Below are 57,671 nucleotides of genomic sequence, written 5' to 3'. Positions count from 1 at the left end.
ATAGCCGATACGCACACCGCCGGCGGGGCCGGGTTCGCGATAGCTGACGATAACCCGGGACAGCTGCGGGAAGGTCGACGTGCTCCCCGTCGCCGAACTGCGTTCCGTGTACATCGGCTGGACGTAGAGGATCCCACCCTGGGCGATGGGCAACGTCAGCAGGTTGCCGTACTGGATCCGGTTGGATCTCTCGAGCAGGGTCCGCTCCGACGCGACGCGTGTGTCGGAGATCATCGCGTTCTGCGTCTGTTCGGGACCGAACGTCTGGGTGTCGGTCGGCAGCTGCAGGATCGTGAACCTGCCGTAGTTGTCCGGGTCCGAGTCCACCGAGATGTACGCGGACAGGAACTGCCGGTTGAAGCCCACCATCGCCGAGGTGAGCCGGAAGGACGGGCGGGCCGTCTCCTCGTCACCGATCAGCACGTAGTAGGGCGGCTGGTTCGCGGTCGTCTCCACCGTCGGATCGCTCGGCACCGACCAGAACGCGTTGTTGGTGAAGAACTCGCGCGGGTCGTCCACGTGGTACTTCGCGAGCATCTCGCGCTGCACCTTGAACAGGTCCTCCGGGTACCGGAAGTGCGAGCGGAGCTCGTCGGAGATCTGATCCTGCGGGGTCACCGCATCGGGGAAGACGCCCATCCACGCCTTCAGGACCGGGTCCTGGTCGTCGACCTGGTAGAGGGTCACGGTGCCGTCGTATGCGTCGACCGTCGCCTTCACCGAGTTCCGGATGTAGGAGACCTCCTTGCGGGGCAGCAGCCGACCGGTGTTCTGGTCGACGCTGTCCTCGACGAGCCCTTCGAGGGAACTACGCTGCGCGTACGGGTAGTTGTCGAGCGTGGTGTAGGCGTCGACGATCCACACGACACGCCCGTCGACCGCGGCGGGATAGGCGTCGCCGTCGGCGGTGAGCCACGGCGCGACCTTCGTCACCCGGTCCCGCGGGTCGCGGTTGAACAGCAGCTTCGACTCGCTGCCGATGGCGCTCGAGAACAGGATGTTGCGTTCGGCGTACTTGGACGCGAACGCGAGCCGGTTGAACCAGTTGCCGATCGACACGCCACCCGAGCCGGTGTAGGTGTACTGCGCGGTGTCGGTGTCGTACTCCCGCGGGGCCTCCCCCTCGGCGGCACCGACGATCGCGTAGTCGGGCTCCTCCTGCGCGATGACCTCACCGAAGTAGATCCGCGGCTGCTCGACCGGAATCACCTGGTTGCCGGACTCGAGCGACGCGATGTCGCTGACCATGTACACCGGGTAGCCACTGTTGCTGTTCGCGGCCTCTTCCGCGGACTCGCTGGCGGCGGCGTTCACCCGGTTGGCGGGAGCGGCGACCAGGCCGTTGCCGTGGGTGTACACCGTGTGCTTGTTGATCCAGTCGGTCTGGTTGCCCGTCAGGCTCGACGGCGACAGTTCGCGGGCGGCGACGATGTAGTCCTCGCGCTCCCCGTCGATCTCGTACCGGTCGATGTCCAGCGAGGGCGGGAACCCGTAGAAGTTCTTCAGCTGCTGCTGCTGGGTGAAGGTGCGCGGCAGCACGTTGGGATCGAGCAGGCGGGTGTTGGCGATGGTGGTCACGTCCGCCGGCACATTGCGCGGTGACGTGGTGCCCACGCCGGGGTAATCCCGGTACTCCACGATCTCGTCCGTGATGCCGTAGGCCTCGCGCGTCGCCGCGATGTTGCGCTCGATGTACTCGGACTCCTTGACGGCGGCGTTCGGCCGGACGGAGAACTGCTCGACCACCAGCGGCCACACGGCCCCGACGAGGATCGACGAGAGCACGAGCAGGGCCGTCGCCATCGCCGGGATGCGCAGGTCGCGCAGCACGATGGCCGCGAAGAACGCCACCGCGCAGATGACGGCGATCGCCATCAGGATCAGCTTGGCGGGCAGCACGGCGTTGATGTCGGTGAAACCCGCGCCCGTGAAGGTGGGTTCCTTGCGCGCGCTCCACAGCAGTGCGTACCGGTCGAGCCAGTACGCGATCGCCTTGAGCGCAACGAAGATCCCGGCCAGGACGGCCAGCTGGATGCGGGCGGCGCGGGTGAGGCTGCCGCCGCGGCCGGCGAGCCGGATGCCGCCGAAGATGTAGTGGGTGACCAGGCTGGCGAAGAGCGCCAGGATGACCGCCACGAACATCCAGTTCAGCAGGAAGCGGTAGAACGGCAGGTCGAAGGCGTAGAAGCCGACGTCCAGCCCGAACTGTGGGTCCGTGCTGCCGAACGAGCCGCCGTTGAAGAACATCTGCACGGTCACCCAGCTCGCCTGCGCGATCAGGCCCGACAGCAGGCCGAGCACGATCGGAATGCCGAGGCCGAACGTGCGCAGCCGGGTCATCACCGTGGTGCGATACCGCGAGATGGGGTCGTTGGGCCCGGACGCGGGCACGAACACCGGCCGCGATCGGTACGCCAGGAGCAGTGCCAGCCACACCACACCGCCCACGAACAGGCTCACGACGAGGAACAGGACGATCCGGGTCAGCAGCACCTTCACGTACACGTCACGGAAGTCGACCTCGCCGAACCACAGCCAGTTGGTGTAGGCCTCCACCAGTCGGGGACCGACCAGCAGCAGCACCGCGGCCACCACGGCCAGGCTCAGCAGGATCTTGCTGCGTTTCGACAGCGAAGGTACTCCGGTGGGGGGCCTCATGCCCACGTGCCACACTCCCAATTCTCCGGCGACGCGAACGCGCCGCAGCTGCTCACCTCGACTGTCACCCACGGCACTCGCGGTGACCGTTTCGCCCCACTCTACGGAATGAGGCGACCACCACGCCGCGCGGCGACGAGACCTGGCGACGATGCAAGGATATGTCCGTGAGCGACAGTCATCCCGTCCCGTCCGAAGACGCCCTGCGCCGGTGCGTCGGTGAGATCGTCGACTTCGTCGACTCCGGTGGCTGGGGACAGCCGCCGACGATGTTCGCGCTGGTGCCCACGGCCCTGCTGGCGGCGTCGGAACCCACCCTGCTCGACCAGCTCGACGAGGGCCACGAGTACACCCCGGTGGAGCAGGAGGCCTTCCCCGACGACGTCGAAGGCGGCAGCCCCGCCCTCGACGAGTTCCTCGCCACCACCAGCTGGCCCGAGTCCGTCGCCGGCTGCGCCCTGGTGCAGGAGATCGTGGTGCTGCCCCCGAGCGCGGAGTCGGATCTCGACGACGCGCTGGTGCCCCTGCTGGCCGATCCGCACGCCGCCGACGAGGCCGCCCGGGCCGCGGCGCACGGGCACCCGGAGCGGCGCGATGCCCGCCTGATCGCGGCGGTCCTGCGCGACGGTCCGTCGCTGTCGCTGCTGCAGCTGCGGCCCACCGACGAGGACGACCCGTTCGCGGGGATCGAGCTGCGCACCTACGACAACCTCGCCCCGAACGTGGTGTCCGCCCTGTACGCGACCCTCGAACCGGGCGACGACTAGCGCCGGTCCCGTACGACGGCCTAGCCGCAGGTGGGCGCGTCGCCCCCGTCGGCGAGGGAGCCGAGCGCGCCGATCGCGCCCTCGAGGGTCTCGACTTTGACCAGCCGCATCCCGTCGGGGGCGTCGCTCTGCGCCTCGGCGCAGTTGGCGGCGGGCACGAGGAACACCGTGGCGCCGTCCTCCGCAGCCCCGACGAGCTTGTGAGTGATGCCGCCGATCGGGCCGACCACCCCGTCGGAATCGATGGTGCCGGTGCCTGCGACGACCTCGCCGCCGCTGAGCTCGCCGGGGCTGAGCTTGTCGACCACGGCGAGGCTGAAGATCAGCCCCGCCGACGGGCCGCCGACGTCGGCGAGGTTGAACGTCACGTCGAACGGCACGTCCGGGACCTCCTCGGGGCTGATGCCGAGGAAACCCTTGTCCGGGTCGTCGGGGCGGGCCCCCACGGTCACCGAGGCGGTCTGCTCGACCCCGTCGCGCACGAGCACGACGTCGACCGGGGTGCCGGGCGCGACGGCGGCGACGGTCCGCTGCACGCTTCCGGCGGTGGTCACCGGTTCCCCGGCGACGGCGACGAGCCGGTCACCCTCGCGCAGCACGCCGGCGGAGGGCCCGGACTCGCCGACCCTGGCGACGCGCAGGACGACGGGCAGGTCGAGGTGGTGCAGGGCGGCGAGCTCCGCGCTGCGTTCGGACTGCTCGAACTGGGCGGCGTCCGCCTCCTTGACCTGTTCCCTGGTCGCGGTGGGCGGGTAGATCTGCTCGCGGGGGGCGATCCCGTAACGGCTGCCCAGCCACGCCGAGAGGGCCTGCGCCACGGTCAGGCGGTCACTGACCCCGACCGTGGTCATCACCAGCTCGCCACTGGTGGGGTCGATGTCGGCGCCCTCGATGGCGACGACAGCCTTGCCGTCGATCTCGCCGAGGGTGTCGAACGTCGGACCGGGACCGAGCGCCACGTACGGCACCTTCACGTTCAGCGCCACCGTCACCAGCAGCAGCGCCGGGAACAGCGCCGCCAGGATCGTCACGAGCCGTCGATTCACCCGGCCAGGGTATCCGGAGCGGCGATGTTCGCGATCAGCGTGATCGCGGTGGCCGCCGCCCCGCAGTGCGCCTTGTACCGTTGACGACATGAGCGACACGCCTTTCGGATTCTCGAATCCCGACGACGACCCGGACCGCAGGAAGGACTCCGGTTCCGGCGCCGAGGGATCCGGCGCCGAGGGTGCCGGCCCGGAAGGCGCCGGGTCCCAGAGCGGCGCCACCGGCGGGTTCCCCTTCGGTTTCGGTGCCCCCGGCGCAGGCGGTGCCCCGTTCGGCCCGGGTGGCGACAACCCCTTCGGCGCGCAGGGCTTCGACCCGGCGGCGCTCGGGCAGATGCTGACACAGTTCGGTCAGATGCTCAGCGGCATGGGCAGCGCGGTGGGGTCCGGCGGCTCCGGGCCGGTCAACTACGAGGTGGCCGCCAAGCTCGCCCGCCAGCAGATCGGCTCCGTCACCCCGGTGTCGTCCGGGTCGGCGGACGCCGTCCGGGACGCCGCACATCTGGCGGAGCTGTGGCTCGACGGGGCGACCACCCTGCCCGCGGGCGCGACCCGCACCGTCGCGTGGACGCCCGTCGACTGGCTCGACAACACGCTCGAGACGTGGAAGCGCCTGTGCGATCCGGTGGCCGAGCAGGTCAACGGCATGTGGATGCAGGGCCTGCCGGAAGAGGCCCGGGCGATGGCCGGGCCGATGCTCGGCATGTTCTCCCAGATGGGCGGGCTGGCGTTCGGTTCCCAGCTCGGCCAGGCCCTCGGGCAGCTCGCCAAGGAGGTCCTGACCTCGACCGATATCGGCCTGCCGCTCGGGCCCGCGGGCACGGCGGCGCTGATGCCCGCCGCGATCGAGGCGTTCGGTGAGGGACTCGAGCAGCCGGCCCAGGAAGTCCTGGTCTTCCTCGCCGCCCGGGAGGCGGCACACCAACGGCTCTACAGCCACGTGCCGTGGCTGCGCTCGCGCCTGCTGTCCACTGTGGAGGACTACGCGCGCGGCATCCGGATGGACTTCTCCGCGATCGAGGACCTCGCCCAGGGTATCGATCCCATGGCGCTGACGGATCCGTCGAAGATCGAGGAACTGCTCAAGGGCGCGGCGTTCGAGCCGCAGACCACTCCCGAGCAGAAGCAGGCCCTCGAACGCCTCGAGACGTTGCTCGCCCTGGTCGAGGGCTGGGTGGAGACCGTGGTCGCCGACGCGCTCGGCGACCGGCTGCCCGGGGTCGCCGCGCTGAGCGAGACGCTGCGCCGCCGACGCGCGAGCGGCGGGCCCGCCGAGCAGACCTTCGCCACTCTCGTCGGTCTCGAGTTGCGGCCGCGGAAGCTGCGCGAGGCCGCGGCCCTGTGGCGCCGGCTCACCACCGATGCCGGGCCGGACGCGCGGGACAAGGTATGGGCGCACCCGGACCTGCTGCCGGACTCGTCGGACCTCGACAACGCGGCCGCGTTCCTCGACCGTGTCATCGGCGGAGAAGCGGCCACGTTCGACGATCCGATCGCCCAGCTGCGCGAGACCGAGGCACGCGAACGCGCCGAGCGGGAGAAGGGCGAGCCGGGGTCCGGCGAGTCCACCGATCCCGACGAATCCGCCTGAACACACATCGGGCCAGGTAGGCGCCGGTTTTGCCCTGTGGACAACCGGCCTCGGGCACAGGTGGTGCGATGGGCGTTGCTGTCACGCTGACCGTATGACCACGGCAACGCATCCACAGCCCGGACCGGCGCTCGACCCTGCCCTCGAAGTGCTCCACCGACCGGACGGCACGGTGCAACTCGGGTGGGGCCCGGACACCGCGGCCGTCCTCTCCCCCGGCGCTGGGCTCGACGCGTTCGGCCTCTCGACGGTGCTGCGCCTGCTCGACGGGCGTTCGTCGCGCGAGGAGATCCTCGCCCGTACCGCGCGGGCGGGGCTGCCGGACGCCGCCGTCACCGCCCTGCTCGACGAGCTGACCACCCTCGGTGCGGTCCGCGATCCCGGCGTAGCCACGCTGCAGATCCCCCGGGTGCGGGTGCACGGGCGCGGGCCACTGGCAGACGCGCTGGCCGCCCAACTGACGGTGTCGGGCACGCGGCTGCGCCGGTCCGCCGTCTACACCGGCGACAGCGACGTCGCCCGCTGGGACGCGCAGTGCGTGCTGCTCACCGACGCGCTGGTCCCCGACCCCGGTCTCGTCCGTGAGTTGATGCGGCACCGGGTGCCGCACCTGCCCGTACTGCTGCGCGACGGCCGCGGCGTCGTCGGCCCCTTCGTCGTCCCGGGCCGCACGAGCTGCCTGCGCTGCGCCGACCTGACCCGCACGGATCTCGACCCGCACTGGCCGCACCTGGCCGCCCAACTGTGCGACCGCGTCGGCTTCGCGGAGCCCGCGGCGGTGCTGGCGACCGCGGCCCTCGCCCTCGGACAGCTCGACGCGATTCTCACCGCCTCGGCATCCGCGCCGCCCGCGACGTTGGACCGGACGCTCGAGGTCGATCTGCGCAGCCATCGACTCACGTCGCGGCGCTGGTTCCGGCACCCGGATTGCGCGTGCGGAGGCACACCCGGGTGAAGCGGCGCACCGCGCCGGTCGCACAGCGGCGCACCGCGCCGGTCGCAAAGCGGCGCACCGCGCCGGTCGCAAAGCGGCGCACCGCGCCGGTCGGACGCCGTCAGGCATGATGGTGGGCGTGGCCGAAATCCCCCGCAGAAGCAGTTCCCGCACCGCCAAGCTCGCCAGCATCCCCCTCGGGATCGCCGGTCGCGCCGCGGTGGGCTTCGGCCGGCGTCTGGCCGGCGGGGACCGCGAGGAGATCGATGCCGAACTCGCGGCGAAGGCGGCCGAGCAGCTGTTCACCGTGCTCGGCGAGCTCAAGGGCGGAGCCATGAAGGTGGGCCAGGCGCTGAGCGTGATGGAAGCCGCGGTGCCGGAGGAGTTCGCCGAGCCGTACCGGGAGGCGCTGACGAAACTGCAGTCGGCGGCTCCGCCGCTGCCGGCCAAGGCGGTCCATCACGTCCTCGACCAGCAGCTCGGCGCCCGCTGGCGGGAGCGCTTCGCCTCGTTCGACGACGTTCCCACCGCATCGGCGAGCATCGGCCAGGTCCACCGGGCGGTGTGGGCGGACGGCCGCGAGGTCGCGGTGAAGGTCCAGTACCCGGGCGCCGACGAGGCGCTACGCGCCGATCTGCGCACCCTGTCGCGGTTCGCGGGACTGTTCGCGACGGTGATGCCGGGCACCGACGTGCGGGCCGTGCTCGACGAGCTGACCGCACGCACCGAGGAGGAGCTCGACTACCGGATCGAGGCCGACAACCAGCGGACCTTCGCCAAGGTGTTCGCCGACGATCCCCGGTTCGTCGTGCCACGGGTCGTCGCCAGCTCCCCGAAGGTTTTCGTCACCGAATGGCTCACGGCAACACCACTTTCCACGATCATCGCCGAGGGAACCCGCGAGCAGCGCAACCGGGCCGGGGCGCTGCTGGCCGAGTTCCACTTCGCGTCCCCGGCACAGGTGGGGCTGCTGCACTGCGACCCGCACCCGGGCAACTTCATGCTGCTCGACGACGGCCGGCTCGGCGTCATCGACTTCGGTGCCACGGCGGCGATGCCGAACGGGTTGCCGTCCGTGCTGGGCCGGATGGTGCGGCTGGCCCTCGAGGAGCGCTTCGACGAGTTGACCACGCTGCTCTACGAGAACCGGTTCGTCCTGCCGGGCAGGGAGGTCACCGAGCAGGAGATCGCGGACTACCTGCGCCCGTTCACGGATCCGATCCACACGGAGTCCTTCCACTTCACCCGGGCGTGGCTGCAGAAGGCGGCGGGCACCGCCACCGACTTCTCCGGATCCAACTTCCGCACCGCGCGGGCACTGAACCTGCCGCCGGAGTACGCGAACATCGTCCGCGTACTCCTCGGCTCCGTCGGCATCTGCGCGCAACTGGACGCGCACGCGCCGTACATGCGGATCCTGTCGGAGTGGCTGCCGGGATTCACCGATCCGGTGGACTGACTTCCCGGCAGCCGGTCCGGCCTAGGCACACACCAGTTCCTTGCGGGGGCGTCCCCGCGGACGCTTGCGGGCGACGACGACACCCCGTTCGAAGATCTCGCCGCCCCACACGCCCCACGGCTCGGCACGGTCGAGCGCCGCGGCGAGGCAGTGGGTTCGGATCGGGCACCGGCCGCACAACGTCTTGGCTCGCTCCAGTTCGGTCGGTGATTCGGCGAACCACAGGTCCGGATCGCTGTCGCGGCAAGGCAACTCGCGCACGCGCGTCGTATGGTCGACGTCGAGCGTTGCGGTCTGCACGATGGATGTCTCCTCTGTCTGGTTCGGATGCGATGCGCGAACCGGGCAGAAGACGAAGAAGGCCACGGTCCGCTGGGCGGTGTCCGTGGCCGGAAGGCGAATCGAAGATTACCGGGGCGAACCTCGGTGGCTTCGGGACACGGACGAAGGGGCGGCTGCTCGCACGCGGGCGACGCGCGGAGTGCACGCACCGGCGGCGACGGGGGCGCCGGCGACGGGGGCGACGACCACCACTGCAGCTGCATCGAAGCCGAGCATCGGGGCCACCTCCTTCGTCGTCCGCGCACGGGCCTTTCCCGTGACATCGACCTCCAGCCTAGAAACTCGGCCGTCGATCGCACAACCCATTTTCTACCTGCGGTTTTACCGCATCTTTGCGAACCGCTACAGATCGAGGGTATCGGGCGCGCGTTCACCGCGCACGACGGCAAGCACGTCCGCGCCGAACTGCTCGAGTTTCTTCGCCCCGATGCCGGGGATGGCGACAAGGGCGCGGTCGTCGCCCGGCCGCTGCTCGGCGATCGCGATGAGCGTGTTGTCGCTGAACACCACGTAGGCGGGAACCTTCATCTCCTTGGAACGTTCCCGGCGCCAGTCCTTCAGCGCCAGCAGCAACGATTCGTCCAGGTCCGACGGGCAGCCCTCGCAGCGCCCGAGCATGGTCGCGGACGACCCCATCAGGGGCTTTCCGCACACGCGGCACTGCGGCCGTTTGCGCTTCGGCGACGCGGGGGCCGCGATCCGGGAGGCCGGCGAGTCGTCGGGGATCAGACCGTGCAGGAACCGGGACCGCCGCCGCGACCGGCGGCCGCCCTCGGTGCGCGAGAGCGCCCAGGACAGTTGCAGGTGCACGCGGGCGCGGGTGACCCCGACGTACAGCAGGCGGCGCTCCTCCTCGATGCCGGCCTCGTCGGGCGGCGTGGAGCTGTCGCCGACGACGTGCACGATGGGCAGGGTCCCGTCGGTGAGGCCGACGAGGAAGACCGCGTCCCATTCCAGGCCCTTGGCCGCGTGCAGCGACGCGAGCGTCACGCCCTGCACCGTGGGTGGGTGCCGCGCCTCGGCCCGCGCCGCCAGGTCGCGCAGCAGGCCGTCGAGATCGAGGTCGGGCTCGTGTCCGAGGAGCTCCTCGGTCAGCTGCACGAGTGCCCGCAGCGATTCCCACCGTTCACGGGCTTGCGCACCGGCAGGTTCGGCCTCGGTCAGGCCGAGCGGGGCGAGCACCGCCCGCACCAGCGTGACGAGGGCGGCGCCGCGATCGGCGCCCTCGGGCAGGTCGTCGCGGCCGTGCGCCTGCCGCAGCGCGCCGACCGCCTGGCGCACCTCGGCGCGGGTGAAGAAGCCCTCGCCGCCGCGGACCTGGTACGGGATACCGGCCTCGGTGAATGCCTGCTCGTAGGCCTCCGACTGGGCGTTGATGCGGTAGAGCACCGCGATCTCGGCGGCGGGCACCCCCGATCCCCGCAGCTTCGCGATCGCCTTGGCCACGGCCTGTGCCTCGGCGGGCTCGTCGTCGTACTCGGCGAACGCCGGCTCGGGTCCGGGCGGGCGCTGGCCGACGAGCTGGAGCCGGGTCCCGGCGATGCGGCCCCGCGCCGCGCCGATGACCCGGTTGGCGAGGGAGACGACCTGGGGCGTGGAACGGTAGTCGCGTTCGAGCCGGACCACGGTGGCGTCCGGAAATCGGCGGGAGAAGTCGAGCAGGTACTGCGGGGTGGCGCCGGTGAACGAGTAGATCGTCTGATTCGCGTCGCCGACGACGGTGAGGTCGTCGCGGTCGCCGAGCCACGCGTCGAGCACGCGTTGCTGCAGCGGCGTGACGTCCTGGTACTCGTCGACGACGAAGCAGCGGTAGCGGTCGCGGAACTCCTCGGCGACGGCGGTGTGCTCCTCGAGCGCGGCGGCCGTGTGCAGCAGCAGGTCGTCGAAGTCGAGGTAGATACCGTCGTCGCGCACCTTGAGCGACTCGTAGCCGGCGTAGACGGCAGCCACCCGCGCGGCGTCGGCGGGGGGCTCACGCCGGGCACGGGCCACCGCGGCCGGGTAGTCCTCCGGCGCGACGAGCGAGCCCTTGGCCCATTCGATCTCCGAGAGCAGGTCGCGCACGGTGTCGGAGTCGGTGGCGAACCCGGCGCGGTGCGCGGCCTGGGAGACGACGGCGAACTTGCGGTCGAGCAGCTGCCACGGCGTGTCGCCGACCACGCGCGGCCAGAAGTAGCGCAGCTGCCGCAGCGCGGCGGCGTGGAAGGTACGCGCCTGCACCTGCGGTCCCGAGCCGCCCACCCCGAGCTCGCGCAGCCGGCTGCGCATCTCCCCGGCGGCGCGGGCGGTGAACGTGACGGCGAGGACCTGACCGGCCGCGACGTGTCCGTGGGACACCAGATGCGCGATGCGCCGGGTGATGGTCCGGGTCTTTCCCGTCCCGGCGCCGGCGAGCACACACACCGGGCCGCGCGGCGCGAGGACCGCCGCCGCCTGCTGGGGATCCAGGCCCTCCACCGATGCATCTGCTCGCATGGGCTCCATCATGGCAGGACGCGGTGACAGGCCTCCGGCCCACACCGACTGTGGTGGAGAACACATTTCACAGTCGCGCGGAACAGCGGGTGCCCCGGAGTTGTTGTGCGCACCGTGACTACGACCGACGCTCCCGCCCTGACGCTCTACACCACCGACTGGTGCGGCTACTGCCGCCGCCTCAAGCGCCAGCTCGACGAGAACGGCATCGGCTATGCCGAGATCGACATCGAGGCCGACCCGTCCGCCGCCGAGTTCGTCGGCAGCGTCAACGACGGAAACCACGTGGTCCCCACGGTGAAGTTCGCCGACGGCAGCACCGCGACCAATCCCCCGCTGTCCGCGGTCAAGCGCGTGCTCGGCCTGTAACCCGTCGCCCGCCGGGTCGCGACCGATCCGACGCACCCTCCGCGTGCGCCCCGGTGATCGGGGTCGCCGATCCGCCCACGTCGACGCCCCGGCGACCGCGCGGACACGACTTCTACCGCTCTCCGGCCCGCGCCCAGCCCTCGAGCATGCCGCGGGCGATCGAGATCGACCCGGGCAGCAGCAGCGGGGCGTCCGCCGGCGAGGCCCAGTCCCCGAGCGCCAGCGCGGTGCGCACCTCGTCGCGGGTGAACCAGCGGGCCTCGCCGATCTCCCCGTCGCGGAATTCGAGCGGCTGCTCCGGGTCCGCGACGGCGGAGAACCCGATCATCACCGACCGCGGGAACGGCCACGGCTGGCTGCCGAGATAGCGCACGTCGCGCACGTCGACGCCGACCTCCTCGCGGATCTCCCGCACGACGCAGGACTCGAGCGACTCCCCTGCCTCGACGAACCCGGCGAGAACCGAGAACCGCCGCTCCGGCCACACGGGTTGCCGTGCCAGCAGGACCCGGTCCGCGCCGTCGTGCACGAGGCAGATGATTGCCGGATCGGTACGCGGGAACTCCTCGTGCCCGGTGCTGGTGCTGATGCGCGACCAGCCGGACAGGGTCGGCTCGGTCGGCGCTCCGTCCAGAGAACTGAAACCTGCATTGTCGTGCCAGTTGAGCAGGGCCACCGCCGTCACCATCAGGCCCGCATCGGCGTCGTCGAGCCGGTCCCCGATGCGGCGCAGGTCGGCGACCGTTCCGGTCTGGGCCGGCACCCGGACCGCCCACACGTGCCGCCCGTCCCGCACGCCGAGGAACACCGCCCCCGGCACCGGCTCCGGCCCCAGCTCCGCCGCCGCAGCGAACACCAGCGCGTCCCCGTCCACCGGCACCTGGCCGCGACGATCGACCCGCAGCAGACGCGCCTGAGCCCAGCCGTCGTGCAGGGCCGCGGCGTCGCCCCGCAACTCCTCGGCGCGGTCGACGACCGTGCGGGAGAGCAGGGGTGTGTCGGACAGCTCGAAACAGGTCACGTCTGCACCCTAGCGGCGGCGGCGCAGGCTCAGCCCGATACCCGCCGGATGTAGAGCAGCTTGTCGTCCGCCTCCACGGCGTCGACCTCGGGAGACCCCACGCGCAGCAGCCGGCCGTCGCGCACGACGCCGAGCACGATATCGGACAGGTGCCGGGGCGAGCCGCCCACCTCGTTCGGCTCGACGTCGCGTTCGGCGATCGCGAATCCCGCCTCCGGGGTGAGCAGGTCCTCGATCATCTCCACGACGCTCGGCGTCGTGGTGGCGATGCCGAGCAACCGGCCCGCCGTCTCGGAGGAGATGACCACGGAGTCCGCGCCGGACTGGCGCAGCAGATGCGTGTTCTCCGATTCGCGGATCGCGGCGACGATCTTCGCCCTCGGGGCGATCTCGCGGGCGCTGAGCGTGACGAGCACCGCGGTGTCGTCGCGGTTGGCGGCGACGATGATCGCGGCTGCGTGCTGAACCCCGGCCAGGCGCAGCACATCCGACTTCGTCGCCGAGCCCTGCACCGTCACCAGGCCCTGCCCGGCGGCCGTCTCGAGCACCACCGGATCGGTGTCGACGACGACGATGTCCGACGGCGGAACCCCGTCGCCCAGCATCGCATCCACCGCGGTACGGCCCTTGGTGCCGTATCCGACGACGACGGTGTGATTGCGCACGCGGTGCCTCCAACGCTGAATCTTGAACGCCTGGCGCGAACTCTCGGTCAGCGCCGAGAGCGTCGTACCGACCAGGACGATGAGGAAGAAAATCCGCAACGGCGTGACGACCAGGACGTTGATCAGTCTCGCCTCGGGTGTGAACGGGGTGATGTCGCCGTAGCCGGTGGTCGACAGCGATACGGTCGCGTAGTAGATGCAGTCCAGCAGCGACAGTGCGTCGCCCTGGGCGTCGCGGTAGCCGTCCCGGTCGAGGTAGACCACCAGCACGGCCAATGTCAACGCCACCACCGCATATCCGACGCGGCGGGTGATGGCCCGGCTCGGGCTCGTCTGCAGCTGCGGCACCCGCAGGATGCCCACCAGCGCGAAATCCGGGCGCTCGGTGAGCATGTCGGAACGGCTGAAGCGGGCACGCAACCTACCCGGCATGGCGGCGTCCCCGCGGTGTTCTCGGCTCCGGCGACCCGGTCACCGACGTTCTCGTTGCTGACATCGGCTCGCAGCCTACGCGTCGGCCGCTAGTGTGGCGCGCATGTCCACACCCCCGTCCCAGCGCGCGGCGCTGCGACTGTCCGCACTCCTCCTCGGAGCGGGCGCGGCGCACTTCGCCTCCCCCCGGCCCTTCGACCGGATCGTGCCGACCGCGCTGCCGGGCTCGCCGCGCACCTACACCTACGTCTCCGGGGCCGCCGAGCTGACCGTCGGGACGGCGCTCGCGATTCCGCGGACCCGGCGGCTCGGCGGGACGCTGGCCGCGGCCCTGCTGATCGCGGTGTTCCCCGCCAACGTGCAGATGGCCGTGACGTGGCTGCGCAGCGAGCGGCTCTCCCCGGCCGCGAAGGCCGTCGCGGTGGCCCGGCTGCCGCTGCAGTTGCCCCTGATCACCCAGGCTCTCACGGCGCGGCGCAACGCCCCGCGCCGCTGAGCGCCGCTACCGCTCGCCGGCCGACGGACGGTCCGCGCCGGCGCTGCGCACCAACCGGTCCAGCCGCTCGGCGCCGGGCAGGTCCTCCGGCGCGATGGTCCGCCCGGTGCGCACGTAGTGGAATGCGGCCCGAACCCTGTCGAGAGGCGGCGCGGCCGGTCGACCGGTCGCGCGGAACGTGCGGGCGGCCATCAGCTGCGCCCACGCCAGGCGGTACGCGGCCAGCTGCATCGCCACTGCCTCGAGGCGGTCCTCGTCGGGCTCGGCGCCGGTCTTCCAGTCGATGACCGTCCAGCCGCCGTCCGGGTCCTCGAACACCGCGTCGATGCGGCCACGGATCACCACCCCCGCCAGCGACGTCTCGAACGGAACCTCCACCTCCACCGGGCTGCGCTGCGCCCACTGCGAGCGCAGGAACGCCTCCTGGAGCCGGTCGAGTTCGGTCTCGTCGCCGCCGGCGTCATCCGCGCCGGGCAGTTCGTCGAGGTCGAGCAGGCGCGTGGCGCCGTATCGCCGTTCGAGCCAGGCGTGGAAGGCGGTGCCGCGCCGCGCCAGCGGATTCGGGCGGAACGGCAACGGACGGCGCAGCCGCGCCGCCAGCGCGGCCGGGTCCGCGGCCAGATCCACCAGCTGGCTGACCGACATCTGGGCGGGCAGCATCACCTCGGCACGCTGCTCGGCGCGCCGGGCCCGCTCGGCGAGCAGCGCGTCGACGTCCGCGGCCCAGTCGTCGGGGTCGTCGTCCGGGTTCGCCGGGGGCTCGGGTTCGGGCTCCTCGAGCGTCGCGAGGACCAGGGCCGCGCCCTGCTCGACGAAGGGACGCCGCACTCCGAGGGGATCGCGCGGCCACACGGCGGTGTGCGGATCCGCGGTCATCGGGTTCTCGGTGCCCGGTTCCGGCGCCGGGGCCCAGGTCTCGATGCGGCCGAGTCCGGGTCGCGCCGCCACCAGCTCGTGCAGTTCCGACAGGAACGGGGACGGTCCCTTCGGTTCCGTTCCGGACTCGGCCCAGTGGTGCCCGGAGACGAACAGGGCCCGCTCCGTGCGGGTGAGTGCGACGTAGAACAGGCGCCGGTCCTCGTCCAGTTTCCGGTGCTTGAGGGCGTCCTTGTGGGTGTCGATGCAGTTCTCGAGCGATTTGCGGTCGTAGACCTCGTCGAGATCGAGGACGGGCACGCCGTCGCTGTTCTCGCCCGGCAGCGCCCGGTCGCCGCGCAGCGACGGCGGCAGTTCCCCGAGGGCGCCGAGCCACGTGCTGCCGGCCGTCGACGAGGGGAAGACCCCGGCGGTCAGGTGCGGGACCGCCACCACCTCCCATTCGAGGCCCTTGGCCGAGTGCACGGTCAGCACCTGCACCCGCTCGGTGGCGACCTGCACTTCGCCCGGAGCGAGTCCGCCCTCGATCTCCTCGGCGGCGGAGAGATAGGCGAGCAGGCCGGTCAGCGTCGCCGAGCCGCGGCTCGCGTACCCGGCGACCACGTCCGCGAAGGCGTCGAGGTTCTCCCGGCCGACACCGCCGTCGCTGCCCGCGCGGGCCTGCGCCTCGATGCCGATGCCGAGAACCCGCTCCACCTCGGCGACGAGCTCCGTCAGCGGCTGGCCCAGCCGCTCCCGCAGGGAGGCCAGCTCCTTGCCCAGCGCGACGATGCGCGCGTAACCGAACTCGGAATACCGATGCGGCGGACCGGGATCGGAGAGCGCGTCGGCGATCCCGGCCTGTTCGGACTGCTCCCCCGGCAGGGCGCTGTCGAGCGCCTCGGCGAGGGCGGCCGAGTCGGTGACCGTGCCGGCGACGCCGAAGCGGCCGCCGATGGCGAGTTCGCCGGCCCGGCGCCACAGCGCCTTCAGGTCGGCGGCGCCGAGCTGCCAGCGGGCACCGGTCAGCACCCGCACGGCCGCGCTGCCGGCCGTGGGGTCCGCGGCCAGCCGCAGCATCGCGATCACGTCCACCACCTCGGGGGTGTGCAGCAGGCCGCCGAGACCGACCACCTCGACGGGCAGGCCGAGGGCTCGCAGCGCCTCCGCGATCGGCGCGGCGTCGGCGTTGCGGCGCACCAGCACCGCCGCTGTCGGTGGCGGCGCCTCGGCAACCCGGGCGGCCGCGTACTCGGCGGCGATCCGCCCGGCCACCCATTCCCGTTCGGCCTCCACGTCCGGATGCAGGGCGAGCCGGACGTCGCCGGGGGTCGGCTCCGGCTTCGCTCGCAGCGTGCTGACCTGAACACCCTTGTGCCGCAACGGTTCCGAAGCCAGATTCGCCAGCTCCAGGGCCTCCGGGGGGTTGCGCCAGCTGGTGAGCAACTCGAGCCGGGGTGCGGGGCTCCCGTCCGGCAGCGGGAAGTCCGTCGAGAACCGGGGCAGGTTCGCCGCGGACGCGCCGCGCCATCCGTAGATCGACTGCATCGGATCGCCCACCGCGGTCACCGCGGGCATCCGCTCGGAGGCGTCGCCGGACAGCGGACCGCCGAACAGCGACGACAGGAGGACGCGCTGCGCGTGGCCGGTGTCCTGGTACTCGTCGAGCAGCACCACCCGGAAGCGGGCGCGCTCGGCGCGGCCGACCTCCGGGTGGTCGCGGGCCATCCGGGCGGCGAGCGACATCTGGCTGCCGAAGTCCAGCGCGCCCTCGCGGCGCAGCGTCTGTGCCAAGCGCTCGACCAGGGGCAGCAACTCGATCCGGGCCTGCTGTGCGTCGAGGATGTTCAGCAGGGTCTTCGACGGTCCCCCACGCTGGTTCGGGCCGGCGGGCAGCGTGTGCACGAGTTTGTCCAGCTCGGTGTGCGCGACCCGCAGGTCCTCCGGCTCGACGAGGTGCTCGGCGAGCTGCCCCGACAGCGCCAGCACGCACTCGGTGACCGACGCGGGGTTGCGGTCGGTGTCGAGGTCGCCGTCCCAGGCGCTGACCACGCGGTACGCGAGCTGCCACAGCTCGGTCTCGGACAGCAGGGTCGCCGACGGTTCGATGGGCAGCAGCAGCCCGTGCTCGCCGAGCAGGCGCCCGGCGTACGCGTGATAGGTGCCCACCTCCGGCTCGCCGGCGAGGATGCGGGCGCGTAGCCCGCCGGTCGGGTCGAGGTCGCGCACCAGCGCCGATCCGGCGAGCTTCGCCAGCCGCCGGCGGATCCGGGTGGTGAGCTGCTGGGCGGCCTTGCGGGTGAACGTCAGGCCCAGTACCTGTTCCGGGTCGACGAAGCCGTTCGCGACGAGCCAGACCACGCGCGCCGCCATCGTTTCGGTCTTACCGGCGCCGGCGCCGGCGACGACGAGCGTGGGCTGCAGGGGCGCCTCGATCACCGCGGCCTGCTCGTCGGTCGGCGGGAACTGCCCGAGCGCGGCGGCCAGCTCGACCGCGCTCACCGTCGGTGGTGCCACTATCCCGTCACCTGCCTGCCCTCGTCGTGTGCCGGGCAGCTCGACAGGACCGGGCAGTGCCGGCACCCGTCGTTGACCCGGGCCAGGAACTGTGGTCCGCGGGTGGCCGCGGCTGCTTCGTGGATGACGTCGCGCCAACCGTCGAGCGCCTCGGCGTCCAGCGGGGCCTGTACCCGCTGGGTGGCGCCCTCCCTGTTGTGGGGTTTGGCGACGAACACCAACCGTGCCCCGCCGGGTTCGCCGGCGGGCTGCCCGTCGATCGCGCCGGCCGCGGCGGCAACCTGGTAGGCGGCCAGCTGCGCGTGCTGCTGCGCCGCCTCCTTGGTGACCGGATGACGCGCTGTCTTGACGTCGATGATCACGGGCCGCCCGTCCGGGTCGCGCTCGAGCCGGTCGATCCGGCCGCGCAGCCGCACCCGCGGCTCGTCCTCGGTTCGCGGTTCGAGGATGCCGTCGACGGCGATCTCGACCCCCACCTCGGTGAGCTCGCCACGGGTGCCACGCAGCCACGCCGAGAAGGTGTCGAGCATGGCGCGGGTGCGTTCGAGCTCGCGACGGGCGTACCATTGTGAACCGAGATCGACCGAGTCCCAAGCTCGTTCGAGCGCCCGCTCCACCTGGTCGGGCGGGATCCGTCCGGCGAGCGCCTGCACCAGCGTGTGCACCAGGCTGCCCGCGACGGCGTGGGTGTTGTCGCCGTCGGAGCCGCCGTGCCGCTCGAACATCCACCGCAGCGGGCACGTGGTGAGCTGGTCGACGGTCGACGGCGACAACGGCACCGCGTCGGCCCCGGGGTCCCACAGTTCCTGTTGCGTGCTGGGCTCGGCGGTGCCGTACCACTGGTCCGGATGCGCGCCCCGCACACGGGCCCGGGCGAGCCGCGCGAGTTGTGCCGCCGCCCGGCGCTGCCGCTGCGGATCGTCCCGGGCCACGACGGGATCGCACACCACGCTGCGCAGCTCGGCGACGAGGGTGGGGAGGGCGAGTACCCGGGTGCGGGTCTCCTCGGGCAGCACCGAGACGTCCTCACCCGCCTCGTCGACGACGTCGTCGGAGTCCGCGCCCACCAGCTCGTCGACGAATCGGGACCGCACCATGTCCGTGTCGCCGCCCACCGATTCGACGGCGGTGACGAGCAGGGTGCGCCGCGCCCGGCTGCACGCGACGAGGAACAGGCGGCGCTCGTCGGCCAGCAGCGGCGCGGTGCGGGAGAGCCGCGTCGAGCCGTCGCCGCCGCCGTCGGCCCCGGACACCGCGTCGATCAGCGTCTCGATGCCCAGCAGGGTGCCGCGGGCACGCAGGCTCGGCCACAGGCCCTCCTGCACGCCGGCGACCGCCACGACGTCCCACTCCCGGCCGGCCGCCGAGTGGGCACTGACGACGGTGACCGCCTCCGCCGGCGCGACCAGGCGGGTGCGGACGGTGCCCGGGATCTCCTGTTCGGTGAGGTAGTCGACGAATCCGGCGAGCTGGGCGCGCGGCAGCCGGTCGACGTAGTCGGCGGCGGCGTCGAACAGCGCCACCATGCCGTCGAGGTCGCGGTCTGCCTGCGCGCCGACCGGACCGCCGCGTTCGGATGCCGCCGCCCACCTGCGCTCGAGTCCGGTGGCCTGCCACGCCTCCCACAGCACGTCCTCGATGCCGCCGCCCCGGCGCGCGGCCTCCCGGGCCTTGTGCATCACGGCCTGGGCCTTCTTCAGCGGCGCCGCCTCGACGTCGGTGAGTCCGCGCACGAGCCGTCCGGCGTCCTCGCTCTCGTCGTCGACGAGCAGTAGTCGCAGCAGTTCGGCCGAGTCGCGGTCTCCCCCGGCGGCGAGCTCGACACGGCGCAGACCCCGGCGCAGGCGGCGCAGGGCGACCGGTTCGGCTCCGCCGACGGGCCCGGACAGCAGGGCGAGCGCCTCCTCGCCGCCGAACGGCAGCCCGGACAGTGCCCGCAGCACGAGCAGCAACCCGGCGACGCCGTGCTGGCGGGCCAGCGGCAGCTCGGAGGCGGCCGTGGTGACCGGCACGCCGGCCGCCAGCAGGGCCCGCCGCAGCGGGGCGAGCGAGCGCGGCACCGACCGCACCACGACGGCCATGCGGGACCACGGCACCCCGTCGACGAGGTGGGCGCGGCGCAGCGTGTCGGCGACGAGCGCGGCTTCCTTCGCCGGCGTCGGCAGTACCCGGACCCGAACGGTGCCCGGGTCGCCCGACGGGACGGCGGGTGCACCGCGGTGCGGCGGAAGGCCGGACAGCCGGCGGGTGATACGGCCGACGAGTTCGGCCACCTCGGGGGCGGCCCGGTGGTTGGTGCCGAGCACCACGCGGCGGCTCGGGTCGTCGTCGACCAGCGCGGCGAGGAAGGCCGGGTCGGCACCACGGAAGGTGAATACCGCCTGGTCCGGATCGCCGGCGACGGTGGTGGTGCGGGTGCCGAGCCCGACGACGCGCACCAGTTGCGCCGCCTGCGGGTCGAGATGCTGGGCGTCGTCGACGAGCAGGTGCCGGATCCGGGACCGTTCCCGTGCGAGCAGGTCGGGGTCGGTGACGAACGCGGCGAGGGCCGCCCCGACGAGTTCGGCGGCGTCGAGGGCGGGCGCGGTGGCCTCGGGCGCCTCGATGCCGACCGCGCCGCGCAGCAGCATGATCTGCTCGTACCGGGCGGCGAATTCGCCGACGGCGACCCACTCGGGCCGCGACCGCCGCTGCCCGAGCTCGATCAGGTCCTCGGGACCGAGGCCGCGTTCGTTGGCGCGCAGCATCAGGTCCCGCAGTTCCACCGCGAAGCCGGTCATGCCGAGCGCGGGCCGCAGCCGCTCGGGCCACATGCCCGCGCCGTCGTCGAGGTCGCCTCGCAACAGCTCGCGCAGGACGGCGTCCTGCTCGGCGCCGGTGATCAGGCGCGGGGGCGGGTTGCCGTGCGTGGACGCCTGCAGCCGGAGCACCGCGAACGCGTACGAGTGGACGGTGCGCACCAGCGGTTCCCGCGTGGCCCGGGGACCACCGGCAGCCGCTCCCGCGCGGAGCAACCCGGCGGTGATCGCCTCTCGCACCTCGGTCGCGGCGCGCCGGGAATGGGTGAGCACCAGCACCGACTCCGGGTCGGCGCCGGCGGCGATCCGGGACACGGCCAGGTCCACGAGCAGCGAGGTCTTACCCGTCCCGGGGCCGCCCAGCACCTGCCACGGCCGCCACTGCGGCATGGGCGGCGAGTCGGCGAACACCCGCTGCACGTCCTCGGGCCACTGTCGCTGCGGCGGCGCCTCGTCCGGCCTCGGCACCAGGCGCACCTCGGCCTGCCGGGGCCGGGCGTCGGGGCGGATGTCGGCGTCGGTCATGGGGCCATTCCAGCAGACGGGACCGACACCGCCGCGGAGCGGCGAATCCCGCACCGCCGCGGAGCGGCGAATCCGACACCGCCGCGGAGCGGCGAATCCGACACCGCCGCCGAGCGGCGAATCAGCCGGGCAACGGAACGTTCTGCAGCCGGACCTGACCGCGCGCCAGGGTCCTGCCGCTCGCGCTGCCGGTGACGGTGACGAGCCACAACTGCTGGACGCGGCCCTGCTGAAGCGGTTCGGCGACGACGTCGACGCGCTCACCCGTGCTCGAGCGCAGGAAGTCGGTGCTGTTGTGCACCCCGACCGCGAACTGGCCGCGGTCCCGGACAGCGGCGCTGGCCCCGACGCTGGCGGCGGATTCGACGGCGGTGGTGTACACACCGCCGTGCACGACGCCCCATGGGGTGTGATGGTCCCGGCTCAGATCGATGTGTCCCGAGACCCGGGTGCCGGAGACCTCGTCGAGCACGAGGCCCGCGGCCTGCAGGAAGGCGCTGCCGGCGGAAAGATCGGTGGAGGTGGTGTCCATGGCGCCACGCTAACTTCTGAAACAGAAGTTAGCAAGGAGTTAGCCTCGATGCATGCGCTGGTTGGAGACGGACACGGCAAACTGTTCCGTGCAGCGGACACTGGACGTGATCGGCGAGAAGTGGACCCTGCTCGTCCTGCGTGAGGCGTTCAACGGCGTGCGCCGGTTCGACGACATGCGGCGGCACGTCGGGATGTCCGAGCCGATCCTGGCCGACCGCCTGCGCAAACTGGTGGCCGCGGGAATCCTGCGCCCGGTGCCGTACCGGGAAGCCGGACACCGCACCCGCAACGAGTACCGGCTCACCGACAAGGGCCTGGACCTCTTCCCCGTCCTCGTCGCCCTGCTCCAGTGGGGCGACCGCTACTGCGCCGACGAGGACGGACCCCCCGTGGTGGTACGCGACCGGGTGAGCGGCCGGCCCGTCACCGCGGTGGTCGTTCCCGCCGGCACGGCCGGACTGACCGCCCGCGAGACCGAATCGACCCCGGGTCCGGGGGCCCGGCCCGTCCCCGCCGACCGGCCGGCACGGCCGCACCGGTCCCGCGCGAGTGCATCGGCCGCCACCGGAACCGGCCGCGGCCCTGACACAATCGACGGGTGAACGAACTGCACACCCACCTGTTCGGTCCCGTCGACGGCCCGCAGCTGCTCGCCCTGCACGGCCTCACCGGTCACGGCCGGCGCTGGGAGCACCTCGCGTCGGAGCACCTGCCCCAGGCCCGGGTCATTGCGCCGGACCTGCGCGGGCACGGCCGCTCCCCGTGGACGCCGCCGTGGAACTTCGAGACGCACGTACGGGACCTGCTCGCCGTCCTCGACGCCCACGCCTCGGGTCCGGTGCTGGTGGTCGGGCATTCGTTCGGCGGCGCCCTCGCCGTGCATCTGGCGGCGACCGCCCCCGAGCGCGTGCGCGGGCTGGTGCTGCTGGATCCGGCGATCGGGCTGCCGCCGGAACGCATGCTCGAGATCGCGGAGCTGACCGTGCAGCACCCCGACTACACCGACGCGGCCGAGGCCCGCGCCGACAAGGCGAACGGCGCGTGGGGCGAGGTCGATCCCGCGCTGCTCGACGCCGAACTCGCCGAGCACCTGATCACCCTCGACTCGGGCCGGGTCAACTGGCGCCTGTGCGTTCCTGCCCTCGTGACGTCGTGGAGCGAGCTGGCACGCGAGTTCGTCCTGCCCCCGGCGCACCTGCCCACGATCGTCGCGCGGGCCGCGAAGGTGCAGCCGCCGTACGTGACCGACGAGTTCCGTGCCGCCCTCGCCGACCGGCTCGGCACGAACCTCACGGCGCTCGACATCGACTGCGACCACATGATCGACCAGGCACGACCGGAGGAGACGGCGGCCCTCGTCCGGAAGCTGCTGTAGATGCCGGCGACGAGCGAGGCGGACGTCGAACGCGTCCGGGAGCTGGTGGCCTCCGTCCCCGAAGGCCGCGTGACCACCTACGGCGACGTCGCCGCGGCGGCCGGCCTGTCCAGTCCGCGCACCGTGGGCTGGATCATGCGGACCGACAGCGCGGACCTGCCGTGGCACCGGGTGGTCCCGGCCTCCGGGAGGCCCGCCGCGCACCTGGCCCACCGGCAACTCGCCCGGCTCCACCTCGAAGGCGTGCCGATCCGCGACGGCCGGGTCGATCTCGCGGCGGCGCGGCACCGCTTCTGAACCGGCTCACACCAGCGGTGGTGCCGCTCGCCGCGGCTCGAGGACGGCTGCGCCGAGCCCGGCCAGCACGTCGACCGCGGCGAGCAGTTCCGCGACCGGCCGGGTGAACGGCAGACGCTGATGGTCGTCGAACGCGTGGCCGGTGCCGAATCGGGTGCCCGGCAGCAGGACGAGTCCCTGCCGTTCCGCCGCGGCGACGAGACGGGTGGAGCCGATGCCGTCCGGCAGCCGGCACCACAGCGACAACCCACCCGCGGGCGGTACGAACCGCCACCCGGGCAGGCGTGCGGCGACGGCCGCCGCGAGCGCCTCCTGACGAGCGCGCAGCCCGGCGCGGCGCTCGTCGAGGATCCGCTGCCACTGCGCGAACAACTCCACTGCCGCGAGCTGGTCGAGGATCGACACGCCGAGCTGGCGCCGCAGTAGCACCTCCCGCACGCGGGCGACGGTCGCCCGGTCGCCGCGCACCCAGCCGATCCGGATGCCGCCCCAGACCACCTTGCTCAACGAGCCGACGTGCACGGTGGCCGCGTCCGGGACCGCCGCCCCGAACGGCTCGACGTCGTCGCCGGCGAACGACAGCTCCGCGGCGACCTCGTCGACGACGGTCAGGACGCGGTGCCGCCACAGGGTCGCGGCGAGTGACCGCCGCGCGGCCACGCTCAGGCTCGCGCCGGTGGGATTGGCGTGGTCGGGCATCAGGTACGCGACGGTCGGGGCGTGCTGCCGCGCGGCGCGATCGGCCTCGTCGACGATCACGTCGGGATCGTCGACGTCGACGGGCACGGCGACGGACTGGGCACCGGTCGCCGCGATCGTCTCGAGTGCGCCGGGATGGCTGGGATGCTGGTGCAGCACCCGTCGTCCGGCGCCGACCACGGTGTGCAGGACGGCGTCGAGCCCGTCCGCCGCGGCGGCGGTGATCAGCACCTGCTCGGGATCGGTCGGCAGTCCGCGCGCGGTGTACCGCGCCGCGACGGCGGCACGCAGCTCGGGCAGGCCGCTCGGCGCGTACCCGTGACCGGCGAGCAGGTCGGGCAGCCGGGTCTGCGCGGCCGCGTAGGCGGCGGGCAGCAGGGACGACGCCTCCGGGGCGGCGTTGCCCAGGTCGAGCACGCCGGGCACGGGGGCGCCGAGCGCGGTGCCCCACGGCTGCCGGCCGTCGGGAGCGGCAACGAACGTGCCCGCCCCGTGCCGGGTGAGCGCCCAGCCGTCGTCGCGCAGTTCGCCGTAGGCGGCGGCCACCGTGACGCGGCTGATGCCGAGCGCGTCGGCCAGCGCCCGTTCGGCGGGCAGGCGCGCGCCGACCGGGAGCCGGCCGTCGGCGATGCGCCGGCGCAGCGCGGCGGCGACGGCCCGGTACAGCGGACCGCGGTCGGCTTCGACGTCGCCGAGCAGCGCCGCGAGCCGGACCGCCGACGGGGTGGCGGACACGTCCTTCATACAGTCCACTTTCGCACGGTGGACCGGGATTCCCGGTCCACCGGCCCGAGAGAATAGGACCATGATCTTCCTGGTCGTTCTCCTCACCGCGCTCAGCCTGGCGGCGGCCACCTGGACAGTGCTGGACACCGCGCACGGTGGCCGGTGCGGGATCGGCGGGCCGCCGCGCAGTCACCACACGCCGGACTGACCCGGCCCGGCACACCGCGCCGGCCGGCGTCGGGCAGCATGAGCTCATGAGTTCGCTGACCGACGTCGAAGCCGTCATCGTCGCGGGCGGACGCGCGACCCGCATGGGCGGCGTCGACAAGCCCGCCCTCGTCGTCGGCGGGCGGCGCATGCTCGACATCGCGCTGGCCGCGGTGGCCGGGTGCCGCCGGACCACCGTCGTCGGACCTCGGCGCGACGATCTCGACCCAGCGGTGGTCCAGATCCAGGAGCAGCCCGCCGGGGCCGGGCCCGTCGCCGCCCTCGCCGCCGCGGGTATCCACGAACCGGTGGTGCTGACCCTCGCCGCCGACCTGCCGTTCCTCACCGCGGACACGGTCACCGCACTGGTGGAGACCCTGCGCGGCAACCCCGGGTCCGACGCGGCGTTCGCGGTCGACGACGCGGGCCGGATCCAGTTCCTGCTCGCCGCGTGGCGTGGTCCCGCGCTCGCCGGCCGCCTCGCCGCGCTGGGGACGGATCCGGCCAATCAGCCGATGAAGGCCCTGCTGCCGGAGCGCTACGCCACGGTCCCGGTCGCGGGGACCGCCGACTGCGACACACCGCAGGAGCTCGCGCAGGCCCGCGCCGCGCGTCCCGGGCTCGTCGCGGCCGACCCTGCCGCCGCCCGAGCGGAGATCCGACGGTCGTTGCCGCGGTTGCCGGTCCGTACCGTCGCGCCGCAGGAGGCGGAGGGTGCCACCCTCGCCGCGCCACTCGTCGCCGCCGAGGCCCTGCCGCGGGCCGCGGTGTCGGCGATGGACGGGTACGCCGTCGCGGGCGACGGTCCGTGGCTGCTGCGCGCCGAGGTCCACCGGGCCGGCGCGACCGAGCCGTTCACCCTGCAGAACGGCCAGGCCGCGCGGATCGCCACCGGGGCCTACCTGCCGCCCGGCGCGACGACGGTGGTGCGCGACGAGCACGTCGAGGTGGCCGACGGCACCGTGACCCGGATCCCCGGCGCCCCGGTGCGCGACGACGCGCGCCGTCGCGGGGAGGACTGGGCGCCCGGCGTCGAGCTTGCCGAGGCGGGCACCGCCCTGAGCCCGGCGGTGGTCTCCGCTGCGCTGAGCGGCGAGGTCCCCGCCGTGCAGGTCCGCGGCCCCGTGCGGGTGCACGTGGTCGTCACCGGCGACGAGATCCGCCGCGACGGGCCGCTGCGCGACGGCCAGACCCGCGATTCTCTCGGCCCCGTCCTGCCGCGGTTCGTGCGGTGGTGCGGCGCCGCCGTCGCCGGTGAGGCGCACCTGCGCGACACCGTCGACGGGTTCGACCGGTTGCTCCGCGACGCCATCGACGTCGACGCGATCGTCGTCGCCGGAGCGACCGGCGGCGGGGCCGCCGACCAGCTGCGGGCGGCGCTGGCCCGCGCCGGCGCGGCGATCGTCGTCGACCGGGTCCGGTGCAAGCCGGGCGGTTCCCAGGTGACAGCGGTGCTGCCGGACGGCCGCGTGGTGCTCGGCCTGCCCGGCAACCCGGTCGCGGCCGTCGCGACGCTGCTGGTGATGCTGCCCGCCGTCGTCGACGGGCTGACCGGACGACGGCCGGAGCCACCGTGGACCGCCCCGCTCGCCAACGCGTCGCAGGTGAGCGGGGACGTCACCCGGCTGCTGCCGGCGAGACAGACCGATCACGGATTGTGGGTGTGTGACAACGCGATCCGCACCGCACACCTGGCGGGGCTGATCGGGCGGCGGGCGATCGCGCTCGTGCCGCCCGGCGCGGCGGACGGCGATCCGGTGGAGCTGGTGCCGCTACCGCACTGACCGGCACGCCGGTCAGGCCGGGTGCGCGAGGACCCGGTATCCGGTCTCGTGGAGCCGCCGGTGCTCCGGCCACCGGTCGCGGGTCCAGCCGGGTTCGGTGTGGGCCGCGACGATCGCCGCGGTCGTCGCGGCGTGCAGGTCGAACTCGAGGTCGCGGCGCAGCTCCGGCAGGACGGTCCGCTCCCCCGTCGTGCGTGCCTGCACGATGGTGGCGACCGTCTCCGCGACCCGCGCGTCGGCGCAGCGCAGCACGCGACGATGCGCGAACGGCAGCACGAGCCACAGCACCGTGACGGCGACGAGCACGCCGATCACCGTCTCGAGCAGGCGGTCGCGGGCCACCCCGGCGAGGTCGTGCGGCACCCCCGCGCCGCCGAGCAGCAGCGCGAGCGGAGTGATGAACACCATCGCCACGCCGTAGTTCCGAACCAGGTATTCCTCCGTTCCGGCCAGCAACACCGCGACCACGACGACGAGGGCGACGGCCGTCGGCGCGGCCCACACGACCGCGGCCAGCACACCCAGACCCGCGACGGTGCCGGCGAACCGGTGCAGGCCGCGGTAGCTGCCCAGCACCCGGTCGGGTCCCTGATGCAGCACCATCGCCGCCGTGATCACCGCCCAGTCCGGTCGCCCGACACCGCACGCGAGCGCCAGTGCGCCCGCGGCGGGACCGGCCACGACGAGGCGGATGACGATGGTCCAGGACCGGCTGCCCGGCCGGGCGGCCCGCGCCAGCCGGTATCGCGCCGACGGGCGCGGCAGCGGTGGTTGCGGCCGCAGATCGTCGGTCTCGGAGGCGGCGCCCTCGTCGGTTCCGGCGACGACCGTCGCGAGCCGCAGGTGCGCCGCGCGGAGCGTCCGGGTCAGCGGATGCGCGCTCTCGCCCAGCCGCCCGTCGTGCAGGCACATCCACGCGGCGTGCAGCGCCCGAACCGCCTCGTGCCGCGGCCCGATCTCCGCCGGGGCGCGCAGGCAGGCGTCGACGGCGTTCACGGCCGCCGCTACCGCGGCACGCTCGGGTGTGCGGGGCCGGGTCACCGCGCCGGACATCGAGACCACCACCGCCGTGCCCGCGCCGGCCGCGGTCCACGACACGACCGCGCCGACCGGCACGCCGGCACTCGGCAGGGCCGCGGCGATCTCCAGGGTGAGCAGCGGCAGGAACGCACCGGGTGCCCCGAAGCGCAGCGCGTCGACCAGGAAGGCGCCCACGGCGACGACCGCTGTCATCGCCGCCACCAGCAGAAGCCACGTCCATTCCGATCCGGAATGCACGAGCGTGCCGACACCGGCACCCAGGCCGGCCAGCGCGACGAGCACCGCCGCGACGAACATCACCACCTTCCACCGCGCCCGGTAGGCGCGGCCCTCGCCGTAGACGACGGCGAACGCCCCGAGGGCGGCCGTCGCGGCGACGGGCCCGTGACCGAGCGCGAGGCCGGCCACGCCGGGCAGCGCCACCGCGGTGGCCGCACGCAGGGCGCCGGGCCAGCGCCGCCCGCGCCTGGGCACGCCGAGCAGGAGCGTCCGCGCAGGCCCCGGCGCCGGGAGCGGCGGGCACGCCGCGTCACTCCGGGACCCGGCTCCAGGCTCTGCCACCGCTTCGGACACGAGGAACGACGATACGGCGCGCACCCGCGGTCGACGGCGCCGTGTCGGCAAGGTCACCCGCGCAGCGGGCCTCCGGCGAGCAGCACGGTCGCCGCCGACCGGTACCGCTCGGCCACCAGGCGCACGATCGAGTCGTGCACTCCGAGCGGCGCCGATACCCCGTCGGCGCCCGCATCGGCGAGACGCGCGTGGAACAACCCGTCGGCGAGCAGGTACGACGCGACGAACACCCGGCGCGCACCCGCGGCGCGCAGTCCGGCGACGACGTCCGGCACGCGCGGGGCTCCCGTGGCGACGTACCCGACGCGCACGGCGACGCGCGCGAGCGCCGACAACATGTCCGCGGCCCGTCGCACGTCGCCGACGGCGCGTGGGTCGGAGGAGCCCGCCGCGGCGAGCACCACCGCGTCACCGGGCTTCCAGCCGGCCGCGGAGAGCCGCTGCAGCAGCACCCGTGCGAGCACCGGGTCGGGTCCGAGCGCGCGGGTGACCGCCACGGCGGGATGCCCACTGTCGGCGACCTCGCGTGGCACGTCGGCGTGCACGTGGTACCCGGAGGCCAGGAAGGCGGGCACCAGCACGGTGGGCCGGCCGGAATCGCGCAGCACCTCCGACGGCGAGGGTCCGAGGACGTCGACGAACGCGACGCGGGTGGCGCCCACGTCGCGGGAGACGGCGTCGGCGAGGGCCGCAATCGTCTCGACGCCGCGCGGATTGCGTGTGCCGTGGGCGACGAGCAGCAGAGCCGGGTCGATCATGGTCACAACTCCTGATCGGGAACGGGTCGGCCGGGACGGTGCCCCTAGCCGAGGGGGTATTCCTTGTCGGCGCAGCCCACCGGGTCGACCGCGAGCCGGTAGCCGCGCTTGACGACGGTCTGCACGATCGTGGGGGCGCCGAGCGCGGACCGCAGCCGCGCGACGGCGGTCTCCACGGCGTGGGTGTCGCCGCCACCGCCGGGCAGCGCGGCGAGCAGTTCCTCGCGCGAGACGACCCGCCCGGGCCGGGCGGCGAGGGTGCGCAACAGCGCCATCGCGGCGGGCGCCAGGCAGCGGATCTCGCCGTCGACCACGACGCAGCGGCCGCGGACGCTGAGCACGTGTCCCCCGGCCTCGATGCGGTGGGCGCGCCGCGGCAGCTCCTCGGCCAGGTGCCGGGCGAGGGATCCGAGCCGGGCCCGGGCCGGTGCCGAGACCGGCACCTCCAGCTCGACCAGCGGCGCGGCTGTCACGGGCCCCACGCACACCGCGGTGACCCCGGTGCGCAGCGCGCGCAGCATCAACTCGAGCATTCCGGTGGCCTTGGAACGCATCAGCAGCGACGCGACGGCCGGCGCGCTGGTGAAGCTCACCGCGTCGATGCTGTGGTCGGCGATCTGCTCGACGAGCCGGTCCATCGCGGTGGGGTCGTCGGGCGGGGTCCACCGATACACCGGGACCGCCACCACGTCGGCACCGGCGTCGCGCAGCACCTCGCACAGGTCCGCGCCGGGTTCCCACTCGGTGCGGGCGCCGTGCAGCTGCACCGCGATCCGCACCCCCTCCACGCCCTCGGCCAGCAGGTGCTCGAGCACCTCCGCGGACGACTCCGACGCCGGCGACCACTCCTCCCGCAGGTCGGCGGCCCGGATCGCGCCGGTGACCTTCGGCCCGCGGGCCAGGATGCGGCTGCCGCCCAGGGCCTCGCCGAGCTGCTCGGCGAGGCCCCAGCCGTCCGCGGCCCCCATCCAGCCGCGGAAGCCGATCGCCGTGGTGGCCACGGTGATGTCCGGCGGGGTCTCGAGGATGTCACGCGTCACGCGCTCGAGCTCGGCGTCGTCCGCGAGCGGGATGATGCGGATGGCGGGTGCGTGGACCACCTCCGCGCCGCGCCGGGTCAGCAGGGTGGCGAACTCGTCGGCGCGGCGCGCGGCGGTGATGCCGATCGTGAAGCCGTGCAGCGGCGCGTTGTCCTCGCTCACGAACGCTCGCCGTAACCGCGGTGCACGGGCACGAGGCTGTGGATCTGGACGACACCGGCCCACACCCGCACGTCGTACACGGGCAGGCGGACCGACGGGTCGTCGAGGCAGCGTCCGTCGTCCAGCGAGAAGACCTGCTTGAGCAGCGGCGAGGCGACGGTGGGCTCGCCGCCGCGGTCGCCGACGATCCCACGCGACATCACCGCGGCGCGGCCGAACGGGTCGAAGTTGCCCACCGCCCGCAGACTGCCGTCGTCGAGCCGGAACAGCGCCGCCTGCTCGCCGCCGCGCAGCAGCACGGCGGCACCGCGGCCGGGGATGAGGTGACTGAGCGGGCACGCCGACGTCCACTCCAGACGCCCGTCGTACACGCTGGCACGCGACGCGCGCTCGGGGGTGTGCGTCTCGATGACGGTCATGAATGTCCTCCTTGGAACTACGGACGGAATTCTCCGGGGCCGGTGTTTCTCGGGCGTTAACCCGAGATTCCCTCACGGTAAGAGGGCATTCCGACCAGCACCGGCACCTTCCGCCGGCCCGAGTCGTCGAACCGCACGGTCGGGTCGGCCACGTCGGGCGCGTTGACGAACGACACGAAGCGGGACAGCTTCTCGGGGTCGTCGAGCACTCCCTTCCACTCGTCCCGGTATCCGGCGACGTGCTTGGCCATCGCCGCCTCGAGTTCGTCGCCGATCCCGAGGCTGTCCTCGCACACCACCGCCTTCAGGTGCTCGAGTCCACCCTCGAGGGACTCGAGCCAGGGCGCGGTGCGCTGCAGGCGGTCGGCGGTGCGCACGTAGAACATCAGGAACCGGTCGATGTACTTGACGAGGGTCTCGTCGTCGAGACCACCGGCGAGCAGCTGCGCATGCTTGGGCGACTGGCCGCCGTTGCCGCACACGTACAGGTTCCAGCCGTTCTCCGTGGCGATCACCCCGACGTCCTTGCCGCGCGCCTCGGCGCACTCGCGGGCGCAGCCGGAGACGCCGAACTTGAGCTTGTGCGGTGAGCGCAGCCCGCGGTAGCGCAGCTCGAGGTCGACGGCCATGCCGACCGAGTCCTGCACCCCGTACCGGCACCACGTCGAGCCCACGCAGCTCTTCACGGTGCGCAGGGACTTGCCGTACGCCTGGCCGGATTCCATACCGGCGTCGACGAGCCGCTGCCAGATGAGCGGAAGCTGCTCGACCCGCGCACCGAACAGGTCGATGCGCTGGCCGCCGGTCATCTTGACGTACAGGCCGAAGTCGCGGGCGACCTCGCCGATGACGATGAGCTGCTCGGGGGTGCACTCGCCGCCGGGCATCCGCGGCACCACCGAGTAGGTGCCGTTCTTCTGGATGTTGGCCAGGAAGTGGTCGTTGGTGTCCTGTAGCGCCGCCTGCTGCCGGCCCAGGATGTGATCCGAGTCGGTCGAGGCGAGGATCGAGGCGACGACGGGCTTGCAGATGTCGCAGCCGGTCCCCCGGCCGTACTTGGAGATCAGTGCCGAGAACGTGCGGGTGTTCGTGGCCTGCACGATCTGGAACAGCTCGGCCCGGGACTGCTCGAAGTGCTCACACAAGGCCTTCGATATGACCACACCGGACGCCGCGAGGAGCTGCTTGACGGTGGGCAGGCAGCCGCCGCACGTGGTGCCGGCGCCGGTGCAGGCCTTGACCTGGGCGATGTCGCATGCGCCGTCTGCGATGGCACCGCAGATCGTCCCCTTCGTGACTCCGTTGCAGGAGCACACCTCGGCGTCGTCGGGCAGCGACCCGGCGCCCGGCTTCTCCCCCGCCGGGGAGATCAGCGTTGCGGGGTCGCCGGGCAGCTCCCGGCCGACGAGCGGCCGCAGCGACCCGTACGCGGAGGCGTCGCCGACGAGGATGCCGCCGAGCAGGGTCTTCGCGTCGTCCGAGACGACCAGCTTGGCGTAGGTGCCCTTCGCGGCGTCCGACAGCACGACCTCGAGGGCGCCCGGAGTGGTGGCGTGCGCGTCGCCGAAGCTCGCGACGTCGACGCCGAGCAGCTTGAGCTTGGTCGACAGGTCGGCGCCCGGGAACTCGGCGGCGCCGTCGAGGAGCCGGTCGGCCACCACCTCGGCCGTGCTGTAGCCCGGGGCGACGAGGCCGTAGCAGGTGCCCTCGACGGCCGCGCACTCGCCGATCGCGTAGATCGCGTCGTCGGTCGTGCTGCGGCAGCCGAGGTCGGTGCGGACACCGCCACGCGGGCCCAGCTCGAGCCCCGCGTCGCGGGCCAGTCCGTCCTGGGGACGGACACCCGCGGAGAACACGAGCAGCGCGGCGTCGATCACCGATCCGTCGGACAGCTCCACGCTCAACCCGCCGGGGCCTTCCGTGATGCCGGCGGTGCCGACGCCCGTGTGCACCGTCAGCCCGAGATCGGTGACGAGCCGGGCGAGGAGCGCACCGCCGCCCTCGTCGACCTGCAGCGGCATGAGCCGGGGCGCGAACTCGACGACGTGCGGCGTCATGCCCAGCATCCGCAGCGCGTTGGCCGCCTCGAGGCCGAGGAGCCCGCCGCCGACGACGACGCCGACTGCACCCGGAGCGGCCTGCTCCGCGCCGGCCCGGATGCCGTCCAGGTCCTCGATGGTCCGGTAGACGAAGCACCCGGCCAGATCCTTGCCGGGAATCGGCGGGACGAAGGGGTACGAGCCGGTGGCCAGGACGAGCGCGTCGTACCCGATCACCTCACCGGCGTCGGTGGTGACGGTGCGCCCGGCACGGTCGATCGTCGCGGCCCGGGTGCCGATCCTCAGGTCGACCAGGTCGTCGCCCTCGTACTCGTTGCCGGCGAGGGCGAGTTCCTTCGAATCCCACGAGCCGACATAGGACGACAGTCCCACGCGGTCGTAGGCGGGCACCGGTTCCTCGCACAGCACCGTCACCGACCAGAGGTTCTTCTCGTCGCGGGCGCGCAGCGCCTCGACGAAGCGGTGGCCCACCATGCCGTGTCCGACGACGACAACAGACTTGTGGCTCATACCGTTTCCTTCTTCCTTACGTGCGTGATGGGGCGGCCGTGGTCAGACGCGGGTGGCCACCGTGTCGGCGGTGACGTCGCGCTCTGCGGGCGTCTCCGCGGGAGGGGCAGTGGGACGGCGCAGGAACACGGCCCAGGTGACGACGATGCAGACCAGGTAGAAGGCGAGGAACACCCAGAACGCCATGGTCGCCGACTTGGCTTCGCTGCTGTAGGACGCGCGCAGCACCAGGTTGATCCCGACGCCGCCGAGGCCGCCGATGGCGCCGGCGAATCCGATCAGGGCGCCGGACATGCTGCGCGCCCATGCGGCCTTCCCGGCCCGGTCGAGCGAGTCGAGGCTCTGCGCCTTGGCCTCGAAGATGGACGGGATCATCTTGTAGACGGAGCCGTTGCCGATGCCCGAGAGCAGGAACAAGGCGATGAACCCGAGGACGAAGATCACCATGATGCCGCCGGTGGCGGCGCCGGCGGTGGCGTCGTCGAGGGTGCCGGCGGTGACGAGCAGTCCCGCCGCGAGGGCCATGGCCGCGAACGTGTACAGCGTGATCCGGCCGCCCCCGATCCGGTCGGCCAGCTTGCCGCCGAGCGGCCGGGCGATCGATCCGAGCAGCGGGCCGATGAACGCGATCTGCGCGGCGTGCAGGGAGGCCTCGGCGGCGGTCGCGCCCCCGGCGAGGAAGTTGATCTGCAGCACCTGGCCGAACGCGAAGCTGAAGCCGATGAAGGAGCCGAACGTGCCGATGTAGAGGAAGCTGAGGATCCACGAGTCGCGGTACTTCAGGGATTCACCCATCGCCCGCAGGTCGGCGCGCTGGTCACCGAGGTTGTCCATGAACAGGGCCGCGCCGAGCGCAGCGAAGGCACACAGCACCAGGTAGACGGCACACACGATCCACGGCTCGGTGTTGCCGACGGTGGCGATGACGAGCAGGCCGACGAGCTGGACCGCCGGCACGCCGATGTTGCCGCCGCCCGCGTTCAGGCCCAGCGCCCAACCCTTGAGCCGCTGCGGGTAGAAGGCGTTGATGTTGGTCATCGACGAGGCGAAGTTGCCGCCGCCGAGGCCGGCGACCGCGGCCACCACCAGGAAGGTGGTGTACGAGAAGCCGGGATTGAGCATCAGGTACAGGGCCGCGACGGTGGGGATCAGCAGCACCAGCGCGCTGAACACCGTCCAGTTGCGACCGCCGAACCGCGCCGTGGCAACGGTGTAGGGAATGCGCAGCAGCGAGCCCACGAGGGTGGGCACCGCGACGAGGAAGAACTTGCCGGCGGCATCGATGCCGTAGACGTCGGTGGGCATGAACAGCACCATCACGGACCAGATGGACCAGACGGAGAAGCCGACGTGCTCGGCCAGGACGGACCAGATCAGGTTCCGCTTCGCGATCTCCTTGCCACCGGCTTCCCATGCCGCCGTGTCCTCGGCGTCCCAGTGTTCGATGCGGTGCTTGCGCGCGAACTTCTCACGCAGGCCTTCGGTCGGTGATACTCCGGTTGTTGCGGCCACCCCATGTCCCTTCCTCGGGTCGGTATCGATGGACCCAAGGTAGGAAACGGGTGTTGCCGCGGTGCTGCCCTCGATGACTGCCGCGTCAAGAGATGCTCACCTGCGGCAGGAGGCCTCCGTGAGGTCGGCGCCGCGGGTGCGCGCGGGCTGTGGACCGGCGCCGGAGCCGCCCCAGGTGTCCTCGACGTACCGGGGCCGGCAGGCCACCCGGCCGGCGATCAGCACCACGAGCGCCGCACAACCGAGGAACGCGAACGGCGCCGTCCAGCCGCCGGTGGCCTCGTGCAGCACGCCCACCAGCACCGGCCCGAGGCATGCGACGGTGTAGCCGAGCCCCTGGGTGAAGCCGGACAGTGCCGCGGACGCTGCGTGGGTGCGGGTGCGCAGGTTGATCAGGGTGAGCGCCATCGGGAACGTGGTCGGCCCGACGCCGATCGCCACCACCCACAGGGCCGTGGCCGCCAGCGGCGCGAGCAGCAGACCGGTGAAGCCCACCGCGTAGCACGCCACGCACACCACGACGAGCAGGAACGGATCCCGCATGCGGGCGCACGCGGCGGGAGCGACGAACGAGGCGGTCAGGCCGACGAACGAGAACAGGGCGATCATGGCCCCGCCGAGCGCCTCGCTGCCGCCGGCGTCGAGCAGCACCGCGGGAATCCAGGTGAACATCGAGTAGGTGATCAGCGAGGTCATGCCGAACATGCCGGCCATGCCCCATGCGACGGGCGAGCGCCACACCCGGCCGGGCGTGGGCTCGGAGTGCGGGGCGTCGCCGGCGACCGGACGGGCTCCGCGGGCCCGGTACAGTACGCCGAGCCACGGGATCGCCGCGGCGAACGCCCACGCCGCCCACAGTCCGATGGACCACCGCCACCCGGCGGCCTCCGCGACCGGGACCGCGGCGAGGGCCGGCAGCACCGTCCCGATCTGGACGCCGACGATGTACACGGTGCTCACGACCGCCAGGCGGTCGGAGAAGTACCTCTTGACCAGTGGCGGGATCACCACGTTGCCGATCCCCATCCCGGCGAGCGCGAGCGCGGAGAACGCGAGCAGTGTCCACGTCTCGTGGGTCAGCGCGCGCGCTGCCATGCCGAATCCGGCGGCCAGCATCGCGACGAGGGCCGTGGCCTCGAGCCCGGCCCGGCGGGCGATGACGGGGGTGAGCAGCCCGAACACCGCGAACATCGCGGTCGGCACCATGCCGAACACGCCCACCACGGCGGGCGCGAAACCGAGCTCGGCGCGGATCTGCTCGGCGAGCGGGCTGAACGAGGTCACGGCGAGGCGCAGCGTGAGCGCGGACATCACGATCGCAACGAAGACCAGGAGCCGTCCCCGCAGGAGGGACGGGGACGAGGATCCGGCACCGGTGACAGCCACGAGCGAAATCATAGGATGACCCGACGTCTATCGTCGAAGGCGTTTTCCGGATGCAGGAAGGACCCCCATGCGTACCGTGCGACGCACCAGCCTCATCGCCCAGGTCACCGAGCAGTTGCGCGACCATATCCGCACCGGCGCCTGGGCGGTGGGCACCCGCATCCCTCCCGAACCCGCCCTGGCCGAGCTGACCGGAACAGGCCGCAACACCGTGCGCGAAGCCGTCCAGGCACTCGTGCACTCGGGGCTGCTGGAGCGGCGGCAGGGCTCGGGCACCTACGTCGTCGCCACCTCGGAGGTGGGCAGCGCTCTCGGCACCTACTTCGCCGACGCCCACGAGCAGGACGTGCTCGAACTGCGGCAGGCGCTGGACGTCACCGCCGCAGCGCTCGCCGCCCGGCGCCGCACCGACGCGGACGCCGTGCACCTGACCGAACTGTTCGACGCGCGGATGCGCGCGTGGGCCGACCCGCGTTCGGTCGCTGCCCTCGCCGCCGACGTCGCCCTGCACCGCGCGATCGTCGAGGCCAGCCACAACGCCGTCTACCTCGAGTTCTACGACTCGCTGCTGCCCGTCATCGAGGAGACGATCCGGCGCCGCGTCGACGAGACGGGGGCGGGGTTCCACGACGAGCACCGCGAACTGGTGCTCGCCGTCGTCGCGGGAGAGCCCGGCCGCGCCACGGCCGCCGCGCTCGCCATGTTCGGTGAGCTGCGCGGCAGCGAAGGCTAGACGAGCAGCCGCACCAGATCCGAGGTGTGTGCCAGCCCCGGGAACGCCTCCTCCGTGGAGCGCGGATGCAGGGCATGCACGGCGAGCCGGAACATCACCGCGCGCAACAGCATCTGCGGCCACTCCGGCAGGTCCTCCCACCGGCCGATGAGCTCGTCGTCGGCCCCGCCCCACGACAGCGCGTCGACGACGGCGACACCGGCCGCCCACGACGCGGGCCGCCAGTAGGGGGTGATGTCGGTCAGGCCGGGCGCGGCGCTGCCGGCGAAGAGCACGGTGCCGAACAGGTCGCCGTGCACGAGCTGATCGGGCAGGTGGACCGGCTTGCGCAGCGTCGCGAGCTGGTTGATCAGGTCGATGCTCTTGCGTCCGTCGGGGGTGACGGTTTCCGGGGCGCCGGCAGCGCGGGCGGTGCGCAGGGGCACCGCCTCCCACGCCGCGCGGTCGGCGGCGACGAACACGTCGACGTCCTCCCACGGCGCCACGGGCGGCTGCATGAGGAAGCGCGGCCGCTCCAGCTGGGCGGTGGCCGCGTGCAGCCGCAGCGACAGGGCCACCACCTCGTCGTGCCGCGGTTCGGAGGTGCCCACGATGTAGGTGTCGGCGCGCCAGCCGGAGACGACGTAGCGGCCGTCGGTGGAGCGAACGGGCCGCGCCAGCCGCACCCCGTCGACCCCGAGGGTCTCGCGCACCTTCGCCGACCACGCCGCCCGGGCATGGTCGGCGACCGGCGAGAGCACCACGTCGCCGCACCGCCAGCCTCCGTCCCAGTCCGCCCCGAGCGGGACCGGTTCGACGTCCCGGAGGCCGAAGGTCGAGCGCACGTGCTGCGGAGGTTCGAGGGGACTCACGGGGCACACCGTACAGTCGGCGCCGCCCCGTTCAGGGGAAGGCACTCCGTTACCCGGGGACACCATTCCCGCATCGTTATCTTCCCCGTGTTCCCTCAGTACACGGGCAGTGAGGGGTCCACCTGCTGCGCCCATGCGAGCACCCCGCCCTGCAGGTGCGTGGCGTCCGCGAAACCGGCCTTCTTCAGCACGGCGAGGGCCTCGGCCGAGCGGATCCCCGTCTTGCAGTGCAGCACGATCGGCCTGTGCTGCGGCAGCTCCGCCAGCGCCTCTCCGGAGAGGATGCGGTCCTTCGGGATCAGCCGTGCCCCCTCGATGTGGACGATGTCCCACTCGACCGGCTCGCGCACGTCGATCAGCTCGATCTCCCGGTCCGACTCGAGCAACCGGCGCAGCTCGGTCGGGGTGATGGTCGACTCGGCGAGGGCGGCGCCGTCGTCCGGCACCACACCACAGAAGGCGTCGTAGTCGACCAGCTCCGTCACCGGCACCCGGCCCGGATCGCGGCGCAACCTCACCGTCCGGTAGCTCATCGCGAGAGCGTCGTAGATCATCAGGCGTCCGAGCAGCGACTCGCCGATGCCGGTGATCAGCTTGACCGCCTCGGTGGCCATGATCGACCCGACGGACGCGCAGAGCACCCCGAGCACGCCGCCCTCGGCGCAGGACGGGACCATCCCGGGCGGGGGCGCCTCCGGGTACAGGTCCCGGTAGTTCAGCCCCCGCCCGTCGGGCGCGGCCTCCCAGAACACCGACACCTGTCCCTCGAACCGGAAGATCGACCCCCATACGTACGGCTTGCCGGCGAGGACCGCGGCGTCGTTGACGAGGTAACGGGTGGCGAAGTTGTCGGTGCCGTCGAGGATCAGGTCGTACTGCTCGAACAGTGCGACGGCGTTGCCGGGGTCCAGGCGCACCGGGTGCAGCCGCACCTCCACGTTGTCGTTGATCCCGCGGATCGTGTCGCGAGCGCTCTCGCCCTTGGGGCGGCCCACGTCGGCGATCCCGTGGATCACCTGCCGTTGCAGGTTGGACGATTCGACATCGTCGAATTCGACGATGCCGAGGGTGCCGACACCGGCCGCGGCGAGATAGAGCAGCACCGGCGAACCCAGGCCGCCGGCGCCGATGCACAGCACCCGCGCGTTCTTCAACCGCCGCTGCCCCACCACCCCGACCCCGGGGATGATCAGGTGCCGGCTGTAGCGGGCCACCTCCTCGCGGGTCAGCTCCGCAGCGGGTTCCACCAGAGGTGGCAGTGCAGCGGGTTCCACCAGAGGTGGCAGTGCAGCGGGATCCACCGGAGGTGGCAGTGGGGTCACGACAGCTCCTCGGCCGGCTCGATCGGGCGGTTACCCGATTGTCCCATCCTCACCCCGCGGATACGGCCACGGATTGAACCTGCAGGTGAGCCCGTCGCGGGGGACGAGACCCTCCGGGTCGAGGCCGGCGATGACGTCGTTGGCGGTGCCGAAGGACTGCTGCATCATGATCGGCGCGAGGCCCCCGTCGCTGCCGCACCCCTCGTGGGCGGCGAAGCCGATGGCGTGCCCGACCTCGTGGTTGATCTGATACTGGCGGTAGGAGCCGATGTCACCCTGGAACGCGACGGCGCCACGCACCCACCGGGGCTCGTTGAGCAGGACCCGGCCCAGGCCCGGGTTGTAGCACGACACCTCCAGTTCGATGTCGTACCCGCAGCCCTGCCGGATCGTCATCTGGGACGTCAGCGACACCCGGAAGTCGGGCTCGCCCTGATCGACGCGACGGAACGCGAACGCCGGATCCAGGGTCCAGCTCTTCGGGTTGGCCAGGGTCTCGTCGACCATCCGGGCGAACGCCGCGTCGCCGCCGTAGCCGGTGGCGTCCACGCCGTCCTCGATCTCCACGGTGTAGGTGTAGACGCGTCCGGTGCCGACCTGACCGCTGGTCCCGGGCACCACCCGCCAGGTGCCGGCCCCGGCCACCGTGAACGGCCCGCCGTCCGGGAGCGCACCGGACGGCAGATCGGCGGGGAACGTACCGTCCGCGACCGGCGCGGGCACGCCCACGACGTCGCCGGGTGCGGCCGCCGCGTCGCCGGCCGCCGTGGCCTCGGGCGTGTCGCCACCGGTGCGCAGCGCATCCACCAGGACGATCACCGTGAGGACCGCGAGGACGGGGATGGCGTAGGCCCGCCAACCGTAGGTCGCGACGAACCGGCCGAGCCGGGTCTGCCTGCGCACTCCGCGGTCCGGCCGCGGCGGACGAGACCCCTTCTCCCCGCCCGAGACGGGGTCCCACTGAGCTCGCAGGGGCTGGTGGGAAGGGGCGCGGGTGCGTCGCCGGTCGGACGTCCGGTCCTCGGGTGTCCGGCGCGGACTGCGCACCGGGCGGCGCGGTGTGTCCGTCACGCCGGCTCCTGCTCGGTCGGTCACGGTTGCCAGAATCTCATACGGCCGTCGCCGGCCGTGCCGGGTCGCCGAGCGCGGGTGCCGACCGCCGCCACGCCGATGTGGCGCCGCGCACAGTGGGCCTCCGGCTGGGATACTCGTGGGTAGGGGTGCACGGCACCTCGAGGCCCCCCGGCCTGTAACGTGCAGAGACGATTGCACGTCGTAGTGGTAGGCATCACTTCGACGAATTTTTCGGATTGGGAGCGACATGACCGAACTCGCAGCCCGGACATCGTCCGGCCGCGCCACCAGCTCGGGCAACGGCACCGGCACTCGACGCGGCGCCCGGATGCCGCGGGACGAGCGCCGGGTCCAGCTCCTCGCTGCAGCCAGCGAAGTCTTCGTCACCCGCGGATACCACGCGGCCGGCATGGACGAAATCGCCGAGTGCGCCGGGGTCAGCAAGCCGGTGCTGTACCAGCACTTTCCCGGCAAGCTCGAACTGTACTGCGCTGTGCTGCAGAGCTACGTCGACAGCCTGATCTCCGGGGTCCGCCAGGCCCTGCGGTCGACCACCGACAACAGGCAGCGCGTGCGCGCCGCGGTGCAGGCGTTCTTCGACTTCGTCGACAACGACTCGCAGGGTTTCCGGCTGGTGTTCGAATCGGACCTGATGGGCGAGCCGCAGGTCGCCCACCGCGTGGAGCAGGCCACCGAGGCCTGCGTCGACGCGGTGTTCGACCTGGTGAGCCACGACTCCGGTCTCGACCCGTACCGGGCGCGCATCCTGGCGGTCGGCCTCGTCGGCACCAGCCAGTTCACCGCCCGCTACTGGCTCGAGGCCGCCCGGCCGATTCCGAAGGAGGACGCCGTCGACACCACGGTCGCTCTCGCCTGGGGTGGACTCTCGCACGTGCCGCTGCAGCCGGAGCTGCGCAGGCGGTGACCCGCCGGCGCCGACCCGACGGCGGTGACCCGCCGGCATGGTTGCGCCCACGACGACAGAAGGGCCGGGGCATCAGCCCCGGCCCTTCTGTCGTCGTGACGCCGTCCTTCTAGGTCGCCGCGAACCCGACCTTGCGAATGTCGGCGGGGCCGATCTCGACGTAGGTGACCCGCGACGCCTGCACGATGAGCTTGCGGCCCTTCTCGTCGACGAGTGTCAGCACGCCGTCCTTCTCGCCGGCCAGGGCTTGCGCCACGAGCGACTCGACCTCTTCGGGCGTCTGCTCGCTGATCACGGTGAGCTCGCGGGGACTGTCCGCAACACCGATCTTGACCTCCACGGTCGACCTCCGAACTCTCAGGGCTCTACAGCTGTCCCCGCCCAGGCTAGTGCAGCCCCAGCACTGCCATCCGCTCGGCGTGCTCGAGCTGCATCCGGTCGAACAACGCGGCAATGTCGGTGAGATCACCGGACGCGGCGATCACCAGATCGGTGAGGTCCTCACGCTGGGCCATCACGTACTGCGCCTGGGTGATGGCCTCACCGAGCAGCCGCCGTCCCCACAGCATCAGCCGGTCCTTGTCGGCGGCGCTGCGCCGCACCGCCTCGCGCACCTCGTGCACCACGAACTCCGAGTGCCCGGTCTCGGCGAGGACCTCCCGCACGACCTCCGCCACCTCGGGGGCGAGGGTGCCGGCGATCTCGCGGTAGAAGTCGGCGGCGATGCCGTCGCCGACGTACGCCTTGACCAGCGACTCGTGCCAGTTCGAGGGGTTCGTGGACGCGTGGTACGCGTCGAGGGCGCGCCGGTAGGGCTCCATCGCCGTGTAGATCTCCACGCCGCGCGCGGTGAGCGCGGCATGCAGCGTCTCGAAGTGGCTCATCTCCGCGGCGGCCATGCTCGCGAACGCCACCCGCCCCTGCAGGCTCGGCGACATCCGCGCGTCGTCGGCGAGGCGGTAGAAGGCCGAAATCTCACCGTAGGCGAGCACCGCGAACAACTCGGCGACGCCGGGATGATCGGCCGGGACGCGCGCCGGGGCGGCGGGTGGACGAGACTCTGCGGCGGACGGCGACGTTTCGGCTCCCATGACGACACAGCGTAGTACCCAGCCGTCGACGGCGCGGCTCACGGTACAATGGTCCTGGAAGGCCGCGCCTCGAGGCGCCGACCACCGGCCCCCGCGGACTTCACCGATGATGTGCGCGCACCCGATCGCAGATCGCAGCCGCGCCTCGCAGAGCCCGTTCCGGTCGCTCTCGCTGAGGCGCAGGCCGGTCGCCTCTCCACTCGTGCGTGCGTGCCGAGACCAGGAAGGCCAGACCCCTGAGCAAGATCACTGTCGACCACGAAGACGACGCCACCGAAACCACGGTGTCGGCCCAGCTCGACTCCACCCACATCCCGCCCACGTTCGGCGAGCTGGGCGTGCGGGACGAGATCGTCCGCGCTCTGGCCGAGATGGGCATCGAGCGCACCTTCGCCATCCAGGAGCTGACGCTCCCCCTCGCTCTCGCCGGCGACGACCTGATCGGACAGGCCCGCACCGGCATGGGCAAGACCTTCGGGTTCGGTGTCCCGCTGCTGCACCGCCTCACCACCACCGCGTCCGGCACCACCGCCCTCGACGGCACGCCCCGTGCGCTGGTGATCGTCCCGACGCGCGAGCTGTGCGTGCAGGTCACGCAGGACCTCGAGAACGCCGCCAAATATCTCCGCGGCGCCGACGGGCCGCTGAAGGTTCTGTCCATCTACGGCGGGCGCCCGTACGAGACGCAGGTCGACGTGCTGAAGAAGGGCGTCGACGTCGTCGTCGGCACCCCGGGCCGGCTGCTGGACCTCGCCAACCAGGGTCACCTGATCCTCGGCAAGATCGGCATCCTGGTGATGGACGAGGCTGACGAGATGCTCGACCTCGGCTTCCTCCCGGACATCGAGCGCATTCTCGGCATGGTGCCCGACCGCCGCCAGACGATGCTGTTCTCGGCGACGATGCCCGGCCCGATCATCACGCTCGCCCGCACCTTCCTCACGCGCCCGACGCACATCCGGGCCGAGGAGCCGGAGTCCTCCGCGGTGCACGAGCGCACCCACCAGCTCGTCTACCGCGCGCACGCCCTCGACAAGGCGGAGCTGGTGGCGCGAGTGCTGCAGGCCGAGGGCCGGGGCGCCACGATGATCTTCACCCGCACCAAGCGCACCGCACAGAAGGTCGCCGACGAGCTCGCCGAGCGCGGCTTCGCCGTCGGAGCCGTGCACGGCGACCTGGGGCAGATCGCCCGGGAGAAGGCCCTCGACAAGTTCCGCAAGGGCAAGATCGACGTGCTCGTGGCCACCGACGTGGCTGCGCGCGGGATCGACATCGACGACGTCACCCACGTCGTGAACTACCAGTGCCCCGAGGACGAGAAGACCTACGTCCACCGCATCGGCCGCACCGGCCGGGCGGGGCGCACCGGCATCGCCGTCACCCTGGTGGACTGGGACGACATCCCGCGCTGGCACCTCATCGACAAGGCCCTCGACCTCGGCCTGTCCGACCCGGTCGAGACGTACTCGAGCTCGCCGCACCTGTTCGAGGAGCTGGGCATCCCCGAAGGCACGACCGGCACGGTCCGCAAGGCGCCCGCGGAGCGGCCCGCCCGCGAAGAGGCCGCCGAGGACGCGGCACGACCCAAGCGCACCCGGGTCCGCCGGCGCACCCGCGGTGGCCGGCCCGACTCCGGCGGTGCCGAGAACAGCGGCGCCGAGCCCGAGAACACGAGCGCCACGTCGGAGCAGGCCGAGGACTCCGGGGACGGAACGGCGGCGCCCGCACGCCGGCGCCGGCGCCGGCGCCGCGGCGGTTCCTCCGCGACGGCGAAGAGCGACACGGTCACGGCTTCGGCTGCCCAGTAGCCGGCCGCGATGCTCGCACCGGAGCGCAGAACCCGGGCGGACCTGATCGCAGCTCTCCTGCTCGCCGTCGCGGTCGTCGCGGCGGCGAGCGTCGTCTGGCTGCGGTCGGACGCGCGCGGCACCGTGTCCGTCACGACCGACGCGGCACCCGAGGCGCCGGCGTCCGCGACGGCGGTGCCGTCGACCCTGACGGAGGCGTGGCGCGCGCCCAGCGGCGCGACGTCCCGTCCGATCGCGGTCGGAGGTGTCGTGGTCACCGGCGACGGCGGCACGGTCATCGGCCGCGCCCTCGACTCGGGCGCCGAGCTGTGGCGTTACGGCCGCGACATGCCGTTGTGCGGCGTCGTGGAGAACTGGCGCACCGCCGTCGCGGTGTACCGCGACCAGCGGGGATGCAGCCAGGTGACCCAGCTGGTCCCCGATTCGGGGATGCGGGGGGCGCAGCGTTCGAGCGACGCCGACGACGCAGTGACCCTCACCGCCGCCGACACCCACGTGATCTCGCGGGGCGAGACCCGCCTCGAACTGTGGCGGTCGGATCTCGTGCGCACGCTCGAGTACGGGCGCGTGGACGCGCCCGTCGTGCCGGGGGCGCAACCCCGCAACGGGTGCACGCTGCGCTCGGCCGCGGCGAGCAACACCCGGTTGGCGGTCGTCGAACGCTGCCCGGGCGAAGAGGCGGACCGGTTGACGCTGCTCGAGACGACCCCGGAGGCGGACTCCCAACCGACGGAGATCGCCTCGTCGGTGCTGCCGGAACTGGGGCCGGACGACGCAGGTACGCGCGTCGTCGCGGTGACCGGGGAGCGCACGGTGCTGTACCTGCCGCCCACTGCCTCCTCCGGGCCCGTGCTCGCCGTGTACGACGCCGCCGGCACGCTGACCGCCCGGCACCCGCTGGCGGCCGCGGCGACGCCGGAAGCGGTGTTCCCCGCCGCGGTGCAGGGTTCGTTCCTCACATGGTGGTCGGGCACGGAGACCGTCGCCCTCGGCGGCGACGACCTGGTGCCGCGGTGGACGCTGCCCGGGACGACGGGCACCGGCGCCGCCATGGCCGGAGCGCTGCTGATGCCGGTGCGCGACGCCCTCGCGGTGGTCGAGCCTGCCACCGGGGCGGTGCAGGACCGGATTCCGGTCGTGCGCGACGAGGCGGCGGTGGTGAACGTGGCGGTCGCCGGGAGTTCGGTGCTCGAGCAGCGCGGGCCGCTGGTCGTGGTGCTGCGGTGAGCCCCGAGGAACTCACCGCGCGCCTCACGACGTGAAGGTGACCAGCTTCTTGCCGTCGCGCCAGTGGGCGAGCAGGTGCTCGGCCAGCTCGCGGTAGGCCTCGGCGCCCTTGTTCTTCCGGCCGGCGAGCACCGACGCTCCCGACGCCGACGCCTCCGCAAAGCGCACGGTGCGCGGGATCGGCGGCGCGAGCACCGGCATGTCGTACCGGTCGGCGACGTCGGCGAGCACGTCGCGGCTGTGTGTCGTGCGGGCGTCGTAGAGCGTCGGCAGGGCACCGAGGAGTTCGAGGTCGGGGTTGGTGATCTGCTTGACCTCGGCGACGGTACGCAGCAGTTGCCCCACGCCGCGGTGTGCGAGGGTCTCGCACTGCAGGGGCACGAGCACGGACTGTGCGGCGGTCAGGCCGTTGAGCGTGAGCACGCCCAGCGACGGCGGGCAGTCGATCACGACGACGTCGAAACTGTCGAGCAGTGGGGCCAGCGCCCGCCGGAGGGTGAACTCCCGCCCCGGCCGCATCAGCAGCAGCGCCTCGGCGCCGGCGAGGTCGATCGTCGCGGGCAGCAACGTGAAGCCCTCGTCGGTGTCGAGCAGAACCTCCTTCGCCTCCGCCGCCCCCACCAGCACGTCGTGCACCGAACGTTCGAGCCGGTCGGGGTTGTGCCCGAGCGAGAACGTCAGGCATCCCTGCGGGTCCAGGTCGACGACGAGCACCCGCTGCCCCAACCCGGCCAGGGCGGCCGCCAGAGACGCGACGGTGGTCGTCTTCGCGACGCCACCCTTCTGATTTGCCACCGCAAGTACCGTTGTCACGGAATGATCCTCGCCCAAAAGTCGTCCGAACGCGAGAATCGACCGCGACTTTCGCCGTCCGGCGGGTCGCCGATCCCCACGAAAGGCCCCCGATCGTGATCCGCCGCGCCCGTCCCGCCGACGTCGACGCCCTCACCGCCCTCGTCTACGAGCTGGCCGAGTACGAGAAGGCCCGCGACGGGTGCACCGTCGTGCCCGAGCAGCTGCACACGGCGTTGTTCGGCAGGGACGCCGCCGCGTTCGCCCACGTCGCAGAGGACGCGCACGGAACGGTGGTGGGCATGGCGCTGTGGTTCCGCAACTTCTCCACCTGGGACGGGGTGCACGGCATCTACCTCGAGGACCTGTACGTCCGGCCCGAGCACCGGGGCCACGGCCACGGCCGCGCCCTGCTCGCGGCGCTGGCCCGCGAATGCGTCGACCGCGGCTACAGCCGCCTGAGCTGGTCGGTGCTGGACTGGAACACGCCGTCGATCGGGTTCTACCGCTCGCTCGGCGCCGTCCCGCAGGACGAGTGGACCACCTTCCGCCTCAGCGGGCAGGCCCTCGCCGCGCTCGGCGGAGATCAGGCCACGTCGTCGGCGTCCGGGGCGTAGTCCTGCGCCAGCCAGCGCGTCGTCGGCGGGCTGAACAGCAGCACCAGCGCCGGCACCACGACCAGGGCGAGCAGAATGCCGAGCACGACCTGGTGGGAGTCCGTCAGCAGCGACCAGGCGACCGGCAGCAGCAGCAGCTGGGCGACGATCGCCACGGCCCGCCCCCAGCGCTTGCCCCGCAACAGCGCGATCCCGGCTGCGAGCACGCCGCCGAACAGGATCCCCAGCCACAGCGCGAGGCCGTAACCGTTGCCCACCGTCTGGTCGTGCCCGCCCGCGAGGGCCCGGACCACGGAGACCACAGCGAAGCCGATGGCGATCACGCCTTCGAGGACGACGAGACCACCCGCGGCTCGAACGGTCGACGGAACGGTGCTGCGTGGCGACTCGGTGGACACCCGGCCAGCGTAGTGGACCCGTACGAGACCACTTAGGCTGATGCTCCGTGCGCGCACTGCTGATCGTGAACCCCAACGCGACGACCACCACTCCGGCCGGTCGCGACCGGCTGGCCCGCGCGCTCGCCGACCGGGTCTCCCTCACCGTCGCCCACACCACCCACCGGGGGCACGCCGCCGAACTGGCCCGCTCGGCGCACGCCGACGGGATGGACGTCGTCGTCGCGCACGGCGGCGACGGCACCGTCAACGAGATCGTCAACGGCCTGCTCGGCACCCCGTCGGTACGGGTGGCCGACCCCACCCTCCCGCTGCTCGCGGTGGTCCCCGGCGGCTCGGCCAACGTCTTCGCCCGGTCGCTGGGCGTGGACGCCGATCCGGTGAGGGCGACCGAGCAGTTGCTCGACCTGCTGGCCCGGCGCACCACCCGCCGGATCGGCCTCGGCCACTGCGACGGCCGGTGGTTCGTCTTCAATGCGGGGCTCGGGCTCGACGCGCAGGTGTGCGAGGCCATCGACCTGAGCCGGCTGGGCGGGCGGAAGGTCACCACCGCGCGCTACGTGGCGCATTCGATCACGCAGTTCTTCAAGTCGAAGGGCGCCGAACCCGCGCTGACGTTGACGCTGCCCGGCCGGCCACCGATCCCGGGCGTGTACTACGCATTCGTCTCCAATTCGAGCCCGTGGACCTACCTCGACAAGCGCCCGGTGCACACCAACCCGGGCACCTCGTTCGAGACCGGGCTCGGAGTCTTCGCGATGACGACGACGGCAGTGTTCGCGAGCCTGCGGGTGGTCCGCCAGCTGCTCGCGCGGCGCGGCGATCCGAACTCCCGTCGCCTGGTGCGCGTCGACGATGTGGCGCGGGTGCAGGCGGTGTCCTCCCGGCCGATCGGCCTGCAGGTGGACGGCGACTACCTGGGCCTTCGCACCGAAGTGGAGTTCGTGTCGGTGCCCGCCGTACTCGACGTCGTGGCTCCGGTGCCCGAGGCGCACTGACGCCGATACGTGATCCGGGTTACATTTTCGATTCCCGCGGTGTACAAAGGAAGTTCGAACCCAATACCCGGGCCACCGTCGGCGTGAGCTTCCCCACGGTCGTGACTTTTTCTATTGACTTCACGCTGGTTCGTGAAAGCATTCACAAGTAACCGCGCGGAAACACTTGCCGACGCACACATGAACTTGCCACCACGATCAGCCGGTGCGACGAGCACTATCGAAGGAGAGTAGAAGCATGGACTGGCGCCACAAGGCCATCTGCCGCGACGAGGATCCCGAGCTGTTCTTCCCCGTCGGCAACAGCGGCCCGGCCCTCGCGCAGATCGCCGACGCCAAGCTCGTGTGCAACCGCTGCCCCGTCACCGCCGAGTGCCTCTCGTGGGCCCTCGAGTCCGGCCAGGACGCGGGCGTCTGGGGCGGCATGAGCGAGGACGAACGTCGCGCCCTCAAGCGCCGCAACGCCCGTACCCGGGCGCGCACCGCGGTCTGACGCGACCTACGCCACAGAGTTCCGGGAAGGCCCGGCGCCGCTTCGGTGCCGGGCCTTCCTGCGTCCGGAGGCACTCTCACCCGTCCCGGCCGGGACGCGGCGATTCAGCCGAGCGTCACCCGGCCCAGCGGAACCCGCAGGCGCGCGTCGGTTCCGGTGGGTGCGCCCCGTTCGAGCCGCAACGTCCCGCCGAGTTCCGCGGCGACGAGGGTGCGCACGATCTGCAGGCCCAGGCGGTCCGAGCTGCCGAGGTCGAACCCCTCCGGCAGTCCCTTGCCCTCGTCGTGGACGACCACGTCGAGCCAGCGGGCCGACCGCTCGGCGCGCAGCGTCACGGTGCCGGAGGCACCCGGGTCGAAGGCGTGTTCCACGGAGTTCTGCACGAGCTCGGTGAGCACCATCACCAGCGGTGTCGCCCGCTCGGCGGGGAAGACGCCGAGGCTGCCCTCCCGGCGCACCCGGACCTGGCTGCCCACGGCCGCGACGTCGACGACGATGGGGATCAGCCGGTCGACGACGTCGTCGAGATCGACTTCCTCGTCCACCGACATCGACAACGCCTCGTGCACGAGCGCGATCGACGTCACCCGGCGTACCGCCTCGGCGAGGGCCTGCCGGGCCTCGGTATTGCCGGTGCGCCGCGCCTGCAGCCGCAGCAGGGCCGCGACCGTCTGCAGGTTGTTCTTCACCCGGTGGTGGATCTCCCGGATCGTGGCGTCCTTGCTCAGCAACGCCCGGTCGCGCCGCTTGACCTCGGTGACGTCGCGGATGACCACCGCAGCGCCCTCGAGCCGGCCGCCGGGCGCGAGCACCAGCGCGCGCAGCAGGACCGTCGCGCCGCGAGCCTCGATCTCCATGGGCCGACCCAGCTTGCCGTGCACCGCTCCGCGCAGGTATGTCTCGACGTCCTCGCTCTCGAACGGATCGGTCACCAGCGCGCGCGTCGTCTCGATCAGGTTCTGGCCGAGCAGGTCCGAGTTCAGGCCCATCCGGTGATAGGCGGACAGGGCGTTCGGGCTCGCGTACACCACCCGTCCGGAGCGGTCGAGGCGGATGAAGCCGTCCCCGGCGCGCGGACTGGACTTGGTGTCGGATCGGGATTCCGGATTCGGGAAGGTGCCTTCGCAGATCATCGTGAACAAGGCGTCGGCGCATTCGAGGTAGGCGGTCTCGAGGGCACTCTTGGTGCGTCGCGCCACGGTCGCCGCGTCGCGGCTCAGGACCGCGATGACCTGCCCGTCCCAGCGGACCGGCACGGCCTGACGGCGCAGCGGCGCGACGTGGCTGGGCCGCGAGTCCGCGGAGACGACCACTCCGGTCTCGAGGGCCCGCAGCACGTGCGGGTGCTCGCGTTCGGAGACCACCGAACCCACCATGTCCTCGGGCAGCACGGTCGAGGCGGTGGTGGGCCGGCACTGCGCCACGCACACCACCCCACCCGGTTCCGCGCTCACCCACAACAGGACGTCCGCGAAGGACAGGTCCGCGAGCAACTGCCATTCGCCGACGACCCGCTGCAGGTGATCGACCGCACCGCCCGGCAGGTCGGTGTGCTCGGCGAGGAGGGCACTGAGGGTGGACACGGGGGGCACGTGCGGACTCAGGAGATGACCGCGATGAGATCGCCCTGCTGGACGACGTCGCCGACGACCACGTCCAGCGATGTCACGGTGCCCGACCTCTCGGCGAGCACCGGGATCTCCATCTTCATGGACTCCAGGATCACCAGCGTGTCGCCTTCGGCGACGACATCCCCCTCCTGCACGACCACCTCGAACACGGTGGAGACCATCTCGGCGCGCACGTCCTCGGCCATCGGGCACCTCATTCCACGAAGAAGACGGTGGCCCTGGTTTCAGGGCCACCGGACCACACGTGAAACACTGTAATGAACCAGAAAGGAGATCGGACCATGGGTAAGCGAGGCCGCAAGAAGCGCAGCCGCAAGGGCAACGCCGCCAACCACGGCAAGCGTCCCAACGCCTGAGGCGCGCGCACACGCGTGAGGGGGCCGGAAAGCAGCTGCTTCCGGCCCCCTCACGCGTTCGTGGCTCAATCCCGGACGTCGGCGCGGGTCGTCGTCACGACGACGGTCCGCCGGATTTCTATCAGCAGCCGCTCCCGGAGGCCCTCCGGAGCGTGCTCGCCGCCGCATTTGCGGCTGAGGAGGGACTTGAGCTGGGACTCGAGCCCGTACGCCTCGAGGCAGGACCCGCAGTCGTCGAGATGCCGCTGCAGGCGCTCGCGCGACCGATCGTCGCACTCGCTGTCGAGCAGCAGGTAGACGTCCGCGATCACCGCGGAACAGTCGAGCTGATCGAAGTCGGCCGACTCGCTCACCTCGAAACCTCCTTCTTGTCCGCACCGTCTCCGACGGCCGCGTCGACGGCTCCGCTCCGGTTGAATCCCCGTTCCCGCGCGACGTCGGCCAGCAGGCCGCGCAACTGCTTGCGGCCGCGGTGCAGCCGCGACATCACCGTGCCGATGGGGGTGCCCATGATCTCCGCGATCTCCTTGTACGGGAAGCCCTCGACGTCGGCGTAGTACACCGCCATCCGGAACTCCTCGGGCAGCTCCTGCAGCGCGGCTTTGACGTCGTCGTCGGGAAGCGCGTCGAGCGCCTCGACCTCGGCCGACCGCAGACCGGTGGAGCTGTGCTCGGCGGTCGCCGCGAGCTGCCAGTCGGTGATCTCCTCCGTCGGGTACTGCGCGGGCTGGCGCTGCTTCTTGCGGTAGGAGTTGATGTAGGTGTTCGTCAGGATGCGGTACAGCCACGCCTTGAGGTTGGTGCCCTCCTTGAACGAGGAGAAGGCGGAGAACGCCTTGATATACGTCTCCTGAACCAGATCCTCGGCGTCCGCGGGGTTGCGGGTCATCCGCAGGGCCGCGCCGTAGAGCTGATCGAGCAGGGGCAGTGCATCCCGCTCGAACCGTTCGGCCAGTTCCGCACCAGACTCCTCGACCACACCGATCCCTTCACTTGCCGTATCCGTGAAGGCTACCGGTCGGGGCGGGCACAGCACAGGCACGCGGTACTCCCTCGCTCTCGGTCACCGGCCACGCCGATCGGGACGGCCACCCGGAATCAACACGACAGGCCCGGCCCTTGTTCCCTACATCGGCGCGGTTCCCTACATTGGCGCGCATGGCCTCGACCTCCACTCCCGCGACGAAGCTGCTGCTCCGCGAGAACGTCGCCCACCGCGTCCACGAGTACCTGCACGACCCGCGGGCCGGCTCCTTCGGCTCCGAGGCCGTCGAGGCCCTCGGGCAGCGGCTCGGGGTGGCCCCGGAGCAGATCTTCAAGACCCTGGTGATCAAGCTCTCCGACGGCAAGCTCGCGGTGGCGGTGATCCCCGTCCCGGCCACCCTCTCGCTCAAGGCGGCCGCGGCCGCCCTCGGGGGCGGCAGGGCGGTCATGGCCGAGCGCAGCGACGCCGAGCGCGCCACCGGCTACGTTCTGGGGGGAATCTCACCGCTGGGCCAGCGCAGCCGGCTGCGCACCGCCGTCGACGCCTCCGCGCAACGGTGGGATCGGGTCCTGTGCAGCGCCGGACGCCGCGGCCTCGAGATCGAACTCGCGCCGGCGGACCTGGTGCGGCTCGCGGGCGCGGTGGTGGCGCCGATCACCACCGGGGCCTGATTCGGCGCCGGGCGTCAGAGCAGGGTGAGCTGCTCGGCGGCGGGCGGGGCCGGGGCGAGCCAGGCGTCCCACCGTTCGCGCCGCCGGAGCCGCCGCGTCGGCCGGTCGTCGGTGTGCTCGCGTCGCGCCACCTCGGTGAGAACCGCGGTGGTGGGCGCGACGTTGTGGTTCGGCGGGAGATCCACCGCGCCGGTCTCGTCGATCGCGTCGAGTTCCGTCGCGAGAGTCGCCGGATCCGCCGTCACCGCATACCTGCCGCACATGGCTTCGAAGTGTGGCAGGTATGGCCGCCGCGCGCGGATGGGCGAAGATGGACGGGTGAATCCGTGGAGTGCGCCCCGAGCCGAGTCACCCGTCGACAGTTCCGTCACGCTGCCCGGGTCCAAGTCGATCACCAACCGCGCCCTGATCCTCGCCGCGCTCGCGGACGGCCCGTCGACCGTGACCGGCGCGCTGCGCAGCCGCGACACCGACCTGATGATCGGCGCCCTGCGCGGACTCGGCGCGACGATCGACGACCGCGACGACGGCACCACCCTGCACATCACCCCCGGCCGGCTGCACGGCGCCCGGGTGGACTGCGGCCTGGCCGGCACGGTGATGCGATTCGTGCCGCCCGTCGCGGCGCTGGCCGACGGCGACGTCTTCTTCGACGGCGACGAGCAGGCACGCACGCGGCCGATGGGCACGGTACTCGAGGCCCTGCGCTCGCTCGGCGCCGGCGTCGACGGCGACACCCTGCCCTTCACCGTGCACGGGCGCGGTTCCCTGCGCGGCGGCATCGTCACCATCGACGCGTCCGGCTCGTCGCAGTTCGTCTCGGGGCTGCTGCTGTCCGCCGCGGCGTTCGACGAGGGCGTCACGGTCCGGCACACCGGGGCGGCCGTGCCGTCCATGCCGCACATCGACATGACCGTCGAGATGCTGCGCGAGTCCGGGGTGACGGTGGACACCACCGTGCCCGACACCTGGCGGGTCGCGCCGGGCCCGATCCGCGCGGTGAACCGGGTGGTCGAGCCGGACCTGTCCAACGCGACCCCGTTCCTGGCGGCCGCGGCCGTCACGGGCGGCACGGTGGCGGTGCCGCGGTGGCCGCAGCGCACCACCCAGGCCGGCGACGCGATCCGCGGCATCCTCCAGCAGATGGGAGCCGACGTCGCCCTGTCCGGCGGCACGCTCACCGTGTGCGGCCCGGAACGTCTGCGCGGCCTCGACATCGACCTGCACGACGTGGGCGAGCTCGCCCCCACCGTCGCAGCGCTCGCGGCGCTGGCGACGACCCCGTCCACGTTGCGGGGCATCGCGCACCTGCGCGGGCACGAGACGGACCGCCTGGCTGCCCTGGCCACGGAGCTCGGCAAGCTCGGCGGCGCCGCGACCGAGACCGCCGACGGCCTGTACATCGTGCCCGCGCCGCTGCACGGCGGACGCTGGCATTCGTACGCGGATCACCGGATGGCCACGGCGGGCGCGATCGTGGGCCTCGTGGTCGACGGGGTCGAGGTCGAAGACATCGGCACGACCGCCAAGACCCTGCCGAACTTCCCCGAGCTGTGGGCCGGGATGCTGACGGGAGCGCGCTCCTGAGCCGGCGAACCTACGACGAGTCCGATGTCCGGATCCGTCCGGGCAAGGGCTCGCGTCCGCGCACGAAGGACCGGCCGGCCCACCTCGACGCCGCCGAGGCGATGGTGGTCTCGGTCGACCGCGGCCGGTGGGGCTGCGTGCTGGGCGGTGACCCGGCGCGGCCGGTGGTGGCGATGCGAGCCCGGGAGCTCGGCCGCACCCCCGTCGTGGTCGGCGACCGGGTCGCCGTGGTCGGGGACCTGTCGGGGCGGCCCGACACCCTGGCGCGGATCGTGCGGGTACACGAGCGCACCACGGTGCTGCGCCGCACCGCCGATGACACCGACCCGTTCGAGCGGATCGTCGTGGCCAACGCGGAGCAGCTGCTGATCGTCGTCGCGCTGGCCGATCCGCCGCCGCGGACCGGGCTGGTCGAGCGGTCCATGGTCGCCGCGTACGCGGGCGGTCTCGACCCGGTGCTGTGCCTGACCAAGAGCGATCTCGCCGATCCGGCCGAGTTCACCGCGCAGTTCGCCGACCTGGACGTGCGTGTGATGCTGGCCGGGCAGGATCGCGACCTGACGGAACTCCGCGAGATGCTCACCGGCAAGGTGACGGCCCTGATCGGCCACTCCGGCGTCGGGAAGTCGACGCTCGTCAACAGACTCGTCCCGGATGCGGACCGGGCTATCGGGGCGGTCTCGGGCGTCGGGAAGGGCCGGCACACCTCCACGCAGTCGGTGGCGCTGCCGCTGCCGGGCGGTGGCTGGGTGATCGACACGCCCGGGATCAGGTCGTTCGGACTCGCACACATCGGCGCCGACAACGTCATCGCCGCCTTCTCGGATCTCGCCGAGGCGGTGGAGGCCTGCCCCCGCGGCTGTACCCACCTCGGCCCGCCTGCGGATCCCGAGTGCGCGCTCGACGAACTCAAGGGCAAGTCTTGGCGCCGCGCGATGGCGGTGCGGGCTCTGTTGACCGCGATCGCCGCGAACGAGACCTGGTGACCGAGAGCTGGAAATACCGCCCGTGACGCCGAGCGCCCGGCGTCACGGGGACGCCGGGCGCTCGATGGCGACGGGGGCTCGGGATCAGCGCATGCCCAGGAGGCGGCGCACGCCGCGGACCCGACGGTTCTCGCGGATCGTGGTGGCCAGTCCGCTCCGCCGGCCGGTCGCGGGGTCCACCACGGCGGTGCCGCCGAAGCCGCGTTCGGAGGCGGTTTCGGGAGCGGCGTCCGGGGTGTCCGCGAGGTACTTGTTCGGCAGCGACAGCTTGGCGATGGTGCGCCACGACTTGAAGTACTGCACCGCGAGCGGGCCGGTGGTGTACGGCAGGTCGTACTTGTCGCACAGCTGCCGGACCTTCACCGCGATCTCGGCGTACCGGTTGGACGGCAGGTCCGGGAACAGGTGGTGCTCGATCTGGTAGCTCAGGTTGCCGGTCATGAAGTCCATGACGGGGCCGCCGGAGATGTTGGCGCTACCGAGCATCTGCCGCAGATACCACTGCGCCTGTGTCTCGTTGTCGACGTCGGCCTTGGTGAACTTCTCGGCGCCGTCGGGGAAGTGCCCGCAGAAGATGACCGCGTTGGTCCACAGGTTCCGGATGACGTTCGCCGTCATGTTCGCCGTGAGCGTGGACTTCCAGGCCCGGCCCGTCAGTGCCGGGTAGACCACGTAGTCCTTGACGATCTGGCGACCGATCTTGTCCCCCACCTCGCGCAGCTTGCGCTTGGTCTCGGCGCGGTCGTCGCGGCCCTTGGCCACCTTGCCGAGCTCGAGATGCTGGACCGCGACGCCGTACTGGAACAGCAGGGCGAGCAGCGCGTTGTAGACGATGTTGCCGTAGTTGAACGGCTGCCAGCGCTGGTCCCGCGTGACCCGCAGCAGGCCGTATCCCACGTCGTCGTCCATGCCGAGGATGTTGGTGTACTTGTGGTGCAGGTAGTTGTGGGTCTGCTTCCAGTGCGCGGAAGGGTCGGCGTTGTCCCACTCCCAGCTGGCGGAGTGAACCTCGGGATCGTTCATCCAGTCCCACTGCCCGTGCATCACATTGTGCCCGAGCTCCATGTTCTCGATGATCTTCGAGACGCCGAGCATGCCCGCACCGAGCAGCCACAGCGGACGCCGGCGGCTGCCGAGCAGAACCGCGCGCCCGCCCAGTTCCAGGCTGCGCTGCAGCCGGATCGTGTTGCGGACGTAGCGGGCGTCGCGTTCGCCGCGGGAGTCCTCGATGTCTCGCCGGATGGCGTCGAGCTCTCGGCCGAGGGCCTCGATGTCCGCCTCCGTGAGGTGCGCGTACTCCTTGATGTCCGAAATGGCCATGCGCCTACCGTACCGTAGGTTACGAGTCCGTAGGTTACGGGGATGTAGGTTGTGCGGCAGATCACTTCCGCCGTGCGGCGCGCTTGGCGGCGCGCAGTGTCCGCAGCGCGGTCGCCAGCCCCTCGCGACGCTCCCCCACCGACCGCACCCGCGGCAGATCAGGGCGCCGGAACTTGCGCTCGGAGGAGGTCTCCGGGGCGTCGTCCGACGTCGCCCGCAACCACGCGTCCGGCAATGCCAGCTTGTGGATCGTGCGCAGCGCCAGCAGGTACTGCTTGCCGAGCGGACCGCTCGTGTACGGCAGGTCGTACTTCGCACACAGCGTGCGCACCCGCTCCGCGATCTCCGGGTAGCGGTTGCTGGGCAGGTCCGGGAACAGGTGGTGCTCGATCTGGTAGCTCAGGTTGCCGGTCATGAAGGCCATCACGGGCCCGGCATCGATGTTGGCACTACCGAGCAGCTGCCGCAGGTACCACTGCCCCTGCGTCTCGTTCTCGTACTGCGCCACGGTGAACTTCTCGGCGCCGTCGGGAAAGTGGCCGCAGAAGATCACCACGTACGCCCACAGGTTCCGCACCAGGTTGGCCGTGAGGTTCGCGGTGATCGTGCTGCGCCACGCCCGGCCCGTCATTGCCGGGAACAGCACCAGGTCCTTGCCCAGCTGCCGTGCGATCTTCCGGGCAAAGTCCTTGGTGGGCTGGGAGTTCCGCTGCCCCGGCGGCACGCCGCAGGCCTTCTTCTCGGCCCCGAGGTCGTGCAGCGCGATGCCCCACTCGAAGGTGGCCGCCAGGAGCAGGTTGGCCGCGGGCTGCAGCAGGTTGATCGGCCGCCACTTCTCGTCGCGCGTCATCCGCAGGATGCCGAATCCCACGTCGTCGTCCATGCCGACGATGTTCGTATAGGTGTGGTGCGCGTAGTTGTGGGCGCGCTTCCAGTGCTGCGACGGACCCGTCTGGTCCCATTCCCACGACGTCGAGTGGATCTCCGGGTCGTTCATCCAGTCCCACTGCCCGTGCATCACGTTGTGCCCGAGCTCCATGTTCTCGATGATCTTCGACAGGGAGAGCAGGCCGGTGCCGAGCAGCCACAGCGGACGCCGGCGGCTGCCGAACAGCGCCGCCCGGCCGCCGATCTCGAGCACGCGTTGCAGCCGGATCGTGTTGCGGATGTAGCGGGCGTCGCGCAGCCCCCGGGCGTCCTCGATGTCGCGACGGATCGCGTCGAACTCGCGGCCGAGTTCCTCGATGTCCGCGTCGGTGAGGTGCGCGAACTCGGTGATGTCGGTGATTGCCACCGGGGTCCTTCCCCCTGGTACGGGTCGGTAGTGTGTGTCAGGCGCCGAGCGTGCAGTCTCCGGCAGCCGCGGAGATGCAGGTCTGCACCCGCTCCCCCTCGGCGTGTTCCTTGCCGGACCGAAGATCGACGACGTGTCCCTTCTCCAGGGGCACCACACAAGTCTGACAGATTCCCATCCGGCAGCCGAACGGCATCAGGGCGCCGGCGCTCTCACCCGCCTCGAGCAGGGTCGTCGCACCGTCGACGGTGACGGTCTTGCCCGACTTGGCGAAGGTCACCGTGCCGCCGGCGCCGGAGGTGTCCGCCCGGGTGACGGCGAAGCGTTCCAGATGGAGCTGCTCCGGCAGGCCCGCGGCGTCCCAGAACCGCTCCATGTCGTCGAGCATCGCCTGCGGGCCACACGCCCACACCTGGCGCTCCCGCCAGTCCGGGCACACCGTGTCCAGCTCGGCGAGGGCGAACTTGCCCTGCTCCCGC

52 protein-coding genes and 1 pseudogene (2 of these 53 running past the window's edge) are annotated in these 57,671 nt (G+C 72.2%); 21 read left to right on the top strand and 32 right to left on the bottom strand.

The window, feature by feature from the left end:
* Positions 1-2,664, bottom strand: the 5' portion of a protein-coding gene (locus G6038_RS00820) for a UPF0182 family protein (protein ID WP_346772712.1). The gene continues 324 nt to the left of window position 1, outside the view; 2,664 of the gene's 2,988 nt are visible here — the first part of the coding sequence; its start codon is at positions 2,662-2,664; the stop codon falls past the left edge of the window.
* 155 nt (positions 2,665-2,819) lie between these two features.
* On the opposite strand from G6038_RS00820, the gene G6038_RS00815 reads away from it, so the two are divergent.
* The gene (locus G6038_RS00815) at positions 2,820-3,425 is read left to right on the top strand and encodes a PPA1309 family protein (protein WP_165035431.1); all 606 of its coding nucleotides are present in this window, start codon (positions 2,820-2,822) and stop codon (positions 3,423-3,425) included.
* Positions 3,426-3,445: 20 nt separating this feature from the next.
* Here the strand turns inward: G6038_RS00815 and G6038_RS00810 are convergent, their stop codons facing one another.
* On the bottom strand, positions 3,446-4,471 hold the full coding sequence (locus G6038_RS00810) for a PDZ domain-containing protein (protein ID WP_165035430.1): 1,026 nt from the start codon (positions 4,469-4,471) through the stop codon (positions 3,446-3,448).
* Between the two features lie 88 nt (positions 4,472-4,559).
* Between G6038_RS00810 and G6038_RS00805 the strand changes: the two genes are divergently transcribed.
* The 3 genes from G6038_RS00805 (at position 4,560) to G6038_RS00795 (ending at position 8,455) form a co-directional block, all read left to right on the top strand.
* Positions 4,560-6,062, top strand: coding sequence for a zinc-dependent metalloprotease (locus G6038_RS00805; RefSeq protein ID WP_165035429.1), 1,503 nt, complete (start codon positions 4,560-4,562; stop codon positions 6,060-6,062).
* 94 nt (positions 6,063-6,156) lie between these two features.
* Positions 6,157-7,017 (top strand): TOMM precursor leader peptide-binding protein, encoded by an 861-nt coding sequence (locus tag G6038_RS00800; RefSeq protein ID WP_165035428.1) that lies wholly within the window; start codon positions 6,157-6,159, stop codon positions 7,015-7,017.
* 106 nt (positions 7,018-7,123) lie between these two features.
* Complete coding sequence (locus tag G6038_RS00795; RefSeq protein WP_165035427.1) at positions 7,124-8,455, top strand: AarF/UbiB family protein; 1,332 nt, start codon at positions 7,124-7,126, stop codon at positions 8,453-8,455.
* Positions 8,456-8,476: 21 nt separating this feature from the next.
* Here G6038_RS00795 and G6038_RS00790 read toward each other — a convergent pair whose 3' ends face one another.
* Complete coding sequence (locus G6038_RS00790) at positions 8,477-8,755, bottom strand: WhiB family transcriptional regulator (RefSeq protein WP_165035426.1); 279 nt, start codon at positions 8,753-8,755, stop codon at positions 8,477-8,479.
* Positions 8,756-9,139: 384 nt separating this feature from the next.
* Positions 9,140-11,272: an ATP-dependent DNA helicase UvrD2 gene (locus G6038_RS00785; protein WP_240918238.1), complete on the bottom strand. Its 2,133-nt coding sequence runs from the start codon at positions 11,270-11,272 to the stop codon at positions 9,140-9,142.
* A gap of 114 nt (positions 11,273-11,386) precedes the next feature.
* Between G6038_RS00785 and G6038_RS00780 the strand changes: the two genes are divergently transcribed.
* Complete coding sequence (locus tag G6038_RS00780) at positions 11,387-11,641, top strand: mycoredoxin (RefSeq protein ID WP_165035424.1); 255 nt, start codon at positions 11,387-11,389, stop codon at positions 11,639-11,641.
* Positions 11,642-11,753: 112 nt separating this feature from the next.
* On the opposite strand, the gene nudC is transcribed toward G6038_RS00780, so the two are convergent.
* Entirely contained in the window at positions 11,754-12,662 is a 909-nt protein-coding gene (nudC, locus tag G6038_RS00775) for an NAD(+) diphosphatase (protein ID WP_165035423.1), read from the bottom strand.
* A gap of 29 nt (positions 12,663-12,691) precedes the next feature.
* Positions 12,692-13,759, bottom strand: a complete 1,068-nt coding sequence (locus tag G6038_RS00770) for a potassium channel family protein (RefSeq protein ID WP_165035422.1) — start codon at positions 13,757-13,759, stop codon at positions 12,692-12,694.
* 103 nt (positions 13,760-13,862) lie between these two features.
* On the opposite strand from G6038_RS00770, the gene G6038_RS00765 reads away from it, so the two are divergent.
* Complete coding sequence (locus G6038_RS00765) at positions 13,863-14,255, top strand: MauE/DoxX family redox-associated membrane protein (protein ID WP_165035421.1); 393 nt, start codon at positions 13,863-13,865, stop codon at positions 14,253-14,255.
* Between the two features lie 6 nt (positions 14,256-14,261).
* Here the strand turns inward: G6038_RS00765 and G6038_RS00760 are convergent, their stop codons facing one another.
* The 3 genes from G6038_RS00760 to G6038_RS00750 all read right to left on the bottom strand — a co-directional run bounded on the left by G6038_RS00760 (position 14,262) and on the right by G6038_RS00750 (position 21,482).
* On the bottom strand, positions 14,262-17,612 hold the full coding sequence (locus tag G6038_RS00760) for an ATP-dependent DNA helicase (RefSeq protein WP_346772711.1): 3,351 nt from the start codon (positions 17,610-17,612) through the stop codon (positions 14,262-14,264).
* 14 nt (positions 17,613-17,626) lie between these two features.
* Positions 17,627-20,950 carry an ATP-dependent DNA helicase gene (locus G6038_RS00755; RefSeq protein ID WP_165035419.1) on the bottom strand — a complete coding sequence of 1,108 codons (3,324 nt, stop codon included), beginning with the start codon at positions 20,948-20,950 and terminating at the stop codon, positions 17,627-17,629.
* Positions 20,951-21,071: 121 nt separating this feature from the next.
* On the bottom strand, positions 21,072-21,482 hold the full coding sequence (locus tag G6038_RS00750; RefSeq protein WP_165035418.1) for a PaaI family thioesterase: 411 nt from the start codon (positions 21,480-21,482) through the stop codon (positions 21,072-21,074).
* A 52-nt stretch (positions 21,483-21,534) separates the two neighbouring features.
* On the opposite strand from G6038_RS00750, the gene G6038_RS00745 reads away from it, so the two are divergent.
* Genes G6038_RS00745 through G6038_RS00735 form a run of 3 tightly spaced genes read left to right on the top strand, consistent with a single transcriptional unit; the run spans position 21,535 to position 23,156 of the window.
* Complete coding sequence (locus G6038_RS00745; RefSeq protein WP_206024056.1) at positions 21,535-22,086, top strand: helix-turn-helix domain-containing protein; 552 nt, start codon at positions 21,535-21,537, stop codon at positions 22,084-22,086.
* The gene (locus G6038_RS00740) at positions 22,083-22,859 is read left to right on the top strand and encodes an alpha/beta fold hydrolase (protein WP_165035417.1); all 777 of its coding nucleotides are present in this window, start codon (positions 22,083-22,085) and stop codon (positions 22,857-22,859) included. The genes G6038_RS00745 and G6038_RS00740 overlap by 4 nt, the downstream gene beginning before the upstream one ends.
* Positions 22,860-23,156 (top strand): MGMT family protein, encoded by a 297-nt coding sequence (locus G6038_RS00735; protein WP_165035416.1) that lies wholly within the window; start codon positions 22,860-22,862, stop codon positions 23,154-23,156.
* Between the two features lie 6 nt (positions 23,157-23,162).
* Here the strand turns inward: G6038_RS00735 and G6038_RS00730 are convergent, their stop codons facing one another.
* On the bottom strand, positions 23,163-24,599 hold the full coding sequence (locus tag G6038_RS00730; RefSeq protein WP_165035415.1) for a PLP-dependent aminotransferase family protein: 1,437 nt from the start codon (positions 24,597-24,599) through the stop codon (positions 23,163-23,165).
* Between the two features lie 61 nt (positions 24,600-24,660).
* Between G6038_RS00730 and G6038_RS31765 the strand changes: the two genes are divergently transcribed.
* Positions 24,661-24,789 (top strand): hypothetical protein, encoded by a 129-nt coding sequence (locus G6038_RS31765; protein WP_276613786.1) that lies wholly within the window; start codon positions 24,661-24,663, stop codon positions 24,787-24,789.
* Positions 24,790-24,835: 46 nt separating this feature from the next.
* Positions 24,836-26,572, top strand: coding sequence for an NTP transferase domain-containing protein (locus G6038_RS00725; protein ID WP_165035414.1), 1,737 nt, complete (start codon positions 24,836-24,838; stop codon positions 26,570-26,572).
* A gap of 12 nt (positions 26,573-26,584) precedes the next feature.
* Here G6038_RS00725 and G6038_RS00720 read toward each other — a convergent pair whose 3' ends face one another.
* From G6038_RS00720 to G6038_RS00690, 7 genes are all read right to left on the bottom strand, one after another.
* Positions 26,585-28,087 carry an FUSC family protein gene (locus G6038_RS00720; RefSeq protein ID WP_346772710.1) on the bottom strand — a complete coding sequence of 501 codons (1,503 nt, stop codon included), beginning with the start codon at positions 28,085-28,087 and terminating at the stop codon, positions 26,585-26,587.
* A 152-nt stretch (positions 28,088-28,239) separates the two neighbouring features.
* Entirely contained in the window at positions 28,240-28,944 is a 705-nt protein-coding gene (locus G6038_RS00715) for a sirohydrochlorin chelatase (protein WP_165035413.1), read from the bottom strand.
* A 44-nt stretch (positions 28,945-28,988) separates the two neighbouring features.
* Entirely contained in the window at positions 28,989-30,146 is a 1,158-nt protein-coding gene (locus G6038_RS00710; RefSeq protein ID WP_165035412.1) for a uroporphyrinogen-III synthase, read from the bottom strand.
* Entirely contained in the window at positions 30,143-30,565 is a 423-nt protein-coding gene (gene nirD / locus G6038_RS00705; protein WP_165035411.1) for a nitrite reductase small subunit NirD, read from the bottom strand. Before nirD ends, G6038_RS00710 begins: the two co-directional genes overlap by 4 nt.
* A gap of 56 nt (positions 30,566-30,621) precedes the next feature.
* Positions 30,622-33,135, bottom strand: coding sequence for a nitrite reductase large subunit NirB (gene nirB, locus G6038_RS00700; protein ID WP_165035410.1), 2,514 nt, complete (start codon positions 33,133-33,135; stop codon positions 30,622-30,624).
* A 42-nt stretch (positions 33,136-33,177) separates the two neighbouring features.
* On the bottom strand, positions 33,178-34,647 hold the full coding sequence (locus G6038_RS00695; RefSeq protein WP_165035409.1) for a nitrate/nitrite transporter: 1,470 nt from the start codon (positions 34,645-34,647) through the stop codon (positions 33,178-33,180).
* Between the two features lie 96 nt (positions 34,648-34,743).
* The gene (locus tag G6038_RS00690; RefSeq protein ID WP_165035408.1) at positions 34,744-36,045 is read right to left on the bottom strand and encodes an MFS transporter; all 1,302 of its coding nucleotides are present in this window, start codon (positions 36,043-36,045) and stop codon (positions 34,744-34,746) included.
* 55 nt (positions 36,046-36,100) lie between these two features.
* On the opposite strand from G6038_RS00690, the gene G6038_RS00685 reads away from it, so the two are divergent.
* A complete protein-coding gene (locus tag G6038_RS00685; RefSeq protein ID WP_165035407.1) occupies positions 36,101-36,766 on the top strand; it encodes an FCD domain-containing protein in 666 nt (221 codons plus the stop codon).
* On the opposite strand, the gene G6038_RS00680 is transcribed toward G6038_RS00685, so the two are convergent.
* The 3 genes from G6038_RS00680 to G6038_RS00670 all read right to left on the bottom strand — a co-directional run bounded on the left by G6038_RS00680 (position 36,763) and on the right by G6038_RS00670 (position 39,911).
* Positions 36,763-37,617 carry a TIGR02569 family protein gene (locus tag G6038_RS00680; protein WP_165035406.1) on the bottom strand — a complete coding sequence of 285 codons (855 nt, stop codon included), beginning with the start codon at positions 37,615-37,617 and terminating at the stop codon, positions 36,763-36,765. The two genes, G6038_RS00685 and G6038_RS00680, sit on opposite strands and share 4 nt — an antisense overlap.
* 95 nt (positions 37,618-37,712) lie before the next feature.
* The gene (gene moeZ / locus G6038_RS00675; RefSeq protein ID WP_165035491.1) at positions 37,713-38,894 is read right to left on the bottom strand and encodes an adenylyltransferase/sulfurtransferase MoeZ; all 1,182 of its coding nucleotides are present in this window, start codon (positions 38,892-38,894) and stop codon (positions 37,713-37,715) included.
* Positions 38,895-38,969: 75 nt separating this feature from the next.
* The gene (locus G6038_RS00670) at positions 38,970-39,911 is read right to left on the bottom strand and encodes a DUF3152 domain-containing protein (RefSeq protein WP_240918249.1); all 942 of its coding nucleotides are present in this window, start codon (positions 39,909-39,911) and stop codon (positions 38,970-38,972) included.
* Positions 39,912-40,260: 349 nt separating this feature from the next.
* Here G6038_RS00670 and G6038_RS00665 point away from each other — a divergent pair, with 349 nt between their 5' ends.
* On the top strand, positions 40,261-40,938 hold the full coding sequence (locus G6038_RS00665) for a TetR/AcrR family transcriptional regulator (protein ID WP_165035405.1): 678 nt from the start codon (positions 40,261-40,263) through the stop codon (positions 40,936-40,938).
* Positions 40,939-41,047: 109 nt separating this feature from the next.
* Here the strand turns inward: G6038_RS00665 and G6038_RS00660 are convergent, their stop codons facing one another.
* Positions 41,048-41,278: a DUF3107 domain-containing protein gene (locus tag G6038_RS00660; RefSeq protein WP_165035404.1), complete on the bottom strand. Its 231-nt coding sequence runs from the start codon at positions 41,276-41,278 to the stop codon at positions 41,048-41,050.
* A 46-nt stretch (positions 41,279-41,324) separates the two neighbouring features.
* Positions 41,325-42,029 (bottom strand): ferritin-like fold-containing protein, encoded by a 705-nt coding sequence (locus tag G6038_RS00655; RefSeq protein WP_029544591.1) that lies wholly within the window; start codon positions 42,027-42,029, stop codon positions 41,325-41,327.
* Positions 42,030-42,235: 206 nt separating this feature from the next.
* Here G6038_RS00655 and G6038_RS00650 point away from each other — a divergent pair, with 206 nt between their 5' ends.
* Positions 42,236-43,837, top strand: a complete 1,602-nt coding sequence (locus G6038_RS00650) for a DEAD/DEAH box helicase (RefSeq protein ID WP_165035403.1) — start codon at positions 42,236-42,238, stop codon at positions 43,835-43,837.
* A 9-nt stretch (positions 43,838-43,846) separates the two neighbouring features.
* Positions 43,847-45,064, top strand: coding sequence for a hypothetical protein (locus G6038_RS00645; RefSeq protein WP_165035402.1), 1,218 nt, complete (start codon positions 43,847-43,849; stop codon positions 45,062-45,064).
* A gap of 24 nt (positions 45,065-45,088) precedes the next feature.
* Here G6038_RS00645 and G6038_RS00640 read toward each other — a convergent pair whose 3' ends face one another.
* Positions 45,089-45,877 carry a ParA family protein gene (locus tag G6038_RS00640; protein ID WP_165035401.1) on the bottom strand — a complete coding sequence of 263 codons (789 nt, stop codon included), beginning with the start codon at positions 45,875-45,877 and terminating at the stop codon, positions 45,089-45,091.
* Positions 45,878-45,972: 95 nt separating this feature from the next.
* On the opposite strand from G6038_RS00640, the gene G6038_RS00635 reads away from it, so the two are divergent.
* Positions 45,973-46,473 (top strand): GNAT family N-acetyltransferase, encoded by a 501-nt coding sequence (locus G6038_RS00635; RefSeq protein WP_165035400.1) that lies wholly within the window; start codon positions 45,973-45,975, stop codon positions 46,471-46,473.
* On the opposite strand, the gene G6038_RS00630 is transcribed toward G6038_RS00635, so the two are convergent.
* A complete protein-coding gene (locus G6038_RS00630; RefSeq protein ID WP_165035399.1) occupies positions 46,443-46,871 on the bottom strand; it encodes a hypothetical protein in 429 nt (142 codons plus the stop codon). The genes G6038_RS00635 and G6038_RS00630 overlap by 31 nt on opposite strands.
* Before the next feature lie 47 nt (positions 46,872-46,918).
* On the opposite strand from G6038_RS00630, the gene G6038_RS00625 reads away from it, so the two are divergent.
* Together G6038_RS00625 and G6038_RS00620 are read left to right on the top strand one after the other, a co-directional pair.
* Positions 46,919-47,869: a diacylglycerol kinase family protein gene (locus G6038_RS00625; RefSeq protein ID WP_165035398.1), complete on the top strand. Its 951-nt coding sequence runs from the start codon at positions 46,919-46,921 to the stop codon at positions 47,867-47,869.
* Between the two features lie 238 nt (positions 47,870-48,107).
* Positions 48,108-48,362 (top strand): WhiB family transcriptional regulator, encoded by a 255-nt coding sequence (locus G6038_RS00620; protein WP_006550236.1) that lies wholly within the window; start codon positions 48,108-48,110, stop codon positions 48,360-48,362.
* 104 nt (positions 48,363-48,466) lie between these two features.
* Here G6038_RS00620 and G6038_RS00615 read toward each other — a convergent pair whose 3' ends face one another.
* The 4 genes from G6038_RS00615 to G6038_RS00600 all read right to left on the bottom strand — a co-directional run bounded on the left by G6038_RS00615 (position 48,467) and on the right by G6038_RS00600 (position 51,334).
* Complete coding sequence (locus tag G6038_RS00615) at positions 48,467-49,945, bottom strand: PAS domain-containing sensor histidine kinase (protein ID WP_165035397.1); 1,479 nt, start codon at positions 49,943-49,945, stop codon at positions 48,467-48,469.
* 17 nt (positions 49,946-49,962) lie between these two features.
* Positions 49,963-50,178, bottom strand: a complete 216-nt coding sequence (locus tag G6038_RS00610; RefSeq protein WP_165035396.1) for a biotin/lipoyl-binding carrier protein — start codon at positions 50,176-50,178, stop codon at positions 49,963-49,965.
* Positions 50,179-50,414: 236 nt separating this feature from the next.
* Positions 50,415-50,702: a mycothiol system anti-sigma-R factor gene (rsrA, locus tag G6038_RS00605; RefSeq protein WP_165035395.1), complete on the bottom strand. Its 288-nt coding sequence runs from the start codon at positions 50,700-50,702 to the stop codon at positions 50,415-50,417.
* Entirely contained in the window at positions 50,699-51,334 is a 636-nt protein-coding gene (locus tag G6038_RS00600; protein ID WP_230304573.1) for a sigma-70 family RNA polymerase sigma factor, read from the bottom strand. Before G6038_RS00600 ends, rsrA begins: the two co-directional genes overlap by 4 nt.
* A 173-nt stretch (positions 51,335-51,507) precedes the next feature.
* On the opposite strand from G6038_RS00600, the gene ybaK reads away from it, so the two are divergent.
* Complete coding sequence (ybaK, locus tag G6038_RS00595; protein WP_165035394.1) at positions 51,508-52,005, top strand: Cys-tRNA(Pro) deacylase; 498 nt, start codon at positions 51,508-51,510, stop codon at positions 52,003-52,005.
* 122 nt (positions 52,006-52,127) lie between these two features.
* Here the strand turns inward: ybaK and G6038_RS00590 are convergent.
* Positions 52,128-52,268: pseudogene (locus G6038_RS00590) on the bottom strand (SOS response-associated peptidase family protein); the annotation flags it as partial.
* A 37-nt stretch (positions 52,269-52,305) separates the two neighbouring features.
* Between G6038_RS00590 and aroA the strand changes: the two are divergent.
* The gene (aroA, locus tag G6038_RS00585; RefSeq protein ID WP_206024053.1) at positions 52,306-53,592 is read left to right on the top strand and encodes a 3-phosphoshikimate 1-carboxyvinyltransferase; all 1,287 of its coding nucleotides are present in this window, start codon (positions 52,306-52,308) and stop codon (positions 53,590-53,592) included.
* The gene (rsgA, locus tag G6038_RS00580) at positions 53,559-54,578 is read left to right on the top strand and encodes a ribosome small subunit-dependent GTPase A (protein ID WP_165035392.1); all 1,020 of its coding nucleotides are present in this window, start codon (positions 53,559-53,561) and stop codon (positions 54,576-54,578) included. Before aroA ends, rsgA begins: the two co-directional genes overlap by 34 nt.
* Positions 54,579-54,662: 84 nt before the next feature.
* On the opposite strand, the gene G6038_RS00575 is transcribed toward rsgA, so the two are convergent.
* The 3 genes from G6038_RS00575 to G6038_RS00565 form a co-directional block, all read right to left on the bottom strand.
* Positions 54,663-55,898: a fatty acid desaturase gene (locus tag G6038_RS00575; protein ID WP_165035391.1), complete on the bottom strand. Its 1,236-nt coding sequence runs from the start codon at positions 55,896-55,898 to the stop codon at positions 54,663-54,665.
* A gap of 61 nt (positions 55,899-55,959) precedes the next feature.
* The gene (locus G6038_RS00570) at positions 55,960-57,192 is read right to left on the bottom strand and encodes an acyl-CoA desaturase (protein ID WP_165035390.1); all 1,233 of its coding nucleotides are present in this window, start codon (positions 57,190-57,192) and stop codon (positions 55,960-55,962) included.
* A 37-nt stretch (positions 57,193-57,229) separates the two neighbouring features.
* A protein-coding gene (locus G6038_RS00565; protein WP_165035389.1) for a ferredoxin reductase crosses the window boundary here: on the bottom strand, positions 57,230-57,671 show its 3' end. Its footprint extends 689 nt past the window's final position; the window shows 442 of its 1,131 coding nt (coding positions 690-1,131); its start codon lies beyond the right edge, outside the window; its stop codon occupies positions 57,230-57,232.

This window comes from Rhodococcus sp. 14C212, from assembly GCF_011058195.1.
In the GTDB taxonomy this organism is placed as follows: Bacteria; Actinomycetota; Actinomycetes; order Mycobacteriales; family Mycobacteriaceae; genus Rhodococcus; species Rhodococcus aetherivorans.
Note: the sequence above shows the minus strand (reverse complement) of the source record. Positions and strands in the feature narration are given on the sequence as shown.

Bases quoted from the DNA above. Each gene is read 5' to 3' on its own strand.
- G6038_RS00815 (WP_165035431.1), top strand. From the start codon at position 2,820: ATGTCCGTGAGCGACAGTCATCCCGTCCCGTCCGAAGACGCCCTGCGC.
- G6038_RS00805 (WP_165035429.1), top strand. From the start codon at position 4,560: ATGAGCGACACGCCTTTCGGATTCTCGAATCCCGACGACGACCCGGAC.
- G6038_RS00800 (WP_165035428.1), top strand. From the start codon at position 6,157: ATGACCACGGCAACGCATCCACAGCCCGGACCGGCGCTCGACCCTGCC.
- G6038_RS00795 (WP_165035427.1), top strand. From the start codon at position 7,124: ATGATGGTGGGCGTGGCCGAAATCCCCCGCAGAAGCAGTTCCCGCACC.
- G6038_RS00785 (WP_240918238.1), bottom strand. From the start codon at position 11,272: ATGCGAGCAGATGCATCGGTGGAGGGCCTGGATCCCCAGCAGGCGGCG.
- G6038_RS00770 (WP_165035422.1), bottom strand. From the start codon at position 13,759: ATGCCGGGTAGGTTGCGTGCCCGCTTCAGCCGTTCCGACATGCTCACC.
- G6038_RS00765 (WP_165035421.1), top strand. From the start codon at position 13,863: ATGTCCACACCCCCGTCCCAGCGCGCGGCGCTGCGACTGTCCGCACTC.
- G6038_RS00755 (WP_165035419.1), bottom strand. From the start codon at position 20,950: ATGACCGACGCCGACATCCGCCCCGACGCCCGGCCCCGGCAGGCCGAG.
- G6038_RS00750 (WP_165035418.1), bottom strand. From the start codon at position 21,482: ATGGACACCACCTCCACCGATCTTTCCGCCGGCAGCGCCTTCCTGCAG.
- G6038_RS00745 (WP_206024056.1), top strand. From the start codon at position 21,535: ATGCGCTGGTTGGAGACGGACACGGCAAACTGTTCCGTGCAGCGGACA.
- G6038_RS00735 (WP_165035416.1), top strand. From the start codon at position 22,860: ATGCCGGCGACGAGCGAGGCGGACGTCGAACGCGTCCGGGAGCTGGTG.
- G6038_RS00730 (WP_165035415.1), bottom strand. From the start codon at position 24,599: ATGAAGGACGTGTCCGCCACCCCGTCGGCGGTCCGGCTCGCGGCGCTG.
- G6038_RS31765 (WP_276613786.1), top strand. From the start codon at position 24,661: ATGATCTTCCTGGTCGTTCTCCTCACCGCGCTCAGCCTGGCGGCGGCC.
- G6038_RS00725 (WP_165035414.1), top strand. From the start codon at position 24,836: ATGAGTTCGCTGACCGACGTCGAAGCCGTCATCGTCGCGGGCGGACGC.
- G6038_RS00715 (WP_165035413.1), bottom strand. From the start codon at position 28,944: ATGATCGACCCGGCTCTGCTGCTCGTCGCCCACGGCACACGCAATCCG.
- nirD (WP_165035411.1), bottom strand. From the start codon at position 30,565: ATGACCGTCATCGAGACGCACACCCCCGAGCGCGCGTCGCGTGCCAGC.
- nirB (WP_165035410.1), bottom strand. From the start codon at position 33,135: ATGAGCCACAAGTCTGTTGTCGTCGTCGGACACGGCATGGTGGGCCAC.
- G6038_RS00690 (WP_165035408.1), bottom strand. From the start codon at position 36,045: ATGATTTCGCTCGTGGCTGTCACCGGTGCCGGATCCTCGTCCCCGTCC.
- G6038_RS00685 (WP_165035407.1), top strand. From the start codon at position 36,101: ATGCGTACCGTGCGACGCACCAGCCTCATCGCCCAGGTCACCGAGCAG.
- G6038_RS00665 (WP_165035405.1), top strand. From the start codon at position 40,261: ATGACCGAACTCGCAGCCCGGACATCGTCCGGCCGCGCCACCAGCTCG.
- G6038_RS00655 (WP_029544591.1), bottom strand. From the start codon at position 42,029: ATGGGAGCCGAAACGTCGCCGTCCGCCGCAGAGTCTCGTCCACCCGCC.
- G6038_RS00645 (WP_165035402.1), top strand. From the start codon at position 43,847: ATGCTCGCACCGGAGCGCAGAACCCGGGCGGACCTGATCGCAGCTCTC.
- G6038_RS00620 (WP_006550236.1), top strand. From the start codon at position 48,108: ATGGACTGGCGCCACAAGGCCATCTGCCGCGACGAGGATCCCGAGCTG.
- G6038_RS00610 (WP_165035396.1), bottom strand. From the start codon at position 50,178: ATGGCCGAGGACGTGCGCGCCGAGATGGTCTCCACCGTGTTCGAGGTG.
- ybaK (WP_165035394.1), top strand. From the start codon at position 51,508: ATGGCCTCGACCTCCACTCCCGCGACGAAGCTGCTGCTCCGCGAGAAC.
- aroA (WP_206024053.1), top strand. From the start codon at position 52,306: ATGGGCGAAGATGGACGGGTGAATCCGTGGAGTGCGCCCCGAGCCGAG.
- G6038_RS00575 (WP_165035391.1), bottom strand. From the start codon at position 55,898: ATGGCCATTTCGGACATCAAGGAGTACGCGCACCTCACGGAGGCGGAC.